Source organism: Rathayibacter sp. AY1A7, assembly GCF_002930845.1.
Lineage (GTDB): Bacteria > Actinomycetota > Actinomycetes > Actinomycetales > Microbacteriaceae > Rathayibacter.
Window position 1 is genome coordinate 55,416 of sequence record NZ_PSTL01000007.1, and the last position, 56,157, is coordinate 111,572.

Genomic DNA, 56,157 nt, shown 5'->3' on the forward strand with positions numbered 1-56,157 from the left:
GGTGCGCGTCATCGCCCACTTCGTGATCGGCCGCGTCGTCGATCAGATCGTGTCGGGAGTGAAGCGCCGCCAGCGCGTCGAGGACACCCAGTCGATCGCCGCGTCGCCGCTCGCGGCCGTGCGGGTGGTGCAGCGCACGCGCACGCTCGGGTCGATCCTCAACAACCTGAGCTCGATCCTGATCGTCGTCATCGCCCTGGTCATGATCGTGACGACGATCGACAAGGACCTCATCGGCTCCTTCGCCCTGCTGACGGCCGCCCTCGGCGCGGGCCTCGGCTTCGGCGCGCAGAACATCGTCAAGGACGTCCTGAACGGGCTGTTCATGGTCGCAGAGGACCAGCTCGGGGTCGGCGACGTCGTCGACACCGGGCAGGCGACGGGCGTGGTCGAGTCGGTCGGCGTCCGGGTGACGCAGATCCGCGACGTCAACGGCACCCTCTGGTTCGTCCGCAACGGCGAGATCGTCCGGGTCGGGAACATGTCGCAGGGCTGGTCGCGCGTCATCGTCGACCTGGCCGTGCCCTATGAGACGGACCTCGAGCAGGTGCAGTCCACGGTCCTCGCGACCGCGAACGAGCTGGCGGCGAGCAGCCGCTGGCGGGCCCGGATCATCGACAAGCCCGAGCTCTGGGGCCTGGAGTCCATCGCCGACGACGCCCTGGTCATCCGGGTCGTGGTCAAGACCCGCACCACCGCCAAGGACGACGTCGCCCGCGAGCTGCGCCTGCGCCTGAAGAAGTCGCTCGACGCGCTCGACGTGAAGCTCCCCTCGCTGGCCACCGTCGTCCTCGAGGGCTTCGAGGGGGCGACGAGCGTCGGAGGCGCCAAACCGCCGCGGACCACGCCCTCCCCCACGATCAGCACCGAGCACGGCAAGCCCGTGCGGCTCCCCCGCGCGCTGCGGCGCGGGAGCGGGACGCCGCCCCAGGACGGCGGCGGCACCTCCGGCCCGACGGGAGCGCGCTCGTGAGCGGCCTGCAGATCGGCGGCACGCCTCCGCTGCGCAGCTTCTGGGAGCACATCGGCGGCCGGCCGACGTTCGAGCGCCTGGTCCGCCGCTTCTACGAGGGCGTCCGCGAGGACGAGGTCCTCTGGCCGATGTACCCCGAGCACGACCTCGAGGGCGCGATCCAGCGGCTGACCGGCTTCCTCGAGCAGTACTGGGGCGGCCCGGGCACCTACAGCGAGGAGCGCGGCCACCCGCGCCTGCGGATGCGGCACCAGCCGTTCCGGATCAACCCCGAGGCCCGCGACCACTGGCTCCAGCACATGCGGACGGCCGTCGACGATCTCGAGCTCGCTCCGGCCGACGACGCCCTGCTCTGGGACTACCTGGAGCGCGCCGCCCACGCGATGGTGAACACCTTCGAGGAGTAGCCGCTCAGCCCGGGGTGCGGACCAGCACGTGTCCGCGCGGTGAGGTGAGGCGGCGCCAGGCGCCGCTCTCGAGCAGGGCGACCGGGTCGTCGGCGCCGAGGAACCCGAGCGCGAAGAGGGCGAACGCCGCTCCCGCCGGGACGTCCTCGAGGCCGTCGAGCGGGCGGCCCCAGACGCTCGACCGCACGCGGCCGACGATCTGCTCGCCCGTCTCGGAGCCGACGGCCGCCGCGATCTCGTCGATCCCCTCGCGCGCGACGCGCTCCAGGAAGCCCGGGTCCACGGGCTCGCGCCGGGTCCAGCCGCCGCGGGGCGGGGAGACGCCCGCCCAGGGCCCCGCCGTCGCGTCGTCGCCGTCGGGCAGGACGACCGGCTTGCCGTCCGCTCCGCCCGGCTCCCACTGCAGGCGGGCGAGGCGGTCCGACAGCGCACGGATCGGCACGACCCGGTCGAAGCCGGCGGGCTCGTCGAGCGCGAAGACGCGCAGGCCCAGCACGGTCGCGGAGCGGTCGAGCAGACCGCGGGGCTGGAGGATCGGCGTGTAGGCGGCCAGCACGTGGTCGTCGGCGAGGAGCCGGACCGCACCGTCCTCGACCCGGGCCGAACGGCCGAGGAAGACGCGCAGATCCGACAGGCTGGGCGGATCCGCCAGGGAGAAGGACGAACTCATCGCGTCGATAAACTTACCCGAGGCCGCTCGCCCGACCGCCCGACACCCCGGAGGTACCGTGCCCGATCCCCTGTCCTCGTTCCTCACCGCGCTCGACCTGACGGACACCGGCGCCCGCACCAGCGAGGACATCTCGACGGGTCCCTCGCAGTGGATGCCCGAGGGGCGGGTCTTCGGCGGCCAGGTCCTCGCGCAGTCGCTCATCGCGGCCGGTCGCACCGTCGAGGGGCGCTCCGTGCACTCGATGCACGGGTACTTCCTCCGCCCCGGGGACGTCTCCCTGCCGATCACGTTCTCGGTCGACCGGATCCACGACGGCCGCTCCTTCTGCACCCGTCGGACGCAGGCCTACCAGAACGGACGCCCCATCCTCTCGATGATCGCCTCGTTCCAGACCGAGGACGAGGGCCTCGACCACCAGGCGCCGATGCCGGAGGGGATCCCCGACCCGGAGTCGCTGCCGAGCACCGCTGAGATCCTCGCGGGGGTCGACCACCCGGTCGGCAGCTTCTGGGCCACGCAGCGCCCCTTCGACGTGCGGCACGTCGAGCAGCCGGTGTACCTCCGGGCCGACCCCGAGCGGGTCGCGCACCAGAGCGTGTGGATGCGCTCGCTCGGACCGCTGCCGGACGATCCGATGCTGCACCGCGCCGCCCTCGCCTACGCGAGCGACTACACGATCCTCGAATCCACGCTCCGCCGGCACGGTGCGGCCTGGACGACGCCCGGCCTGCGGATCGCGAGCCTCGACCACGCGATGTGGTGGCACCGCCCCGCGCGCGTGGACCAGTGGCTCCTCTACGTGCAGGAGGCGCCGAGCGCGTCCGGCGGACGCGGGCTCTCGCTCGGGCGCATCTACACGCAGGAGGGCGTGCTCGTGGCGAGCGTCGCCCAGGAGGGCATGGTCCGCGTCCCCCTGGGCTGAGCTCAGCCCCGCTTCGAGAAGGTGATGGGCTCCTCGACGTAGGGGCCCCACGCCTCGCGGAGCTCCTCCGGGATGCGCTGGGGCCTGCCCGTCGCGGCCGTCACCAGCACCAGAGTGGTGGCCGCCTTCGTGAAGAGCACCCGCGGGACGACGCCGGCGGGCGAGTAGAGCTCGTAGCAGACCTCGAGGCTCGCCCCGCCGATCCGCCCGATCCACAGCTCCACGTCGATCGGCGCGCGCATGTACGGGATCGGCGCGAGGTACTCGATCTCCTGCCGGGCGATGAGGCTGATCGACTCGGCGCCCGGCCGTGCGTCGAGCACCGCCGTCGCCATCCCGCCGGGCTGCGGCGAGTCCGGCTTCCAGAACGCCTGGATGCGCGCCTCCTCGAGCAGGCGCAGCATCTCAGCGTTGTTCACGTGCGCGTAGGCGTCGAAGTCCGACCAGCGCAGCGGGATGGCGACGTGCAGGCGCATCAGTCGCGGGTGAGCTTGCGGTACGCGGAGCGGTGCGGCTTCGCCGCGTCCGGGCCGAGGCGCTCGATCTTGTTCTCCTCGTACGCCTCGAAGTTGCCCTCGAACCAGTACCAGTTGGCCGGATCCTCCTCGGTGCCCTCGTAGGCGAGGATGTGGGTCGCGATGCGGTCGAGGAACCACCGGTCGTGCGTGATCACCACGGCGCAGCCCGGGAACTCGAGGAGCGCGTTCTCGAGGCTGCCCAGGGTCTCGACGTCCAGGTCGTTGGTGGGCTCGTCGAGCAGGAGCAGGTTGCCGCCCTGCTTGAGCGTCAGCGCGAGGTTGAGGCGGTTCCGCTCGCCACCGGAGAGGACGCCGGCCTTCTTCTGCTGGTCCGGGCCCTTGAAGCCGAACTGCGAGACGTAGGCGCGGGAGGGGATCTCGGTCTTCCCGACGGTGATGTAGTCGTGCCCGTCGGAGACGACCTCCCACAGGTTCTTCTGCGGGTCGATGCCGCCGCGGCTCTGGTCGACGTAGGAGATGTCGACCGTCTCGCCGATCTTCAGGTCGCCCGAGTCGAGCGGCTCGAAGCCGACGATCGTCTTGAAGAGCGTGGTCTTGCCGACGCCGTTCGGGCCGATGACGCCGACGATGCCGTTGCGGGGCAGCGTGAAGCTGAGGTCGTCGATGAGGACGCGCTCGCCGAACTGCTTGTGCAGCTTCTTCGCGTCGATGACCTGGGAGCCGAGACGTGGGCCCACCGGGATGACGATCTCCTCGAAGTCGAGCACGCGCGTCTTCTCGGCCTCGGCCGCCATCTCCTCGTAGCGCGCCAGGCGCGCCTTCGACTTCGCCTGACGGCCCTTGGCGTTGCTGCGCACCCAGTCGAGCTCGGTCGTGAGCCGCTTGGCGAGCTTGGCGTCCTTCTTGCCCTGGACCTCCAGGCGGGCGCTCTTCTTCTCGAGGTACGTCGAGTAGTTGCCCTCGTAGGGGTAGAGGTGCCCGCGGTCGACCTCGGCGATCCATTCCGCGACGTTGTCGAGGAAGTACCGGTCGTGGGTGACGGCGAGCACGGCGCCGGGGTACTTCGAGAGGAACTGCTCGAGCCAGAGCACGCTCTCGGCGTCGAGGTGGTTGGTGGGCTCGTCGAGCAGCAGCAGGTCGGGCTTCTGCAGGAGGAGCTTGGTGAGCGCCACGCGGCGCTTCTCGCCACCCGAGAGGTTGGTGACGAGGGAGTCGCCCGGCGGGGTGCGCAGCGCGTCCATCGCCTGCTCCAGCTGCGAGTCCAGGTCCCAGGCGTCGGCGGCGTCGATCGCCTCCTGCAGGGTCCCCATCTCGGCGAGGAGACTGTCGAAGTCGGCGTCCGGGTCGGCCATCGCGAGGGAGATCTCGTTGAAGCGGTCGATCTTGCCCTTGATCTCGCCCACGCCCTCCTGGACGTTCTCGAGCACCGTCTTGGTCTCGTCGAGCTCGGGCTCCTGCATCAGGATGCCGACGGTGTAGCCCGGGCTGAGCCGCGCCTCGCCGTTGCTCGGCGTGTCGAGCCCCGCCATGATCTTCAGGATCGTCGACTTGCCGGCGCCGTTGGGCCCGACCACGCCGATCTTCGCTCCCGGCAGGAACGACATGGTGACGTCGTCCAGGATCAGCTTGTCGCCGACCGCCTTCCGCGCGCGCACCATCGAGTAGATGTATTCAGCCATGCCCAGTCCTCAAGTCCGTCGGTCTGCGCGGAGTCGGGTCGCCCGCCGGTCCCCTGCTCCGCGCGGAGGCGCTGACGGAGGCTCGGACCGGGGCGGGACGCCGGGCCCCGGCCGACGCGGAGCGCAGGCCGCGGGACCGTCCGCACCAGTCGAGGATAACGGGAACTCGCCGGTCCGCGTCGGAGGGAGCGCCTGAACGCGGACCGCCCTCGGCTCCGGCCGGGCCGGTGGGGAGGGCGGATCGCGTCAGCGGACGACGGTGCGGATCAGCTGCAGGGCGTCAGGCGCTCCACCGCCTCGGACAGCGTGTCCGTGCTGCCGAGCAGGATCACCTGCGTCGCCTTGGACGCGGTGATGTCGGCGAGGACCGCCCGGGGCACGCAGGTGGGCTGGACCGCGAAGAGCGGGCTCCCGGTGTAGCCCGCCGCCGTGGCTCCGGCCAGGGCGTCGGGGAACTTCTCACCCGTCGCGAGGAAGACGGTATTCGCCGAGGTGAAGGCCGCCTTGTTCAGCTTCTCCGAGGTGTCGTACCGGTCGGTCCCGCCGATGCGGGTGATCACCGGGCCCGTGATCGAGCGCTCGATGCCGGCGCTGACCGAGAGCGAGGAGCCCGCGATCGTCAAGCTACTGACCTTGAGGCCGCTGATGATCTGCTGGGTGAGGGGGTCCACCGTGGAGCCGGTTCCGTTGGTCAGCACCACCGGAGCGCGATTCGCGCCGGCTGCGGCGCTGGCGCTCAGGGCGTCGGGGAACTTCTCGCCCGTGGCCAGCCAGGCCATCGAGGAGCCGCCCCTGAAGGCGTCCTGGAGGATCAGCTTCGAGGTGTCGTAGCGGTCGACTCCGCCGATGCGTGTGGTCTTCCCCTTCGGCGCATACGCGGCCAGGTCGTTGTAGACCTGGCTGCCGACGCTGAGCTCGGAGCCGACGACGACGATCTTCGCGGGCTTGAGACGCGTCAGCTCGGTGCGGACGACCTGGCTCATCGAGTCGCGGTCGACCAGGAGCAGCGGCCCGCCCGCCTTGGCCGCGGCGGGTCCGGCGCTGAGCGCGTCCGGGAAGTTCTGCCCGGTGGCGACGTAGACGACGGGGACGTTCGCCGGGAAGGTGCGCTTGGACACCTCGACCGCGGTGCCCTGACGGTCGGTGCCCGAGATGCGCGAGACGACCGGCGAGCCGGCGGGCGGGGCCGTCGGAGTGGTGGTCGGCGCGGGCGTGACCGGAGGAGTGGTCGGGGTCGGCGTGACCGGCGGGGTGGTCGCGGTGGCCGTCGGGGACGGCGTGACCGGCGGGGTGGTGGCTCCGCTTCCCGTCACACGGACCGCGGCGTCCGACGTGATGGTCGCTCCGCGGGGCTGCTCCACCCTGCCGTTGCTGATGCCGGTGACCTGGAGCAGGCTGCTCACACGGTCCTTGTAGGCGTCGTAGGCGCTGGACGGGATCGTCACGGTGACCTTGGACTGATCGTTGTCCGCGACGACCTGGGCGGGGATCCGCTCGGTCCTGCTGGGACCGACGTAGGCGGTGAGCCCCTGGAGGTCGTAGAAACCGGGCTGGTTGGACTCGAGGACGACGGTGTCGCCGCCCTTCACGTCCGGCACCTCAGCGGCGTTGCTGTAGGCGAAGTAGGCGGCGCTGCGCTGGAGCGTCTGCGCGGTCCCGCTGAGGTCGACCCCGCCGACGCCGCCGCTGCCGGAGGCTCCGGCGACGGAGAGGGTGGCCGACGTGGTCAGCTCGTAGCCGCTGTCGACCGGCTGGCCGATCGGCTCCCGGGGGTTCTTGATCGGCTGCTTCTGCGCCGTGATCTGGAGGGCGACGGTTCCACTGCCGAACGAGGCGAGGGGCTGCTTCAGGTCGATGCGGAAGCTGCGGCTCCCGGACGCGAGCTTCGCCGACCCGGCGAGGTCGTAGTCACCGATCGCCCAGTTGTAGGTCGTGAACGCCGGATAGGAACCCGTCGGCCGAGCGGAGTCGGAGAGCGTGACGTCGAGCGCGGTGACGTCGCCCGCGACGGGACTGATCTGGGCGGCCGAGAACGTCTCGGTGGTCGACCAGTTGTAGGGACTCGTCAGCGCAACCATCCGGCTCTCCGCGGCGGCAGCCGCTCCGGCTCCTGTCGTCACTCCGAGGACGACGGCTGCCGTGCTCGCGACCGCGATGGCGGTGCGCCTCCACCTCGCTCGCGTCGTCGTCTGCGGTCGGGATGTGGTCATGGCGAGTTCCCCCTCGTCGTGGTCCTCGTGCCGAGCACTCCCGTCGGCACGTCCGTCGCGGTGCCCGCGCTGGGGCACACGTGTCGGTCCGGGCAGCCTAACCGTGCGGAGCGGCGTCCCGGGGAGGGGAGGGCGCCGCCGACCACCGGGATCGCCGACCGGTCCGCTCGCACGAGGCGGTGCTCACGCTCGGATCCGTACCGGTCGGAGTGGTCCTGCAGGAGCGACGGGCGAACACCGGGCTCTCTCGGACTCGACGGGCGAGGGGCCTTGTCGAGGATCCTTTCGTCCTTTCTGACCCCGACCGGGGCTCATGGCGGAGCGGTTCCCGGTCGAAGCGAGCGCGTCAGCCCTGGATCGGGACGGTCCGGCCGACCAGGCAGGCGCCGGTCGCGATCGGAGCCGCGATCACCGCCCGCACCCCGCCGCTCTTCGGGCCATACTGGCCGATGAGGCACGACTCCCCGAGCTTGACGGAGACCTGCACCGAGTCCGCGTCGAGCCCGACCGAGGTCTCGTCGGCCGTCAGCTGCATCGTTTCGCGGGAGAACCCCGCCGCGACGAGCGCGTCGACCACACTGGAGCCGCTCACCTCCGGATCGGGCTCGGCCGCCGCGCGAAGGGTCTGCTCGAACACGGGGAGGTTCTGCTCCGTCGTCCCGCCCGGCACGAAGGCGACGGGTGCGGTGGACTCCGCCGGTGCCGGCGCCTCGGCTGCGGAGGAGGACACCACGGGGTCCGGCGCCGACGGCGACGTGCAGCCGGAGAGGCAGACGGCGAGACCGCCGAGCACGAGCGCGATGCGGGCCGCTCGGTTCCGTGTCACGCCCGGCTCCTCCTGACCGGGACGGCTCTCGCTCCGGTCCCCCGGATCAGAACGGGGTCTCCCCGGATCCTACCGAGAGACCGGGAGCGCCTCCGCCGACGCCCGCCGCCACCGGCGGCTCGGGTGCGGCATCACCGCGGTCATGGCCCGACGCGCCCCAGTCCCCCGCCGCGGCGCCCTCGCGCGGCGCCTCCTCGCTCCACGCGGGCTCGGCGGCAGGGGCGGGAGCAGAGGCGCGCCCGACGGTCTTCGTGAAGCTGCTGGTCCCCCAGGCGAGGTCGTGCCCGATGCCCTCGGCCGTGAGGACCACATCGGTACCGGCCTTGCCTCCCGCCTCCCAGGCCCTCACCCCGAGCCGCCCGGTGACGAGGATCCGGTCGCCGCGCGACAGGGAGGACAGCGCGTTGCCGGCCAGGCCGTTGAATGCGGTGACGGTGTACCAGTTGGTCGAGACGTCGACCCAGCGCTGCTCCGAGCGGTCGTAGCGCCGCTGCGTCGAGGCGAGCCGGAAGCTGGTCATAGCGGTGCCGCTGGAGGTGTCGATGCTCCGGGGCTCGGTGCCGATGGTCCCGATGACGGTCAGCGTGTCGGTCATGGTCGTGTCCTCTCTACTCCTGCCCCGCCACGGCTGTGACGGGCACGGCGCCCGGGCGGAGGGGGCTGGTACCGCTCGGGCGCCGCAGGGCCAGTGTCGCGACGAAGGGCCCGCCTCCGAGGTGGAGGCGGGCCCTTCTGGGGAGAGGACGAGCGGATCGTCCCCTGTGGAGGAGCGTTACGACGCGGTGATGTACCTCGAGTAGGACTTGCGGATCTTGTTCACCTTGGGCAGTGCGACCGCCATGCAGTAGCCCTGGCCCGGGTTCTTCGCGAAGAAGTCCTGGTGGTAGTCCTCGGCGGGGTAGTAGACGCCCAGCGGCGAGATCTCGGTGACGATCGGGCCGTCCCACCACTCGGACGCACGGTCGCGCGCGGTCTCGAACAGCTCCTTCTCCTCGTCGGAGGAGTAGAACATCGCCGAGCGGTACTGCGTGCCGACGTCGTTGCCCTGGCGGTTCAGCTGACGCGGATCGTGAAGGGTGAAGAAGACGTCGAGGACGACCTCCTCGGGGATGACCTCCGGGTCGAAGGTGACGGCGACGGCCTCGGCGTGGCCGGTGCGCCCGGAGCAGACGTCCTCGTAGTCGGGCTCGGTCGTGCGGCCGCCGGTGTAGCCGGAGACGACGTCGGTCACGCCGTCGAGGACGCGGTAGACGGCGTCCAGACACCAGAAGCATCCTCCGGCGAGTACGAATGTGCGCATTGCGTGTGACTCACTTCCTGTCGCGTCGACGCGTCCGGGGTGCCGGAGGCGTCAGTCGGTCCAACACGCTCACCGCCCCCTGCATTCCGCGGATCCGCCCCCTGCAATAGAGTCGCGGCGTGAGCTACGACGCCGCCCCCGCCCGCTACGACCGCATGGACTACCGACGCACCGGACGGAGCGGCCTGCTGCTGCCCGCCCTGTCGCTGGGCCTCTGGCACAACTTCGGATCCGACCGCTCCCTCGACACGCAGCGCGCGATCCTCCGCCGCGCGTTCGACCTGGGCGTCACCCACTTCGACCTCGCGAACAACTACGGACCGCCCTACGGCGCCGCTGAGACGGCCTTCGGCCGCATCCTCGCGGAGGACCTCCGCCCTTACCGCGACGAGATCGTCATCTCGTCCAAGGCCGGATACGACATGTGGCCCGGCCCGTACGGGGACGGCGGCTCGCGCAAGTACCTGCTCTCCTCGCTCGACCAGAGCCTGCAGCGGATCGGCGTCGACTACGTGGATGTCTTCTACTCGCACCGGCCGGACCCGGAGACTCCGATCGAGGAGACCATGGGCGCTCTCATCTCGGCGGTGGAGTCGGGCAAGGCGCTCTACGCCGGCATCTCGAACTACTCGCCCGAGCAGACCCGGGCCGCGCAGGCGGCACTGGCGGGCAGCGGAGTGCCGCTCCTCCTGCACCAGCCCCGCTACTCGCTCTTCGACCGCGGACCCGAGGACGGCCTCTTCCCCGTGCTCGACGAGCTCGGCACCGGCTGCATCGTCTTCTCGCCGCTGGCGCAGGGGCTCCTGACGGACCGCTACCTCGACGGCACCGTGCCGGAGGGGTCCCGTGCGGCGACGTCGCGCTTCCTCTCCTCCGACCGGATCGACGAGGCGTACCTGGAACGCGCCCGCGGCCTGAACGCGATCGCGCAGCAGCGCGGCCAGTCGCTGGCCCAGCTCGCCCTGAGCTGGGTGCTCCGGGTGCCCACCGTCACGAGCGCCATCATCGGCGCGTCGAGCGTCGCGCAGCTCGAGCAGAACGTCGCCGCGCTGGACGCCGGCCCCCTCTCGCAGGAGGAGATCGACGCGATCGAGGAGTTCGCGGTGCACGGCACGACCCTGCGCTGACGCCCCGGCGGGGATGTCGGTGGTCGGCCGTAGTCTGCGACAGCACTCGGCCGGTGAGTGCTCCGAGACTCGAGCAGGAGGAACCGATGTCCCTGTCCACGCTGCACGCCACCCGCACCCCGCCGACGCTCACCCGGGTCAACGCCGGGCTGTGGCGCGTGAGCACCGGCTCGGGCGCCGTGGTCGGTCACATCGAGCTGGTCGAGGATCCGCTCGGCGAGCGGTACCGCGCCCGGCTGCTGCGGGCGGGCATGCCCGCCGGCGCCGAGCTCGGCGAGTTCTGGAGCGTCGACGACGCGATCGAGGTCTTCCGCGTCGCCTGACGCGCCGATCCGCCCGGTCGGCGGCGTGCCGACCGGGCCGCGGCGACCGCCCCGGATAGCGTTCGCCCCATGCAGTGGTGGAACGAGTTCATGTCCTGGATCCGCACGAGCGACGGGCACCAGGCGGTCTTCACGGCCGCTGTGGTCCTGCTGGCCGTGGTGGTCGGAGCGATCGTGATCGCCTCCGTCTTCCGAGCGTCCATCGCGCGCCTCATCCGTCAGCAGGATCACGAGCGGAAGAACGCGGTCATCGCGACGCTCGTCGACGCCGCGGTCGACGCCTCGGCCTGGAACGTCCTCAGCAGCCCGGAGCGCGTCCTCAGCGACCGCGCGTCCGCGCAGGCCGAGACGCACCTCCGCCTCCTGCCCGTCAAGGGCTCCGGCGTCGCGGCCAACTGGGCCGCTCACGAGCTCGCCGAGCTGAAGCACACGTCGAGCACCGGCGGCTACCAGACGCAGGCGAGCGTGGGCGAGTTCCGCGACCGCCTCGTGCAGTGGCGGGACAAGCCCGGGCGCGCCCGGAAGGCCTTCCTCGCCGACCTCGAGCGCTGGCGCTTCTCGGAGACGGGTCGAGACCGCTCCGCCGAGTCCGCTCCGTCGTCCGATCGGGCCGCGAGCACCGCCGAGGCCGCTCCCCAGCGCACCGCTCCCCCGGCCGCCGCACCGACCGCCGTCGCACCGGTCGTCGTCGGCGCGGGCTCCGCCTCCGGCTCTTCAGCCCCGCAGACGCCCACGATCGTCCTCCCCGCGTCGGCCGGGGACGCCTCGCAGGAGGAGACCCGCCGCCTGCTCGCCGACGTCGACCGCCTGGAGGTGCCGTCGCGCGAGCGTCCCGTGGAGGAGCTGCCGCCCGTCGACCCGCAGCGCTCGGCTCCTGCCGCCCAGCCGCAGCCGGACGCGGAGCACGACGCGACGCCGTCGGCTCCGGCCGACGGAGACCGCGACGGCGTGCCGGCCGACGACGAGGCGGTCGTCCGGGCGGACGAGGCCCGGTTCGAGCGGTCCGCCTCGGACGACGACCGAGGCCAGGAGCGCAGCTCGGTCTGAGTGCTCCCGACCACGAGAAGAAGGCCCCGATCGCGAGTGCGATCGGGGCCTTCTCCGTGGTGCGGGCGGTGCGTGTACTGACTAGCTGTGTGCATCACGTGCACGGGCGACTCGGCCGACCAGTACGGCGAGGGGCGCCGCGACGATCGTCCACGCGACGGCGATTCCACCGAGAATGGCGAGGAGCAGCATGGTCGTACCTCCGTTCGTTACGTCGTTGTAATTCCGGACACCCCAAGACTAGGTGCCTGAATGACACTCAAACGACTTCGGGTGGGAAACACGCCGGTGTTGCCTCCGATTTGCCGGTGTGTTACTGGTGGAGCGACCGCGAGTCCTCGTCCGAGGGTCACCGGAGCGGAGGAAAACCCCGTGGGTGCCGGGCGTCACTCCTCGGAGGAGCGCAGCGCCGCCCGAGGAGAGGCCGCGACGCGGTCGAAGGACGGGCGCGAGGCGTCGACGCTGATCCGCACGCCACCGGGACAAGACTAGGGACGGCGACCGGCGCGCTCCCGATCCGATGGTGCCCCCGGCAGGAATCGAACCTGCGACCAAGAGATTAGAAGGCTCCTGCTCTATCCGCTGAGCTACGGGGGCGGACTGCGACCACGATACCGAAGCGCAGGGGCCGCGCCCGCCGGGGCCTAGGCGCCCCGGACGAGTCCCAGCACTCCCACGAGCAGGGAGACCACGGCGAGGGCGAGCGACACGCCGATGAGCACCGTGTGCACGCGGAGGAAGGTCGTCGCGCGGCCGTCCGCGTCGCGCGCCCGCGGGTCCTTGCGGACGCGGCGGAGGAAGGGCGGCCAGACGATCGCGTTCCACACGGCGTTGACGATCAGGAGGCAGCAGGCGAGCGTGATCACGAGGGTCCAGTGTAGGAGGAGCGGGACGGCCGGACCGGGTGTCGGCGGCCGCCGATAGACTGCCCCGCATGAGTAGCGCCCCCGACCGTCTTGTCTGGATCGACTGCGAGATGACGGGGCTCGACCTCTCCGTCGACGAGCTCGTCGAGATCGCCGTCGTCGTCACCGACTTCGAGCTGAACCCGCTCGACGAGGGGCTCTCCCTCGTCATCCGGCCCGACGCGACCGCGCTCGAGAACATGGGCGACTTCGTCCGGTCGATGCACGAGACCTCCGGGCTGCTGGTCGAGATCCCCTCCGGCGTCAGCGTCGCGGAGGCCGAGTACGAGGTGCTGGAGTACGTGCTGAAGCACGTCCCGGCGGACCAGCAGGCCCCCCTCGCCGGCAACTCGATCGGCACCGACCGCGCCTTCCTCGCGAAGTTCATGCCGCGCCTCGACGGCCACCTGCACTACCGCAACGTCGATGTCAGCACGATCAAGGAGCTGGCACGGCGCTGGTTCCCGCGCATCTACTTCAACGCGCCCAAGAAGCACGGCGGACACCGCGCTCTCGCCGACATCCTCGAGAGCATCCGAGAGCTGCAGTACTACCGCCGTGCCGTGTTCGTGGAGCAGCCGGGGCCGAGCACCGCCGAGGTGCAGGCCGTGTCGGCCGCCGTCGTGGACGAGTTCGCCTCGCGGATGTAGTACTCTCGTACAGTTGCTTCGGCGGGTCACCCCGCCGGAACACGCTCCTGGTGGGTATAGCTCAGTTGGCAGAGCGCCTGGTTGTGGTCTAGGAGGTCGCGGGTTCGAGCCCCGTTACTCACCCCAGTGGCTGTGCATGCAGCGGAAGAGGCCCGGAGTTCCGACTCCGGGCCTCTTCGCACATCCGGCGACCGGCAGCGATCGCCGACGCAGAGAGGTCCCGGATGCTCGAGCTGGACGAGGACGCCTTCGAAGCCCTGGTGATCTCCGAGCTCGACGCGCTCCCGGACGACATGGTCGACGGGCTCGACAACGTCGTGTTCGTCGTGGAGGACCGGCCCGAGGACGGGACCCTGGATCTGCTCGGCTACTACGACGGCGTCGCCCTCACCGAGCGCGAGCGCTACGGCTTCGGCGAGATGCCCGACCGCATCGTGCTGTTCCGCGAGCCGCACCTCGCCGCGTGCGACGATCTGGACGCGCTGCGCGACGAGATCCACGTCACGCTCGTCCACGAGATCGCCCACTTCTACGGCATCGACGACGACCGGCTGCACGAGCTCGGCTGGGCCTGATCACCGCCGAGGGCGAGCCTCTCACCGGCATCCGCGCGTCGCAGCGCTCGGAGGGGACCCCTCAGCCGCGCACCGCTCCCCCGCCGCCCGTGTCCAGCACGAGGTCGGCGTTCTCCCGGGGCCGCTCCCGAGCGCAGTAGGAGCGGAAGTCGCGGTCCCAGGCGTCCCAGTGCGGAGCGAAGAGCTCGCCGTCGCGCTCGAGCGCGCGCACGCGCCGCACCTCGTCGTCGGCCTCGAGCCAGACCACCAGATCGGCGTGGCGGCGCGCGGCGGCGCCGGCCGATCCGCAGCCCTCGAGCACGAGAAGCGGCTCGCGGACGACGCGGCGCCCGGCCGTCGTCCCCGCGGCCCAGTTCCAGGGCCGCCAGTGCGCCGCGAGGCCGAGGCCGTGGGGGCGGACGAGCGTCGCGGCCGTCTCCCGCGACGCCCGGTCCAGGCCCGTCCAGCCGGGGTAGAGATCGTCCATCCGCACGAGCGCGACCGACGATGCCGCCGGCGCGAGACGGAGCTGCTCGACCAGCGCGCGCGCGAACGTCGACTTGCCGGAGCCGCTCGGTCCGTCCAGCAGCACCGTCCGACGACGCCGCGCGATCACGGAGCGGGCGAGGTCGCCCGCCGTCCGATCCGTCAGCGGCAGGATCCGCTCAGCCATGCAGGACGAAGCTCCAGGAGCCGGTGACGACGGCGGCGGTCACGGCGACGGCAGCGATCAGCACTCCGCCCGCGAGCAGCAGGAGGTCGCCGGCTCCGAGGCGCGACTGCCGCGCCCAGGTGCGCGGGACGCCGGAGCCGAAGCCCTTCGCCTCCATCGCCGTCGCGAGCCTGCTCCCCCGCCGGATGGCCAGCACGAGCAGCGAGAACGTGCGGGCCGCGAGGCTGCGGAGCGCCTCGACGGGCCCGCGGCCGTCGGCGACCCCGCGGGCCCGGCGGGCCATCGACAGGGTGCGCCAGTCGTCGACGAGCAGACCGACGAGCCGCATGCCGGCGAGAGCGCCGAGCACGAAGCGCGAGGGCAGGCGCAGGATCTGCGCCAGGCCGTCCGCCAGGTCCGTAGGGTCGGTGGTGGCGATGAGGACCACGCTCGGCAGTCCGATCGCCAGGACGCGCAGCGCGATGGCCAGCCCGAGGGCGACGGATCCCTCTGTGACCGAGACGATGAGGAACTCCGCGAAGACGGCGCCGCTGTCGCGACCGTAGAGAACAGTCGAGAGGCCGGCGAGCGGAGCCGCGATCCAGACGGGAGCCGTCCGCCGCACGAGCTCGCCCGCCCGGAGCCCCGCGAAGGGCAGAACCAGCAACTCGAGCGCCAGCGCCGTCGCCGCGGAGACCGCATCGACCGTGAGGAGGAGCGCGAACGCGATGACCAGGCTGGCGAGGAGCTTGGCGACCGGGTTGGCCCGGGCGATCCGGCTGCGCGCGGGAACGGAGTCGAGGAGCGTCATCCCGACACCGCCTCGCGGGCGCCGAGGGTGACGACCGAGTCGGCGAGGGCGACGACCAGCGCCTCGTCGTGGGTGACGGCGAGCACCGCCGTGCCCGCGTCGCGCTGCTCGGCGAGGAGGTCGACGAGCACCTCCCAGGTCAGGCGGTCCTGCCCGAACGTCGGCTCGTCGAGGACGAGCACGGACGGCGACCGGGTGAGGGCGGACGCGACGGCCAGGCGCCGCTTCTCGCCTCCGGAGAGGGTGAACGGATTGGCGTCGGCGAGGTGCGCGAGGCCGAGGCGCTCCAGGAGCTCCTCCGCCCGATGCCGCTCCGTCTCGTCGCGGGCGCCCAGCGCGAGCTCGGCGCGCACGCGAGCGGTGAGGAACTGGTGCTCCGGCTCCTGGAACACCATCGCGATCCGTCCGGCGAGCTGAGCCGAGGTCCAGCGGATCGGCTCCGGGCCCGCACCGGCGCGGAGCGACTCGGAGGCGGTCACCCGCCCCGCGACCGGCGGCAGGAGACCGGCCAGCGTGAGCGCGAGGGTCGACTTCCCCGCGCCGTTGGGTCCCAGCACGGCCGTGGCCCGCGCGGAGTCGACGGCGAGCTCGAGCCCCGAGGCCACGATGGTCGAGCGGCGGCGCCCGAGGACGGGCCGGCCGATGGCGAGGTCGTGCGCGCTCAGGGCGGCGGGCGAGGGCAGCACGCTCGCCCCGCGCCGGGCGGGGGTGTCACCGGGCAGCCAGACGCCGGAGGCGCGGAGCACGTCGTGCGTTCGATCGAGGACCTCGACCGGAGCGCCGTCGGCGACGACCGCGCCGTCCCGCCCGAGCACCACGACCCGGTCGACGAGGCCGACCCACACGTCGACCCGGTGCTCGACGACGATCAGCGTCGCCCCCGTGCGGGCGGCCGTGCGCTCCACCGCCGCCCGCACCTCGCGTACACCGTCCGGATCGAGGTTGGCGGTGGGCTCGTCGAGGAGCAGGAGCCGCGGACGCATGGCGAGCACACCCGCCAGGGCGAGCCTCTGCTTCTGCCCGCCCGAGAGCGCCGAGGTGGAGTGGTCCAACGGCACGTCGAGACCGACGTCGCCGAGCGCCTCCCGCACCCGCGCGGGGATCTCCTCGCGCGGCACGCCGAGGTTCTCGCAGGCGAACGCGACGTCGTCGCCGACCCGCGCCAGGACCGCCTGAGTGTCCGGATCCTGCAGCACGAGCCCCGCGACACCGCGCCGGGTGAGCGGCGCGGCTCCGTCGATCTCGAGCTCGCCCGCCGCGGAGCCGTCCTCCTCCCCGCCGAGGACGCCGGCCAGGGCGTGCAGCAGCGTGCTCTTTCCCGCGCCGGAGGGGCCGAGGAGCAGCACGCGCTCCCCCGGCTCCAGCGCGAGATCGAGGCCGGAGAGGGCGTCGCGGGAGCGTCCCGCGTGCCGCCAGCTCCAGCCCCGCGCCCGGACGGAAGCGCCGCTCATCGAGCGCCCGCGCCGGCTCCCTCGACCGTCCGGCCCTCGCGCCCGGAGGCGAAGCGGTCCAGCGCTCCCGAGGCCGCGAGCCCCCGCACCGCGAACCAGGACAGCAGCCCGGCCAGGAGCGCGCCCGAGACGATCGAGGAGGCGACGTAGACGGTCTTGAAGAGCGCGTCGTTGACGGCGTAGTACGACAGCAGGTCGTTGATCGCGAGGGCCAGCCCGGCACCGGCACCGGCCAGCATCGCGACGAGCGGACGGCCGCTGCGGTAGAGGAAGAGCGCCAGGACGATCTCCGCGCCGAGTCCCTGCACGAGTCCGGAGATCAGCACGGTGAAGCCCCACTGGGTGCCGATCAGAGCCGACACGGCCGCGGCGACCAGCTCGGTGTAGAGCGCGGCTCCGGGCTTGCGGATGATCAGGCCGCCGAGGACGCCGGCGAAGAGCCAGCCGCCGCCGAGGAGCCCGCCGAGCCCGGGCAGGAACTCGAAGGCGAGGCCGAGGACGTTCGTCGCCAGGCCCCAGGCCCAGAAGACGATCCCGCTCGCGACGGCGACGACGCTCGCCACCACGATGTCGACGACCCGCCAGCGCAGATCGCGCCGAGCCGGGGCGGAGGAGGTGAGGTTCTGCGCGTTCGTGTTCTGCGCGTTCGTGTTCTGCGCGTTCGTGTTCTGCACTGACGTGCCCTTTCGTGGAAGCGAATGGAGGGCACGGGTTGGTAAGAGGAGATCGAAACGTTCCTTCGCTGGCATGACCCAGATCAGGTTCGACGGTCGAAGGCTGCTGCCTTCCTCTCAGCCCGGTGCACCGGACTCCCGTGTTCGTCGGCAATCATAGACGTCATGTCGTGGTCGGTGGTCGTCGTCCTGGCCGTGCTGCTGATCGTCCTGCTGCAGGCCCTGCTCTGGCAGCGCCGTGCGCGGATCCGCCGCGAGCTGCTCAGCTACGGCACGCGGGTGCCGGCGCGCGTCGTCGGGCCGGATCCGGCACGCGGCGATCGCGATTCGGCACGGGATCTGGGCAGGCTCCTGGTCGTCTACCGGACCGCCGAGGGTGTGGAGAAGCGCGCGCAGAAGTACCCGCTGAAGCGGGGGGACGCGTGGATGGCCGGTGAGCCCGCCGCGGTGATCTACGACCCCCGCCGGCCGGACGACGCCGAGCGGCTGATCGTCGGCTTCGGCCGGACGAAGAAGAAGTGGTACCCCGCGCGCCAGCAGCGCGCCAGCTGACGCGGGGCCGCTCCGGCTACTTCTTGAGGGCGCGGATGATGCGCGCGAGGGCCTTGCCGGTCACCCACACGAAGGGGATGCCGACGGCGAGGACCGAGATCACGTTCGGCTGGAACCGCAGGCCGAGGTCGTCCTTGATGTAGGCGCCGATCGGGATGACCGTGGCGCCGCCGCCTCCGCCGCCGCCCTCCTGGCCGTCCTCGGAGCCGCTGCCTCCGCCGAAGCCGAACCAGCGGAGGGCGACGGGGACGAGCGAGACGCCGTCGACGGTGACGGGCTCGCCGTAGATCGTCGCGGTACCCGCGGTGGTGACGGTGTCGGCCAGGGAGACTGCGATGTTGGGCATGGTGCGACGGTACTCCGCGGCTCTCCGCGGCGACAAGCGGCCCGCCGGGGCGCACAGGACTCGTCCATGGACCTCCGGGGACCTGCTGCCATGATCGATGGATGTCCGCCCGCACCCGCCGCCGCCGCCCCGTGCGCTCGGCCGCGGTGGCGGTCGCGAGCCTCGTGCTCGCCGCCTTCCTCGCCTTCCACCGCGCGCTGCCCGATCCGATCGGCTGGCTGTCGGTCCTCGAGGTCGGGATCCCGTGGACGGGGCTCGTCGTGTTGCTCCTCATCGCGGCCGCGGCGGCCCTCCGGTCGCGCCGGACGGCGGCCGCGGTCACCGTGCTGGCGATGGTCTACGGCGTGCTGGTGCTGCCGGTCGCGCTTCCGGCGCCGGCCGTGCGCTCCGGCTCGTTCACCGTCGTCAGCCAGAACATCGAGACGAGCGGCGACGCCGGTGGGCTGGCCGCCTCGCTCGCCGCCCGCGGCCCCGACGTGATCGCGCTGCAGGAGCTCGACGGAGACGCCGTGGACGCGGTCGACGCCGAGCTGGCCGACGAGTACCCGTACTCGTCCGTCTCGAGCACCGTCGGCGTCTGGAGCCGGACCGAACTGACCGACGAGGAGCCGCTCGACCTCGGTCTCGGCTGGGAGCGCGCGCTCGCCGTCGACGTCGACACACCGGTCGGCAGCGCTCGCCTGTTCGTGGTGCACCTGGCCTCGTTCCGGCCGGGCGACCACGAGGAGCGGGACACCATGCTCTCGAACCTCGCCACCGCTCTCCGAGACGACGAGTCGGAGCGGACGCTGGTCATCGGTGATTTCAACACGCCGACGGACGACCACCTGTTCGCTCCGGTGCTGGCGGAGGCGGGCCTCGTCCGCACGGGTGGAGTCGGCTTCCCGGCGACCTGGCCGTCCCTGCTGCCGCTCGTCTCGCTCGACCACGCGCTCGCCGACGGCGTCACCGCCGCGACCGTCGCGGTCCTGCCGCCGAACGGCTCCGACCACCGCCCGATCAGTCTGACGATCGGTTCCGCGTAGCGAGCGTGTCGCTGAGGTCGATCCCCTTGGCCGACTCGGGAGCCGACCGGGACAGGAGCGAGGCGGGACGCACGGCCCCGGAGCCGAAGCGGGCGGCCACGCCGTCGACCGCGAGCTCCGCGTCGCGCCAGTCGTCGGAGTCGCTCCACAGGGAGAACGCGACGTCGTCGCCCTCGACCAGCTGCTCGCCGCGCACGCCGATCAGCCGCACGGGCCGCCGCATCGGGTTGGCTGCCTCGAGCAGCGCGGAGGAGGCCTCGTAGAGGACGCGGGCCACGTCCGTCGCCTCGACGAGCGTGCGGGAGCGGGTGAGGGTGCTGAAGTCGCCGAAGCGCACCTTCACCGCGACGGTGCGGCAGCGCACTCCCGAGCGGCGCATCCGCACGGCGACCTTGTCGCAGAGCCGCAGCAGCTCACGACGGACGAGCTCGGGGTCGGCCACGTCGTCGGCGAACGTGATCTCGTGTCCGGCGCTCTTCTCGATCTGGCGGGTGTCGACCGGCCGCGGATCCACCCCGTTCGCCAGGGCGTGCAGGCGCCTCCCGGTCGCCTCGCCGAGGGCGGACACCAGCGACGGCAGCGGGGTGGTCGCGACGTCGGCGACGGTGCGCAGACCGCGGCGCAGAAGCGCCTCCTCCGTGCTCGCGCCGACTCCCCACAGCGCGCTCACGGGCAGCGGATCGAGGAACTCGCGGACGCCGTCGGCGGGGACGACCAGCAGACCGTCGGGCTTGGAGCGGCCGGAGGCGAGCTTGGCGACGAACTTGGTGCTGGCGATCCCGACCGAGCAGGTCAGCCCGAGCTCGGCGTGCACCCGGCGGCGGATCTCGGTGCCGATCGCGAACGGCGAGCCCGAGATGCGGCGGGCACCCGCGACGTCGAGGAACGCCTCGTCGATGCTCAGGCGCTCGACCAGCGGCGTGAAGGAGTCGAAGATCGCCATGACGCGGCGAGAGGCCTCGCGGTAGCGCTCCATGTGCGGCTCGAGGACCACGGCCTGCGGGCAGCGGCGGAGGGCGACCGCCATGGGCATCGCCGAGTTGACGCCGTAGCGGCGCGCCTCGTAGGTCGCCGCTGTGACGACGGAGCGCGCTCCGTGGTGCCCCACGATGACCGGCCTCCCGCGCAGATCCGGCCGGTCGAGCAGCTCGACGGAGGCGAAGAACGCGTCCATGTCGATGTGCATGATGCTCGCGCGCGGGTCGTCGAAGGGCTCGGTCGTGACCTGCCGCCCCGTGCCGTCCTGCTTGCTCATGCGGTGCCGTCCTGCTCGCTCACGCCGCGCCGTCCTGCCTGCTCACGCCGCGCCGTCCTGCCTGCTCACGCCGCTCCGTCCTGCCTGCTCACGCCGCTCCGTCCTGCCTGCTCACGCCGCTCCGTCCTGCTCGCCCACGCCTCGGGACATGCTCGCACGCACCACCGACATCGGCCGCTCGACCGCCGCGCCCGGGAATGAGCGCCGACCACTCGCGGTTGACCCGAGCACCACGACGCTCCGGAGAGACCATGACGCACGAGCAGCCCGACTCCCCCACCGCCACCGAGACCGGCCCCGGCGCCGAGATGAGCCGCTGGCTCGATCTGCAGGACCGCGCCCACCGCGCCTTCGAGCTCCGGCTGAGCGCCGTCGAGGACTGGTCGGCCCCCACGCCCGACACCGAGTGGGACACGCGCGCGCTCGTGCTGCACGTCGTCCGCGAGCAGCAGCGCGCGCACACGCTCCTCTCGGGCGGCGACGAGTCGGCGCTGCGACTCGAGTCCGTCGCCACCGATCTGAGGAGCGAGTGGCGCCGCGTGACCGACCGCCTGCGCGTCGCTGTCCGCACCGTCGACCCGGCCGCGACCGTGCAGCTGGGGCGCGACACCGTCAGCGCCGTCGAGCTGCTGCAGGAGCAGACGGCCGATGTGACCGTCCACGCCTGGGACCTCGCCCGCGCGACCGGCAGCGACGAGCGGCTGGACGAGGAGCTCGTCGCAGCGGTCTGGGAGCTCTTCGCACCCCAGGAGGAGACCCTGCGCGCGAGCGGCCTCTACGCCGCGCCCGTGCCGGTCGACGACGCCGCCTCCCTCCAGAGCCGCCTGCTCGCCATCACCGGACGCGACGACCGCCTCGCCGCCTGACGGCCCGGCGCCCGGACGCCGTCAAGGCCTGGGGGCGTCCAGGGACGCCGCGGCAGGATGGAGGGGACCACGAACACGGGGCGACCCGCCCCGACGAGGAGAGGAACGTCCATGACACGCATCGCCGTCATCGGAGCCCACGGCAAGGTGGGGCAGCAGATCCTGCACCTGCTCTACGACGCCGGCCACGAGTCGGTCGGAGTGATCCGCAACCCCGATCACGCCGAGGACATCGTCCGGCTGGGCGGCGAGCCGCTCGTGCACGACCTCGAGGACACGACGCCCGAGGCCTTCGCCGAGGCGCTGGGCCACGTCGACGGCATGGTCTTCACCGCCGGAGCCGGACCCGACTCGGGCCCGGAGCGCAAGCGCACCGTCGACCTGGGGGCGTCCGTCCTCAGCCAGAAGGCCGCCGCGATCGTCGGGGTCCAGCACTTCGTGCAGGTCAGTGCGATCGGTGTGGACGAGCCGCTCCCCGAGGACACGGAGGAGGGCTGGAAGGCCTACGTCGAGGCCAAGCGCGACGCCGACGCGGCACTGCGCGACTCCGGCCTCGACTACACGATCCTCCGCCCGGGCGGGCTGACGGACGACGAGGGCACCGGCACGATCACGCTCGGCACCTCCGTCGAGAAGGGGAGCATCCCGCGAGCGGACGTCGCCGCGACGGTGATCGCCGCCCTGGCGCAGCCGACCTCCATCGCGAAGACGTGGGAGATCGTCTCCGGTCCCACCCCGATCGAGGACGCGGTGGCTCAGGGAGCCTGAGCCCCGGCCCCTCCTCCTAGAGTGGGGCGGGTGAGCACCCACCCGCCCCGCCCCTGGATTCGCAGCTACGCGCCCGGCGTGCCGACGGAGCTCGAGCTCCCGACCGGCTCGCTCGTCGACATCGTCACCGAGTCGGCCGAGCGGTATCCCCACCAGGTCGCGCTCGAGTTCTTCGGCCGTTCGACCAGCTACTCCCAGCTCGCCGACGAGGTGGAGCGGGCCGCAGAGGGCCTCCGCCGCCTGGGCGTCCGCGCGGGCGATCCTGTCGCCCTCGTCCTCCCGAACTGCCCGCAGCACGTCGTCGCCTTCTACGCCGTCCTCCGGCTCGGCGCCGTGGTGGTCGAGCACAACCCGCTCTACACCCCGCGCGAGCTGCGCCACCAGTTCGAGGACCACGGCGCTCGTGTCGCGATCGCCTGGAACCGCGTCGTGCCGACGGTGCAGGACCTCCCGACCGACCTCGGCGTCGAGACCGTAGTCGCCGTCGACCTCACCCGCGCGATGCCCGCCTCGATGCGCGCAGCCCTCCGCCTGCCGCTGAAGAAGGCCCGGGAGTCGCGCGCCGCGCTGACCGGGCCGGTCCGCGGTGCGATCGAGTGGGAGTCGCTGCTGAGGCGGCGGATCGACCCGGCGCACCCGCGCCCGGTCGCGGAGGACCTCGCGGTCATCCAGTACACGAGCGGCACGACCGGCACGCCCAAGGGCGCCGAGCTGACCCACGCGAACCTGACGGCGAACGCCGCCCAGTCGCGCGCCTGGGTGCCGACGGTCCGCCGCGGCGACTGCGTGGTCTACGCGGTGCTCCCCATGTTCCACGCCTACGGGCTGACGCTCTGCCTCACCTTCGCGATGAGCATGGGCGCGCGCCTGGTGCTGTTCCCGAAGTTCGACCCGGAGCTGGTGCTGAAGGTCGTCAAGAAGCACCCCGCCACCTTCCTCCCGGCCGTTCCGCCGATCGCGGAGCGCCTGGCGCGCAGCGCGCAGCAGCGGGGCGTCTCCCTCCGCGGCATCGAGATCGCTATCTCGGGTGCGATGCCGCTCGACCCGGCGCTGGTCGAGTCGTTCGAGGCGCTGACCGGAGGCACGCTCGTCGAGGGCTACGGCCTCTCGGAGACCTCTCCAGTCCTGATGGCCAATCCGGTCGGTCCGACGCGACGCGCCGGGACGGTCGGGCTTCCGCTGCCCGGCACGGACGTGCGGATCGTCGACCCCGAGGATCCCGACACGGAGGTGGCGACCGGCGAGCAGGGCGAGCTGGTCGTGCGCGGTCCGCAGGTGTTCCGGGGCTACCACCGCAAGCCCGACGAGACGGCGGCGATCTTCACCGGCGACGGCTGGTTCCGCACCGGCGACATCGCGACGATCGACGAGGACGGCTTCGTGCGCATCGTCGACCGGATCAAGGAGCTCGTGATCACCGGCGGCTTCAACGTCTCGCCGTCCGAGGTGGAGGAGGTGCTGCTCCGCCTGCCGGAGATCAAGGAGGTGGCGGTGGTCGGCCTGCCCGATCCGCGCAGCGGCGAGTCCGTGGCGGCGGCGGTCGTCCTGGAGCCGGGCGCGCAGCTCGACGTCGCAGCCGCCCGCAAGGCCGTCCGGGAGGCGCTGACCCCCTACAAGGTGCCCAAGCGGATCACCGTCGTCGACGAGCTGCCGCGGAGCATGATCGGCAAGGTCCTCCGCCGCCAGGTGAAGGCAATGCTGACCGACGAGGACTAGCCCGGAACGAGCGAGGGCCCCCGACCACTGTCCGTGATCGGGGGCCCTCTGCAACGAGGCTAGAAGCCGAAGTCGCCGCCTCCGAAGTCGCCGCCTCCGCCGAAGTCGCCTCCGCCACCGAAGTCGCCGCCGCCGGAGTCGCCCCAGCCGCCGCCGTCTCCGGCGTCCGCACCTCCCGCATCCGCTCCGCCGTCGGCCGAGGCGTCTCCCCCGCCGTCACCGCCGGCGTAGTCGCCTCCCGCGTCGGGGAGGAACGCGCCCGCGATGGCCGAGCCGATCGCGAACCCGGCGATCGTGCCGAGCATCGAGGAGGCGAGGACGCCGCCGAAGCCCATGCCTCCGCCGCCGGAGAAGCGCCGCTCCATGAATCCGGGCTGGCGCAGCTCGCTCCTCGTGGCGGACTGGGCGAGCGTGCGGGGATCGTCGTCCTTCGGCGCGTCGCCGACAGGGGCCCCCTCGCTGAGCTCTCGGAAGACCTGCTGGCGCTGCTCCGGGGTCAGCTGCTCGAAGGCCTCGCGGTGCACCTGCTCGATCGCCTCGGGCGGCGCGGTGCGGAGGAGGTAGCGGTAGCGCTCGATGGCACGCTCATCGTCGGTGCGCGGAGACGTCGCCGGAGGGGAGCCGTACTCGGGCCTGCGGTCCGCGGCCTGCGGCGGCGCGTACGTCGAGCGGCGTGCGCTCTCGGGCTGCTCGTCGCGGCCCAGCAGTCGGTCCAGGAATCCCATGATCTCCTCCTCGGCGCCCGACGGACGCACACCGCCACGGTAGGCCTCTCACCGCTCCGGGTGCTGAGCGTTCTCTCAGAGGCTGCTCGGAGCGGGGGCCTCGGTCACTTCTGCTTCGGGATGACCACCCACATCACGAGGTAGGCGATGATCTGCGGCCCCGGGAGGAGGCACGAGAGCACGAACAGGAGACGCACCACGAAGGGGCTCCAGCCGAATCGGCGGGCGAGACCGGCACAGACGCCGGCGATGATCCTGCCCCGACGGGGGCGCACGAGAGTAGCCATGACTCCACTCTGGCGCAGGGCGCCTGAGCGGGGCATCCGGGAAACCCCCTAGGTCTGCGCGGGAGTCCCGTCGAGCTCCTCGGGCCGGAACGCTCCGACCGAGCGGGCGAAGGCGGCGGCGCGCTCGGCGTCGGCCTCCGGCCAGACCACGTGGAAGCGCTCGAAGACCACGTCGCCGATGCCGCCCGGTGAGACGCGGGCGAAGTAGCGGCGGTGGCCGTCGAGCCAGGAGGCGCGCGTGCGGTCCCCCTCGCCCTCGGCCCAGGCGAACGCGTCGTCGACGGAGTCGAGCGGACCGGTCCGCACGTCGTCCGTCACGAGGACGACACGCGCCGCTCCCGCGCCGTCGCAGACGATCCAGTGGTCACCCGCGACGGGCGCCCCCTCCTCCGCGAGGGACGCCGTGGCCGTCTTCACTCCGCGCCGCACGAGGCCCAGCAGCTCGTCCGCCATCGCCGTGCTGTCGCCGAACGCCTCGACCGGCGGGAGCGCCTCGTCGACTCCCGGATGCGCGGAGCGGTACTCCGCCCAGAGGAGCGCCGCCGAGGCGGCGTCGGTGTCGGGGAGGGCGGTGCGCTCCGGCGCGACGGGCACGAGCGCCACGATGTTCGCCCCGGCCAGGGAGGCGGGATCGTCGGGGTGGTTGTCGGGCGTGGTGACCGTGTCGAAGGGCCAGTGCTGCTGGAGCCAGCGCCGCGCGTAGGCGTCGAGCTCCTCCTCGAGCCGCGAGCCCCGGACGGCGGGGACGACCCACCAGGAGGCCTCGGCGGAGTCGCCGCCGCCGGGCCGGACGCTCAGAGCGCCCAGCGCCTCGGTGCGGTCCGGGCCGACGAGCAGGAACGCGTGCGCTCTGCCCGCACGCGACTCCTCCTCGAGGCGCAGGAGACCGCGTACGTCGTCGCCGAGGGACGCCGACGGCAGGGCGGCCGGATCGTCCCCGCGGAGGAGAGCCGCGAGCCACGGTCGCTGCTCGCCGATCACCGCGTGCAGAAGGTCCGCATCGCTCGAGACGAGGGGACGCAGGAGGGCGCCCGCCGGCAGCTCGAGCCGCGCGGGAAGGGGCGCGTCGCCGGTTCCACCGCTCATGACCGCACCTCCCCGCGCACCGGCTCAGCCGGCCGCGCGCTCCAGCACGAGCTCGCGGACGCGGGCGGCGTCGGCCTGCCCCTTCATGGCCTTCATCACGGCACCGATCACGGCACCGGCGGCCTGAACCTTGCCGTCGCGGATCTTTGCGAGCACGTCGGGCTGCGAGGCCAGTGCCGCATCGATCGCCTCGATGAGCGCTCCGTCGTCCGAGACGACCGCGAGTCCCCGGGCGTCGACGACCTCCTGCGGGGTGCCCTCTCCGGCGATGACGCCCTGGAGGACCTCGCGGGCGAGGCGGTCGGTCAGCGTGCCGCTCTCGATCAGACCGGCGAGCTCGGCGACCTGCGCCGGAGTGACCAGGGAGACCGGGTCCTCGCCCGCCGCGTTCGCGAGGCGCGCGATCTCCCCGGTCCACCACTTGCGGGCCGCCTGCGGAGCGGCTCCCGCGGAGACGGTCTCGGTGATCTCGACCAGCAGACCGCTGTTGGCGACGTCCTGGAACTCGAGGTCGGTGAAGCCCCACTCCTGCTTGAGGCGGCGGCGGCGGTCGGCGGGCTTCTCGGGGAGCGCGGCGCGCAGCTCCTCGATCAACTCCGGGCTCGGCACGACCGGGAGCAGGTCGGGCTCCGGGAAGTAGCGGTAGTCGTCGGCGTCGCTCTTGGGCCGGCCCGCGGAGGTGCGGCCGGTGTCCTCGTGCCAGTGGCGCGTCTCCTGCGTGATCGTGCCGCCCGCGGCGAGGATCGCCGCCTGGCGCTGGATCTCGTAGCGGACGGCGCGCTCGACCGAGCGGAGCGAGTTGACGTTCTTGGTCTCGGTGCGGGTGCCGAGCTTCTCCTGGCCGATCGGGCGGAGCGAGACGTTCGCGTCGCAGCGCAGGTTGCCGCGCTCCATCTTGGCGTCCGAGATGCCGAGCGCCAGCACGATGTCGCGGATCGTCGCGACGTAGGCCTTCGCGTACTCGGGCGCGCTCTTCCCCGCGCCGTAGATGGGCTTCGTGACGATCTCCACGAGCGGGACCCCCGCGCGGTTGTAGTCCACGAGCGAGTACTCGGCGCCCTGGATGCGGCCGGTGGCGCCGCCGACGTGCGTGAGCTTGCCGGCGTCCTCCTCCATGTGCGCGCGCTCGATCGGGATCTGCACGAGCGAGCCGTCGGCCAGCTCGATCTCGACCGAGCCCTCGAAGGCGATCGGCTCGTCGAACTGCGAGATCTGGTAGTTCTTCGCCAGGTCCGGGTAGAAGTAGTTCTTGCGCGCGAAGCGGCTGGACGGGGCGATCGAGCAGCCCAGGGCGAGGCCGAGGCTGATCGAGTAGCGGACGGCCTGCTCGTTCACGACCGGCAGCGAGCCCGGGAGACCGAGGTCGACCGGGGTCACGTTCGTGTTGGGCTCGGATCCGAACTCGTTCGGCGCGTCCGAGAACATCTTGGTCTTCGTGTTGAGCTCGACGTGCACCTCGAAGCCGAGCACCGGCTCGAAGGTCTCGAAGACCTCGTCGTAGTCCATCAGCTCGGGAGCGGACGCGTGCGCGGAGGCCATCAGACGGCACCTTCCTCGGTCGCGGAGAGCACGGAGTGGGTCAGGTCGGGAGCCTGCGCGAGGAGCGGGCGGCCCCACTTCTCCTCGAGCAGCGCCTCGAGCGCGGCGCCCACGGTGTAGAGGCGCACGTCCTCCCGGGCGGGAGCGAGGAACTGGATGCCGACAGGCAGCCCGTCCTCGTCGGCGAGGCCGGCGGGGACGGAGATGCCGGGGATGCCGGCCAGGTTCGCCGGGATGGTCGCGACGTCGCCTCGGTACATCGCCAGCGGGTCGTCGAGCTTCTCGCCGAGGCGGTAGGCGGTCGTCGGCGCTGTCGGCGAGGCGATCACGTCGACGTCCGCGAAGGCCGCGTCGAAGTCCCGCTGCACCAGGGTCCGGACCTTCTGCGCGCTGCCGTAGTAGGCGTCGTAGTAGCCGGCCGAGAGGGCGTAGGTGCCGAGGATGATCCGGCGCTTGACCTCGGGGCCGAAGCCCTGCTCGCGGGTCGCGGACATGACCTGCTCGACCGTGCCGCCGCCCTCCGGCGTGACGCGGAGGCCGAACCGGACCGAGTCGAACTTGGCGAGGTTGCTGGAGGCCTCCGCGGGGAGGATCAGGTAGTAGGCGGCGACCGCGTGCTCGACGCTCGGGAGGCTCACCTCGACGACCTCGGCTCCGGCGCCCTGCAGGATCTCGAGCGCCTCGTGGAAGCGCGCCAGCACGCCGGGCTGGAAGCCCTCGCCGCCGTCGAGCTCCTTGACCACGCCGATCCGGAGGCCCGTCACGTCGGCGCGGCGCACCGCGTCGGCGAAGGAGGGCCAGGAGTCGCGCAGCGACGTCGAGTCGCGCGGGTCGTGGCCCGCGATGACGTCGTGCAGCAGCGCGGAGTCGAGGACCGTCCGGGAGACGGGGCCGATCTGGTCGAGGCTCGAGGCGAGCGCGATCGCTCCGTAGCGGGACACGCCGCCGTAGGTCGGCTTCACGCCGACGGTGCCGGTCACGTGCGCGGGCTGACGGATCGATCCCCCGGTGTCGGAGCCGAGGGCCAGGGGCGCCTCGTAGCTCGCGACGGCCGCGGCGGACCCGCCGCCGGAGCCGCCGGGGATGCGGTCGAGGTCCCACGGGTTGTGGGTGGGGCCGTAGGCGCTGCGCTCGGTGGTCGAGCCCATCGCGAACTCGTCCATGTTGGTCTTGCCGATCGGGACCAGCCCGGCCTCGCGGACCTTGCGCATGACGGTCGCGTCGTAGGGCGGGCGCCAGCCCTCGAGGATGCGGGAGCCGCTCGTGGTCGGCATGTCGTTCGTGACGATGACGTCCTTGACCGCGAGAGGCACTCCGGCGAGGGGGTGCAGCGACTCGCCGTCGGCGCGCCGGCGGTCGATCGCCTCGGCGGACGCGACCGCGCCCTCGCGCGCGACGTGGAGGAAGGCGTGGACCGCTCCGTCGACCGCGTCGATGCGCTCGAGGTGGGCGCGGGTGGCCTCGACCGAGGAGACCGAGCCGTCGGCCAGCTTCTCGGAGAGGGCGGACGCGCTGAGGCGGACGAGCTCGTCGCCGTGCGCACTCACTGCTCCTCCCCCAGGATCGCGGAGACCTGGAAGCGGCTGCCGTCGTGCTCGGGCGCGCCGGAGAGCGCCTGCTCGAGCGTGAGGGTCTCGCCGACCACGTCGGGTCGGAAGACGTTCTCGAGCGGGATCGGGTGGCTGGTCGCCGGCACCTCGGGCGTGGCGACGGCCTGGACCGCGCGCACGGAGTCGACGATCTGGCCGAGCTCCCTGGTGAGGCTCCCGATCTCGTCGGAAGTGAGGTCGATCCTGGCCAGCTGGGCCAGATGGGCGACCGTGTCGGCCGTGATCTCGGACATGCGTCTCCGTCTGGTGGTTCGGGGGGATTTCCGGCCGCCAGTCTACTCGGCGCGCCCGCACCGCCTCCGCCCGTGCCGCCCGCCCGTCAGGAGCCGCCGAAGAGGCTGGCGCCGTGCTTCAGGAGTGCGTTGTACGCGCCCTCGTAGGTGGTCGGCAGGTCCTCGCCGGGCTCGCCGTACCGGGCCAGCAGCAGGCCCATCAGGCCGACGGCGGGCGGGCTCAGCGGCTTGTCGCGGTTCACGTGCGCCGGATGCGCCGGTGCCGCCTCGGGGTTCGGCGGCAGGTACTGCGGCACCGTGGTCGGCCAGTCGCCGATCTGCCGCGGCTCGTCGAGGGTCAGCACCCCGAAGAGGTCCGGGGCGGAGGCGTCGCGAGCGGTCAGCGGCTCGAGGCCGTGCAGGGCGCTGAGGGTCCGGATCACGGCGCCGTGGTGCAGCTCGTCGTGCACGATCGTGCCGGCCCTCGTGTACGCCGAGACCGCAATCGCCGGCACGCGGCAGCCGAGCCGGTCGAAGGCGAAGCCCATCTCGCCCTCGCGGCCGTCGCCCGGCGGAGTCGCCGACGGCGGGGGGACGTGGTCGTAGAGGCCGCCGTGCTCGTCGAAGGTCGCCAGCAGGAGCGTGTTCACCGCGTTCGAGCCGGTCGTGCTCGCGCTCTCCCGGATCGCCGAGTACACCTGGTGCAGCAGCAGCTCGCCGGCGCGGACGTCGGACAGCGCGCTGTCGTAGACGGGCGTGCCGTCGACCTCGTCCTCGTGCAGGACCCCGGTCGGCGGGTGCATGTCGTTGTGGTCGAAGACGAGCCGCGGCTCGAGGAAGGCGTAGTCGGGCAGCTCGCCGTTCTCCACGTCGGCGTAAAAGCGGTCCATCGTCGAGAAGTGGGTCTTCCAGTACTTCTCGAGCACCGGCGCGTGCAGGAAGCCGGTGTAGGAGACCACCTGCAGCGCGTCGAAGTAGACGCGCCAGGTCCTCCCCGCCTCCTCGAGGCGGTTGAACACCGTCGGCGCGTCGGCCAGGTCGTCCGCGAGCCACTTCTCGTAGCCGCCGCCCTGCTTGTTGGTGACGAAGCCGTGCGAGGTCGACGCGTGCAGGAAAGACCTGTTGCAGAAGGTCTGGGAGGGGACGGCGCAGAACCACTGGTCGAAGACGGCGAACTCGCGGGCGAGGGTGGAGAAGACGGGCAGCATCTCCGGCGAGAAGCCGCCCATGATCGTCCGCGCCTCCTCCGCCGTGGGCTCCTGCCCCTTCTTCATCACCCTCAGGTGCTGGACGTAGTCCTCGAGGAAGCCGCTCATCGTCGGGGCGGAGGCGTCGGCGGGCGCGTTGAAGGGCGCGGTCATGGCGCCGACCGTGCGGCCGGCGTTCTCGGGCGGATCCACCGTGCCGAAGAGCTGAGTGTTGACGTGCGGGTACTCCTCGCCCGGGTCCGGGTCGGGCTGGCGCATCACGGAGTCGGTGGCGCCCTCGTAGACGTGCGTGCCGACGGTCAGTCCCCCGGCGCTGGTGTTCGTCCGCTCGTCGGGGAGGAGGCCCTCGAAGCTCTCGCCCGCGGGCAGGTCGTCCGGTCCGTAGAGGCGGCCGAGGACGTTGTCGAAGGAGCGGTTCTCGAACATGATCACGACGACGTGGTCGAATCCCGGCTCCGTGCGGGCGGGCAGTCGCGGCTCCTCCTCGCGGCGGGGGCCGGAGGCGACGGCCGCGCCGATCGCGCCACCGGCGAGGGCTCCGGCTCCGACTCCGGCGGCGGCGGTGCCGGCCAGGAAGCGGCGGCGCGAGCGGGAGCGGGGAGCTCCGTCGTCGTGCTCCGAGGGAGTCCGCTCGCTGGTCATCTCCGCCGCCTCTCCTGCGCCGCCTGCGCCTGCTCGGAGTGTAGCGACGCGCCCGGGACGGCGGCTCGAACGCGGGCGAGCAGTCCCGACTCCGGCTCGGGGTCGACGTGCGCGCGGCGGGCCGCGTCGCGGAGGCGGCGCCCGACCGGCGCGGGCGGCGCGAACGCCGGCGCCGTGCGGGGCCAGCGCGCGAGGGACCGGTCGGGACCGCTGAGGAGTGCGGCCAGCTCACGGACCTGCGGATCGACGAGGGCCCGGCGCACGCCCGCTCGGGCGCGGACGAGCTGCGCGGGAGTCTCCGGACCGAGCGGCACGCCGATCCGTGCACCCGAGGGGACGGCCGAGGCGAGCACGAGCGCCGGCACCGTGCCGGGCCGCTCCGCGCTCCCCCGCGCGGTGACGAGGAGCAGTATCCGCCGCCCCGCCCGCTCCGCGTCGCGGACGGCGTCGAACACGACGTGCAGCAGCTGCTCCGCGAGGCGCGCATCGGCGGATCGATCGGTGCCGGCGGCTGCGGCGTCGGCGAAGTCGGCCGGATCGACGAGGGACCGCGGCTCGACCAGGACGAGCGGAGGCAGGGTGCCGGCTGCGGCCTCGGCGGCCAGCGCGTCGATGGGAAGGAGGCGCCCGCCGCGGGAGCCGGCGGCGCCCGGATCGCGGTGGGGCCACTCCGGATCGGCGAGGAGCGTGATCGAGACGCCCTGCCGCTCGTCGACCGCGAGAGCCCAGCCTGTGCCGGTCTCCCGGGCCGCGCGCAGGGCCGCCGGCAGCGGATCGCGGCCGTCGGCGCGCCAGTGGTCGGCCCGCGCGAAGGCCGTGGCGAGGAGCGCGTGCACCGGCAGCATCTCGGGGGCGAAGCGCGCGCCCGGAGGATCGTCCGGGCCGGGCGCGGTCATCACGGCGTCCGTATCACCGGTGAACACCGGGCCGTCCGGATCGTCGAGCGCGCCGAGGACCTGGTCGCGGCTGCGGCCGGCGAAGGAGAGCACGACCAGGTGGTCGATCCGGCCCAGCGCCTCGGCGGTCCGGCGCTCGGCGGCGGTGGGCCGAGCCGCGGCGTCGAGCGCGAGCGACGCTGCGTCGGCGAGGGACCGGCGCAGGAACGCACGCCGCTCCCCGCCGCCCGCGTCAGGCATCGGGCCCGGTCGGCTCCTCCGTGCTCGGGGCGGCCGCGTCCGGGACGGCGTCGGTCTCCGGCACGGCGTCGTCCTCCGGCGAGGCGTCGGAGCGCGATGCGCCGGCGACGTCCGGGCCGGCGGCGGCCTCCTCCGGAGCGTCGGCGGACGCCTCCTCCGGCAGCGCGATCGCGTCCGGTCCCTCCGTCACCAGGAGGTGGAACTCGGCCGCGGTGATGATCCGGAGCCCCAGGGCCTCGGCCTTGCCGAGCTTGCTGCCGGCGCCGGGACCGGCGGCGACGTAGTCGGTCTTCTTGGAGACGCTCGAGCCGGCCTTGCCGCCGGCCGCGAGGATGGCCTCCTGCGCCCCCTCGCGGGAGTACCCCTCCAGGCTGCCGGTCGCCACGACCGTGAGACTCGCGAGCACCCCGCCGGCGGAGTCCGCGGCACCGGGCCCGGGGTGGCCGGGCGTGGCGAAGCGCACTCCGGCCGCGGCCCAGCAGTCGACGATCTCGACGTGCCAGTCGACCGCGAACCAGGCGATCAGGGCGTCGGCGATGATCCCGCCCACCCCGTCGACCGCGGCGAGCTCGTCGCGGCTCGCCCCGCGGATCGCGTCGAGCGAGCCGAAGTAGCCCGCCAGCGCGCGCGCGGCGACCGGGCCGACGTGCCGGATGCTGAGCGAGACCAGCAGGCGCCACAGCTCCTTGGTCTTCGCCCGCTCGATGTTCTCGATCAGCCGGAGGGCGTTGGTGGAGGGCACGGAGGCGGCGTCCCCCGCGAAGGCTCCCGCCTCCGGGTCGAAGGCGCCGTCCTTGGCGAGCTGCCGCTTGCGCTTGAAGGGCGTGACGACCTTCGGATCGCCCTTCGCGTCGAGCTTCTGCAGACCCGTCTCGGAGTCGCGGACGACGACCTCGATCGGGAAGAGATCGGCCACCGTGAGCTCGAACAGGCCGGCCTCGGTCCGCAGCGGCGGCTCGGCGGGCACCAGGGGCTGGGTCAGGGCGGCGGCGCTGACCTCGCCGAGCGCCTCGATGTCGAGCGCGCCGCGGCTGCCGATGTGCTCGACGCGCCCGCGGACCTGCGCGGGGCAGGACTCCGCGTTGGGGCAGCGCAGGTCGACGTCGCCCTCCTTGGCCGGAGCGAGCGTGGTGCCGCACTCGGGGCACTGCGTCGGCATCACGAACTCGCGCTCGGAGCCGTCGCGGAGCTCCACCACCGGGCCGAGCACCTCGGGGATGACGTCCCCGGCCTTCCGCAGCACGACCGTGTCGCCGATGAGCACGCCCTTGGCCTTGACCACGTCGGCATTGTGCAGCGTGGCCTGGCGCACCTCGGACCCCGCGACCTTCACCTTGGTCATCTGGGCGAACGGCGTCGCGCGGCCGGTCCGCCCGACGCTCACCACGATGTCGAGGAGCTTCGTGTGCACCTCCTCGGGCGGGTACTTGTAGGCGATCGCCCAGCGCGGCGCCCGGCTGGTGGCGCCGAGCTCGTCGTGCAGCTCGAGCTCGTCCACCTTCACGACCACGCCGTCGATCTCGTGCTCGACCGAGTGCCGCTCGCGGCCGTAGCGCTCGACGAAGGCGAGCACCTCCTCCACCGAGGCCGAGACGCGGTTGTGGCCGCTCACCGGCAGTCCCCAGGAGGAGAGGAGCCCGTAGACCTCGGACTGGGTCGCGACCGGCGGGTCCGGCCAGGCGCCGATGCCGTGCACGTAGAGCGCGAGGGAGCCGACGCGCGCCTCGCCGGCGCGCAAATCGAGACCCGACTTCTTGTCGAGCTGCTGGCGGAGGCCGCCGCTCGCCGCGTTCCGCGGGTTGGCGAAGGTCGGGAAGCGCCGCAACGCGCTCGTGCGCGCCTTCTCCTCCTCGAAGACGCCGCGGGTGGCGGCCGGGCGGGTCGACCAGCGGGTCCGCGCCTCCTCGACCGCCTCGTCGCGCAGCGTCTCCTGGAGGGCGTTCAGCTCGGCGAAGGCGGCCACGGGGATGAAGACCTCGCCGCGGACCTCGACGAGTACCGGGTGGCCCTCACCGGAGAGGCGCTCGGGGATGCCCGCGACGCGGAGGGCGTTGACGGTGACGTCCTCGCCGGTGCGGCCGTCGCCGCGGGTCGCCGCCGTGACGAGGAGGCCGTTCTCGTAGTGGAGGGAGATCGCGAGCCCGTCGATCTTGAGCTCCGTGAGCCAGGCGACGGGGCGGTCGGCCGAGGCCACCGTCTTCTCGCACCACTCGCGCAGCTCCTCGGCCGAGAACACGTTGTCGAGGGAGAGCATCCGCTCGGCGTGGTCGATCGGGGCGAGGCCCGCTCCGACGATCCCGCCGACCGTCCGCGTCGGCGAGTCCTCGGCGGCGAGCTCGGGGTGCTCGGCCTCGAGCGCGGCGAGCTCGCGCACCAGGGCGTCGTACTCGGCGTCGGACAGCGGCGAGGAGTCGGCCGCGTAGTAGTCGTCGCTCGCCGACCGGATCCGCGCCCGCAGCTCCTCGACGCGGGCGGCGGGCTCGATGGCGCTCATCGGAGCACCGCGGCGTCGGCCGCGACCGTGCGGTCGATCGTGCACTGGCCCAGCACGCGGGTGCCGAGGTAGACGACGGCCGTCTGGCCGGGGGCGACGCCGTCGAGCGGCGAGTCCGGAGTGATCACGAGCTCCACCCTGCCATCGACGTGCGACACCACCGCGGAGGCGGGGACCGGGTCGGCGTGCGCGCGGATCTGGACGTCGCAGCGGAAGGGCGCGTCCGCGTCCTCGGGAGCGGCGCCCGCCCAGGTGAACCGCTTGCCGGCGATCTCGCCGATGCTCAGAGCCTCGCGCGGACCGACCACGACCTCGTTGCTCACCGGCCGCACCTCCAGGACGAAGCGGGGCCGTCCGTCGGGCGCGGGGACGCCGAGGTGCAGGCCCCGGCGCTGGCCCACCGTGTACCCGTGAGCGCCCTCGTGGGAGCCGACCACCGCGCCGTCCCGATCGACGACCGCTCCGGTCTCGGGGGCGACGCGCTCGGCGAGCCAGCCGCGGGTGTCGCCGTCGGGGATGAAGCAGATGTCGTAGCTGTCGGGCTTGCTCGCGACGCTGAGGCCCCGCTCCGCCGCCTCCGCGCGCACGATCGCCTTGGACGGCGTGGAGCCGAGCGGGAACATCGAGTGCCGCAGCTGCTGCTCCGTCAGCACGCCGAGGACGTAGGACTGGTCCTTCGCCTCGTCGCTCGCGCGATGGAGCTCCGGGGAGCCGTCGGCGGCGGTGCGGAGGGAGGCGTAGTGGCCGGTGCAGACCGCGTCGAAGCCGAGGTCGAGAGCCTTCTCGAGCAGGGCGGCGAACTTGATCCGCTCGTTGCAGCGCATGCAGGGGTTCGGGGTGCGGCCCGCCGAGTACTCGGCGACGAAGTCGTCGACGACGTCCAGCTTGAACCGCTCGGAGAAGTCCCACACGTAGTACGGGATGCCGAGGACGTTCGCGGCGCGCTGCGCGTCCATCGAGTCCTCGATCGTACAGCACCCCCGGCTGCCGGTGCGCAGCGTTCCGGGCATCCTGCTCAGGGCGAGGTGCACGCCCACCACGTCGTGCCCCGCCTCCACCGCGCGGGCCGCGGCCACCGCCGAGTCCACTCCACCGCTCATCGCCGCCAGAACCTTCACCGTGCGAGTCTACGTTTCCCGCGGGCGCGGCCGGCAGGGGTTCAGGCGGGCAGCACCGCGCGGTTCGAGAGTCCGGCTCGGGCGGCGCGGGCGTAGGCGCCGGGCAGCGCGGCCAGGAGGGCGTCGACGTCCGCGTCGGTCGAGGTGTGGCCGAGCGTCATCCGGAGCACCCCGCGGGCCTCGTCCTCGCTCCGGCCGAGCGCGAGGACCACGTGCGAGGGCTCCGGGATCCCCGCTGTGCAGGCGGACCCGGTCGAGACGGAGACGCCCGCGGTGTCGAGGAGGAAGAGGAGGGAGTCGCCCTGCGCACCGGGGAAGGCGAGGTGCGCGTTGTTGGCGACCCGGCGTCCGGAGTCGAGGGCGGGCCCGGTCAGGGTCGCCCCCGGCACGGCGGCGAGGACGCCCGCGACGAGCCGGTCGCGCAGGGCGGCCAGGCGCTGCGCCTCCGCCGACAGCTCGGCGTCCGCCTCGACCGCGGCGGCGGCGAAGGCCGCGGCGCCGGGCACGTCCTGGGTGCCGGAGCGGACGCCCCGCTGCTGTCCGCCTCCGTGCAGCACCGGGACCACGCGGGCGTCGCGGGCGAGCACGAGCGCACCGGTCGCGATCGGCCCGCCGACCTTATGACCCGAGACGCTGACGGCGGCCAGTCCCGCGCCGCGCCCGGAGCCGGAGGCGCGGCGGATCTCGGCGATCCGCAGCGGCACGTGTCCGAGGGCGGCGACCGCGTCGACGTGGAGGGGGACGCCGGCGCGGGCGCACGCGGCCGCCAGCTCGGCGATCGGGTTGATCGTCCCGATCTCGTTGTTGACCCAGAGCACCGTGACCAGGGCGACCGATCCGGGGTCCTCCTCCAAAGCCGCGGCGAGCGCCTCCGGCCGCAGGGTGCCCTCGTCGTCGAGAGGCAGCCACTCGAGGACGGCGCCCTCGTGCTCGGCGAGCCAGGCGGCGGAGTCGAGCGTCGCGTGGTGCTCCCCCTCGGCGACCAGGACCCGGACGCGGGCCGGGTCCTCGCTCCGGCGCTGCCAGTAGAGGCCCTTGATCCCGAGGTTGACCGCCTCGGTGCCGCCGGCGGTGAGGATCACCTCGATCGGCTCGCAGCCGAGCACCCCGGCGAGCGCCGACCTGGCGTCCTCCAGCCGGCGGCGCGCCTCCTGGCCGGAGCCGTGGACGGAGGAGGGGTTGCCGCCGTGGGCGGACGCCTCCGCGAACGCGGCGAGCGCCGAGGCGCGCAGCGGGGTGGTCGCGGCGTGGTCGAGGTAGATCACAGCAGCCCTTCGTCCCGCGTCGGGGGCACGGAGGGAGCCGGTGCCCGTCACTACTGTAAGTCGCATGACCTCTCACGATCCCCTGGCCCGGCTCGGCGTGACCGTGGACGATCAGGGCGGTGAGCTGCGGGTCTGGTCCGAGAGCGCGAGCGCCGTCGATCTGCTGCTGTACGACGAGAAGGATCCGACCTGGGTGACCCGCACGGTTCCGCTGGCGCGCGACGACGCCGCGATCTGGTCCGCGCGCTCCGATCTGCTGGCCCCCGGCCGCCGCTACGCCCTGCGCGTCGACGGGCCGACGGGCCCCCGGCACCGCTTCGACCCCCGCCGGGCCCTGCTGGAGCCGTACTCCCGTGGCCTGCACCGGGTGGCGGAGAACGAGTGGCGCTCGGTCGTCGTGGACGACGCGTTCGACTGGGGCTCCTCCTCCCGGCCCGGCACCCCGATGGACCGCACCGTGATCTACGAGGCGCATGTGAAGGGGCTGACCCGGCTGAACCCGGCGCTGCCCGTGGAGCTGCGCGGCACCTACGCCGGCCTGGCGCACGAGTCGACGGTCTCGGCGCTGCTCGATCTGGGCGTGACGGCGGTCGAGCTGCTGCCCGTGCACGCGTTCGTGTCGGAGCAGCGCCTGCTGCGGCAGGGGCTGACCAACTACTGGGGCTACAACACGCTGAACTTCTTCGCCCCGCACGCCGCGTACGCCTCCTCCACCGCGCAGCGCGGCGGACCGACCGCGGTGCTCCGCGAGTTCAAGGGGATGGTGAAGCTCCTTCACGAGGCCGGCCTCGAGGTGATCCTGGACGTGGTCTACAACCACACCGCCGAGGAGGGGCCGGGCGGGCCGATGTCGAGCCTGCGCGGGATCGACGACGCAGGCTGGTACCGCCAGACGCCCGAGGGCCACTACGTGGACGTCACCGGCTGCGGGAACACGATCGACTTCGGCCGGCCCGCGGCGCAGCGCCTCGCGCTGGACTCGATGCGCTACTGGTCGGGCGAGGTCGGGATCGACGGCTTCCGGCTCGACCTGGCCGCGACCCTCGGCCGGGACGAGATCGCGCACTTCCGGAGCGACCACCCGCTGCTGCGGGCCGCGGTCGAGGATCCGGCGCTGGCCGGCGTGAAGATGATCGCCGAGCCCTGGGACGTGGGAATGGGCGGCTGGCAGACGGGGAACTTCCCGGCCGGGTGGTCGGAGTGGAACGACCGCTACCGCGACCGCGCCCGCAACTTCTGGCTCTCGGACATCGACTACGCCCGCCGCGCCGGCACGGCCCCCGTCGGCATCGGCGGCTTCGCGACCCGACTCTCGGGCTCCTCCAACACCTTCTCGGCGGAGCGGGGACCCCTCGCTTCGGTCAACTTCGTCACCGCGCACGACGGCTTCACGCTGGCGGACCTCGTCTCGTACAACGTCAAGCACAACATCGGCAACGGCGAGTCGAACCGCGACGGAGCCGACACCAACCGCTCCTTCAACCACGGCTTCGAGGGCCCCACCACCGACGAGCGGATCACGCTGGCGCGGCGCAAGGCGATGCGGAACCTCCTCGGCACCCTGCTGCTGTCGGCCGGCGTGCCGATGATCACGGCGGGCGACGAGACCGGGCGCAGCCAGCGCGGCAACAACAACGCCTACTGCCAGGACTCGGACCTGACCTGGGTGCGCTGGGAGGGCCTGGCCGACTGGCAGCTCGCGCTCCGCGCGCACACGCGCACCCTGCTGCGCCTGCGGCGTGAGCACCCGGCGCTGCGTCCCTCCCGCTACGGCAGCGGCGACGCGAGCGAGCCGGGCGCCACGACCATGACGTGGTTCGACGCCCACGGGCGCGGGATGAGCGAGCACGACTGGACCTCCGCCGCCAACCGGACGCTGCAGTACCTCGCGGCCTCGACGCCGGTCGAGGGCGAGCCGGACCGTGTCCTGCTGGTGGTGCACGGCGTCGAGCAGGACACCACGGTCGTGCTCGCCGACGGCGAGGGGGTCACCGGCTACACGCGCCTGTGGAACAGCGAGGAGCCGGAGCCGCTGGAGCACGGCGAATCGTTCGAGCCGGGGCAGGTCATCCGCGTGGCCGGAACCTCGATGCAGCTCTTCGCCGCGCACGGGCCGGCGGCCGAGCAGGACGCCTGATGGCGAGGAGCGGGCCGGGGACCCCGGCGACCGTCGCGCTGACGGCGGCGGGCGTCCCCTTCACTCCCCGCCAGTACCGGCACGACCCGGCCACGACGCGCTACGGGCTCGAGGCGGCCGAGGCGCTCGGCGTCGAGCCGGAGCGCGTGTTCAAGACCCTGATGGTCGACGTGGACGGCGAGCTCGTGGTGGGCGTCGTGCCCGTCACCGGCTCGCTCGGGCTGAAGGAGCTCGCGGCCGCGGTCGGAGGCAGGCGGGCGGCGATGGCCGACCCGGCGCTGGCCCAGCGCCGGACCGGCTACGTGCTCGGCGGCATCTCGCCGCTCGGGCAGAGGACGCTGCACCGCACCGTGATCGACGAGACCGTCGAGCTCCACGACACGGTGCTCGTGTCGGGCGGGCGCCGGGGCTTCGACATCGAGCTCGCCCCCGCCGACCTCGTCGCCGCGACGGCCGCCCTCCTCGCCGACATCGCGCGCTGACCCCTGCTCCCCCGCCGTCCTCCTCCGGGCGCCGTCCTCCTCCCGCGAGACCCCGCCCCGGTCCGCGAGACGCCGAGGAAGGCGCACCGGAGCGGCATCTCGCGGAGAGGGACCGGGCGGGGTCAGCCGGCGGCGGCGGCCAGGCCCAGCTCGGCGGAGCGGGCCAGGAGGGGGTGCCGCGGCACGACGCGGACGGTGTAGCCGAAGGAGCCGCTGCGGTCGAGGGTGACCACTCCGGCGTAGGGCACGCGCCCGACCGCGTCGGCCGGCACCACGGCACCCGACTCCTCGACCACCTCGAGCTCGTGGTGGCGGACCTCGGTGAGCGAGCCGTCAGCGGACGTCGTCCCGTACACGACCTCGACCGAGACGTCCGCCGGCGAGAGCTCGCCCAGGCGCACGCCCGCCCGCACGGCGAGCCGGTCCCCGCGCTGGGGCACCGCGTCGATCCCGCCGGACTCGACGGACGCGACCGCGACCCCGGGCCAGCCGGCGCGGACCCGCCGCTTCCAGGTCGCCAGCTCCTTGGCCGGCTCGAAGTGGTCGGCGGCGACGGCGCGCCCTGCCTCGGCGGCCGGCGAGTAGAGCGCCTCGACGTACTGGCGCACCATCCGCTCGGCGGAGAGCTCGGGCGAGAGGGTCGCGAGGGTGTGCCGGATCGAGCGCACCCACCGCCGGGGCACGCCGTCGTGGTCACGCTCGTAGTAGCGCGGCACGACCTCGGTCTCGAGCAGCTCGTAGAGCGCCTCGGCCTCGAGCGTGTCGCGGGCCTCCGGGTCGAGCGCGCGGTCGGAGGAGGGGATCGCCCAGCCGTTCTCGCCGTCGAAGTACTCGTTCCACCAGCCGTCGAGGATCGAGAGGTTGAGCGAGCCGTTGAGCGCCGCCTTCATCCCCGAGGTGCCGCACGCCTCGAGCGGGCGCAGCGGATTGTTGAGCCAGACGTCGGTGCCCGGGTAGAGCAGCTGCGCCATCGCGATGTCGTAGTCCGGCAGGAAGACGATCCTGCGGCGCACGTCCGGCTCCTGCGCGAAGCGGACGAGCCGCTGGATCAGGCGCTTCCCCTCCTCGTCGGCGGGGTGGGACTTGCCCGCGATGACGATCTGGATCGGATGCTGCGGGTGGGTGAGCAGCGCCCGCAGACGCTCGGGGTCGTGGAGCATCAGGGTCAGCCGCTTGTAGGTCGGCACCCGCCGCGCGAAGCCGATGGTGAGCACGTCCGGGTCCAGCAGCTCGTCGAGCCAGGCCGGCGGGAGGCCGCCCGGGTTCTGCTCGCGCCAGGAGCGGGCGGCCCGGCGGCGGGCGTCCTGCACCAGCTGCTCCCGCATCGCGCGGCGCGCGGCCCACAGCTCGGTGTCGCCGAGCGCGCCCGAGGCCCAGTCGGCCCGCGTCGTGTCGTCGGTGCCGAGCCGCTCCTCCGCGAGCCGCCGGAGGATCGGATCGGTCCAGGTGGCCGCGTGGACGCCGTTCGTCACCGAGCCGATCGGCACCTCCGCCGTCTCGAAGCCGGGCCAGAGGCTCGAGAACATCGATCGGCTGACCTCGCCGTGCAGCGTCGAGACGCCGTTGGAGCGCTGCGCGAGCCGCAGGCCCATGTACGCCATGTTGAACGCCGTCCCGGAGTCCCCCGGCTCGGCGCCCAGCGCGAGCACGTCCTCGACCTGCACGCCCGGGAGCAGCTCCGTGGAGAAGTACTCCTCGATCATCCCGCGGTCGAAGCGGTCGATGCCCGCCGGAACCGGAGTGTGCGTGGTGAAGACCGTGCTCGCCCGCACCACCTGGAGAGCCTGGTCGAAGTCCAGGCCCGCGCCGATCAGGCCGGAGATGCGCTCGAGCCCCTGGAAGCCGGCGTGCCCCTCGTTGGTGTGGAACACCTCCGGGAGGACGCCGCCCGAGACCTCGGCCCAGAGCTCGAGCGCGCGGACCCCGCCGATGCCCAGCAGCAGCTCCTGCAGCAGGCGGTGCTCGCCCCCGCCGCCGTAGAGGCGGTCGGTGACGGAGCGGAGCGAGTCCTCGTTCTCGGGGATGTCGGTGTCGAGCAGGAGGAGGGTCACCCGGCCGACCTCCGCGCGCCAGACCCGGGCGTAGAGCGCGCGTCCCTCGGGGAGCGCCAGCACGATGCGGGCGGGCGAGCCGTCGGCGAGACGGACGACGCGCAGCGGCAGCCCGTCCGGATCGAGAGAGGGGTAGGACTCGAGCTGCCATCCGTCGGCGGAGAGCTTCTGCGAGAAGTAGCCCGACCGGTAGAAGAGGCCCACGCCGGTGAGCGGCGCGCCCAGGTCCGAGGAGGCCTTCAGGTGGTCGCCGGCGAGGATGCCGAGTCCGCCGGAGTACTGGGGCAGCGCCGCCGCGATGCCGAACTCCGGCGAGAAGTAGGCGATCGAGCGCGGGGCGGACTCCGGCAGCGACTGGTACCACCGCGGCTCGGTGCGGTAGCGCTCCAGCTCGTCGCGGAGGCGCCACGCCTCGTCGACGAAGCCCTGGTCCCCCGCCAGCTCGGCGAGGCGCTCGGGGCTCACTGCTCCGAGCAGAGCGGTGGGGTCCGCTCCCCCGCGCCGCCACAGCTCCGGATCGACCCGCTCGAACAAGCGCCGGGCGGGCTCGTGCCAGGCCCAGCGGAGATTGCCCGCCAGATCGCCCAGAGCCGAGAGCTCGGGCGGGAGGACGGAGCGGACGATGAAGCGGCGGATCGCCTTCACGGCACCCCTCGACTCTCTGCGGACCCCGGAGCGCCCGGTCGCGGAGCACCGGGGCGGTCGCGCTCGGTCACCCTAGCGGACCCCGACCACCGCGGATCGGCGGGACGCGGACCCGCCGCCACCCTCCGGCACGCGCTCCCCGGGTCCGTTTGCACAGGCCCGAGCGCGGGCGCAACCGTCGTGTGCGAGCCGCCGCCGGTCGCTACTGTCGTGACGTGGCTCAGATACCTTTCGGCAAGGCTCAGAACGGCAAGGACGCACGGCGAGCGGGTCGCGGACGCGCACCCCAGGAGGCGTCGGCGCCTCCCGAGACGGCCGCTCCGGCGCCCGCCGCCGCCCCCGAGGCGACTCCTGCTCCCCCCGCGGCCGACAGTGCACCGGCCGCCCCGGTGACCGCGGACGCACCCCACGCGTCGCCGGCGACCGCGACGACCGGGAGCGGCTACCGCGTCCGGGCCGAGCGCCTGCCGATCATCGACCCGCAGCCGCGGCTCGAGGACGACCGCTGGCCCGCGAAGGCGTTCGTCGGCGAGGTCGTCCCCTTCGCTGCCACGGCCTTCCGCGAGGGGCACGACCTCATCGGCGTCGACCTCCTGCTGCGCTCGCCGTCCGGGGCCGAGTCGGAGCACCGCATGTCGCTCCTCGCGACCGGCACCGACCGCTACGGGCGCCTCGTGGCCCTCGACGAGGAGGGCGACTGGAGCTACCGCATCCGCGCCTACGCCGACGACTGGGCGACCTGGCAGCACACGGCCGAGGTCAAGATCCCGGCCGGCCTGGACATCGACGTCACCTTCGCCATCGGCGAGGGCCTGCTGCGCAGCGGCGCCGACGACTCCTCGCGGCCCGAGGGCGAGCGCAGCCTGCTCTCCGACACCGCCGCCCGCGTCGGCGACACCACGCTGAGCGCCGAGGAGCGCCTCGCCGCGGCGACCGATCCCACCGTCCACGGCGCGCTCGATGCCCGCCCGGTGATGAGCCTCACCAGCGTCTCCGAGCCGCGCACCGTCCACGTCGAGCGCACCCGCGCCGGCGTCGGCGCCTGGTACGAGTTCTTCCCCCGCTCCGAGGGCGCCGTGCGCCACGAGGACGGGACCGTGACCAGCGGATCCTTCCGCACCGCGATCGACCGCCTCCCCGCCGTGGCGGCGATGGGCTTCGACGTGCTCTACCTGCCGCCGATCCACCCCATCGGCCGCTCCTTCCGCAAGGGCCCGAACAACACGCTCGACGCCGGCGAGAACGACCCCGGCTCGCCGTGGGCGATCGGCTCGGCCGAGGGCGGCCACGACGCGATCCACCCGGACCTCGGCACCGAGGACGACTTCCGCGCCTTCCACGCCGCGGTCGAGGCCGCGGGCCTCGAGCTCGCCCTCGACTTCGCCCTGCAGGCCTCGCCCGACCATCCCTGGGTCACCAGCCACCCCGAGTGGTTCACGACGCTCCCCGACGGCTCGATCGCCTACGCCGAGAACCCGCCGAAGAAGTACCAGGACATCTACCCGATCAACTTCGACAACGACCCCGAGGGCATCCGTCAGGAGTCGCTGCGGGTCCTGCGGCACTGGATCGACCTGGGCGTGCGGATCTTCCGCGTCGACAACCCCCACACGAAGCCGCTCGACTTCTGGGAGTGGATCATCCACGAGGTCAACGCCGAGCACCCCGAGGTCGTCTTCCTCGCGGAGGCGTTCACCCGCCCCGCGATCATGCGCGCACTCGGCAAGGTCGGCTTCCAGCAGTCGTACTCGTACTTCACCTGGCGCAACACCAAGGAGGAGCTCGGCGAGTTCTTCGCGAGCATCTCCCACGAGACGGCCGACTACATGCGGCCGAACCTCTTCGTGAACACTCCGGACATCCTCACCGAGTACCTCCAGTACGGCGGCCGCTCGGCGTACAAGGTGCGGGCGGCCCTGGCCGCGACCGCGTCGCCGCTGTGGGGGGTCTACGCCGGCTACGAACTGGTCGAGAACGTCGCTCGCCCCGGCGCCGAGGAGAACATCGACAACGAGAAGTACGAGTACAAGACGCGCGACTGGGCCGGCGCCGAGGAGTCGGGCCGCTCGCTGGCGCCGTACATCACGCGTCTCAACGAGATCCGGCGCTCGCACCCCGCGCTCGGGCAGCTGCGGAATTTGCACGTGCACGGCAGCGACGATGACGCGATCCTCGTCTACTCCAAGCACCTGCAGGCCGCGTTCACGGGCACCGGGACCGACGACACGATCATCGTCGTCGTCAACACCGACCCGCACTCGGCCCGCGAGACCACGGTCCACCTCGACCTGCCCGCGATCGGGCTCGACTGGAGCGCGACCTTCGAGGTCGAGGACCTGATCACCGGCGCCGTCTGGACCTGGGGCAGCGACGACTACGTGCGGCTCGACTCGTTCGTCGAGCCCGTGCACATCCTGAGCGTGAAGGCGGACGAGCGATGAGCGGAACCACCCCCGAGGGCACGAGCCCGGCCGAGGAGGCGGGCCTCGGCGCGCACGCCGAGACGGTCCCCACGACGGGCACCAGCTCGGCGACCACCTCCGGCCACGGCGCGCACGTCGCCGATGCGGCGCCCGACGCTCGACAGCACCCCGGAGCGGACGGCGAGAACGCGCGCAGCTACGCGGTCGAGACGGTCCCGGAGGCGCCTCAGCCGGTCGCGGCCGACGACGCCGTGACCGTCGAGCCCGACGCCGACGACGCGGAGTCCGCTCCGGTCGGCAGCGGGGCCGAGGGCGACCTGCCCGACGACACGGACGCCGCCGATTCCGTCGCAGCGGACAGCGCCGCTCCCGCCGAGACGACCGCGGACCCCGCATCCGCTTCGGGCCCCGTCGACGGCACCGCTGCGATCGCGCTGCCCGACATCCCCGAGTGGGTGCTGCAGCAGCTCGCCACCGGCAGCAACGCGCTCCCCCACGACGTCCTGGGCCAGCACCTCGTCGCGGCCCCCGGCGTCTCCGACCCGGTGACGGTCGTCCGCGTGCGCCGCCCGCTCGCCGAGAAGGTCGCCGTGGTGCTCGCAACCGGCGCCCGCGTCGAGCTCAGCCACCTCAGCGACGGGATCTGGCAGGGCTTCCACGTCCTCGGTCCGCAGGCGTACACCGTCGAGGCCCGCTACGGCGGCGGCGGCGAGTGGACCGCGGAGGACCCCTACCGCTTCTCGAAGACGGTCGGCGACTTCGACCTCTACCTCATCGGCGAGGGCCGCCACGAGCGCCTCTGGGAGGCGCTCGGTGCCCGCCACCGCGAGCACGAGGGGGTCTGGGGCACGAGCTTCGCCGTCTGGGCCCCGCACGCCCAGGCCGCTCGGGTCGTCGGCGACTTCAACGACTGGAACGGCGAGGGCCACTCCCTCCGCAACCTCGGGACGACCGGGGTCTGGGAGATCTTCGTCCCGGGCGTCGAGCCCGGAGCCTCCTACAAGTTCGACCTGCTCTCGCGCGACGGCCACTGGGTCCGCAAGGCCGACCCGATGGCCCGCGCCACGGAGGTGCCGCCTGCGACCGCCTCGAAGGTCCCCGTCTCGCACCACCAGTGGGGCGACTCCGGCTGGATGGAGAAGCGAGCCTCGGTCGATCCGCACACGCAGCCGCTCAGCGTCTACGAGATGCACCTCGGCTCCTGGCGTCCGGGACTGGGCTACCGCGACCTCGCGGACCCGCTGATCGAGTACGTCACCGAGCTCGGCTTCACGCACGTGGAGTTCATGCCGCTCGCCGAGCACCCGTTCGGCGGCTCCTGGGGCTACCAGGTCACCGGCTACTACGCCGCCTCGAGCCGCTTCGGCACGGCCGACGACCTCAAGTACCTGATCGACCGTCTGCACCAGGCCGGCATCGGCGTCATCGTCGACTGGGTGCCCGGGCACTTCCCCAAGGACGACTTCGCCCTCGCCCGCTTCGACGGCGAGCCGCTCTACGAGCACCCGGACTGGCGCCGCGGCGAGCAGATGGACTGGGGCACCTACGTCTTCGACTTCGGGCACACCCAGGTGCGCAACTTCCTCGTCGCGAACGCCCTGTTCTGGCTCGAGGAGTTCCACGTCGACGCCCTGCGGGTGGACGCCGTCGCCTCGATGCTCTACCTCGACTACTCCCGCAAGGAGGGCGAGTGGCTGCCGAACCAGTACGGCGGACGCGAGCACCTCGAGGCGATCAGCTTCCTCCAGGAGGTCAACGCCACGGCCTACAAGCTGCACCCCGGCATCATGATGATCGCCGAGGAGTCGACGAGCTGGCCCGGCGTCACCCAGCCCACCAGCTCCGGCGGCCTCGGCTTCGGGCTCAAGTGGAACATGGGCTGGATGCACGACTCGCTCGACTACATGGCGAACGATCCGCTGTGGCGCCAGTACCACCTGGGCGAGATCACCTTCTCGTTCGTCTACGCCTTCAGCGAGAAGTTCGTCCTGCCGATCAGCCACGACGAGGTCGTGCACGGCAAGGGCTCGCTGATCCAGAAGATGCCGGGCGACCACTGGCAGCAGCTCGCGAACGTGCGCGCCTACCTCGCCTTCATGTGGGCGCACCCCGGCAAGCAGCTCCTCTTCATGGGCCAGGAGTTCGGCCAGTACTCCGAGTGGAGCGAGGAGCGCGGTCTGGACTGGTGGATCCTCGATCAGCCGAGCCACCGCGGTCTCTGGAGCCTCGTCGGTCAGCTGAACCGCGTGTACCGCGACTCGCCGTCGCTCTGGGAGCTCGACCACGAGCAGTCGGGCTTCGAGTGGATCGACGGCGGCGCGGCGGCGGCCAACGTCGTCTCGTTCCTGCGCAAGGACAGCGAGGGTCGCCCGATCGCCGTCATCGCCAACTTCTCGGGTTCGCCCGTGCACGGCTACCGCGTGAGCCTGCCCACGGCCGGCCGCTGGGAGGAGCTCGTCAACACGGACGCCGAGATCTACGGCGGCAGCGGAGTCGGGAACTTCGGAGCGGTCGAGGCTCGCGAGGAGCCGTGGGCCGGCCGCCCGGCTTCCGCCGAGCTGGTCCTGCCCCCGCTGGCCGTGCTCTACCTGCGACCCGCCGACTGATCGGTCCCCGCACGGAAGAGGCCGCCCGCCGCGACGATCGTCGCGAGCGGGCGGCCTCTCGGCGTTCCGGCCGGCGTCAGTAGAGCAGGCCGGTGAGCCGGGCCCGAGCCTTGTTGACGCGCGGGTCGGTCTGACCGACGATCTCGAAGAGCTCCAGGAGACGAGCCCGGACGGCGGCCTTCGCCTCGGCGTCGAGGCGCGGGAACATCGAGAGCAGCCGGTCGAAGGCGTCCTCGACGTGGCCGCCCGAGACGTCCAGGTCGGCGACGGCGAGCTGCGCGTCGAGGTTCGACGGCTCGGCCGCGGCGGTCGAGCGGATGTCGTCGAGCGTGCGGCCCTGGAGGCGGGCCAGCAGCCGCACCTGAGCGAGACCGGCGACCGCGAGGTCGTCGCGCGGGTTCTGCGCGATGGCGGTCTCGTACTCGGTGATCGCTTCGGCGTAGTCGCCCCGGTCGATCGCGTCGTAGGCCTCCTGGTGGTGCGGCGGCAGCGGCTCGGGCTCGGGCTCCGCGCCCTCGGCGGGAGCGGCTCCCTCCACCGGCACCGTGCCCGTCACACCGTTCTGAGCGGCGAGCTGGAGGACCTGCTCGAGCAGGTCGCGCAGCTGCTCCTCGGCGACGAGGCCGCTGAACAGGGGCACCGGGCGGCCGCCGATGATCGCGGCGACCGTCGGCACGGACTGCACCTGGAACGCCTGCGCCAGCTGCGGGCTCGACTCCACATCGACCCCGACGAGCACGAACGCGCCGGCGTACGAGACGACGACCTTCTCGAGCAGCGCGGTCATGCTCTGGCTCTGGTCCGACCAGGAGCCGCGCAGGTCGACGATCACCGGCACGCGCGACGAGAGCTGGACCACCTGGTCGAACTCGGCGTCGCCGGCGGTCAGCAGCAGCGGATTCGCGCCGGGCGCGCCTCCGGGAGCGGCGGGCGCGGCCGGGGCGCCGGCGGAGGCGGCGGGCGGGGTGCGGCGGTTCACCAGCGACGAGAGGTCGACGGCGCCGCGGAGGTTTCCGGGCAGGGGCGGGAGGGTGCTCACGGCAGCTGCACCACCGAGACGAGTCCCTGGCTCCATCCGAGCATCACGATCTTCTCCTCCGATCCGACGGGCGGTACGTAGAACAGCAGTTGGTATCCGTAGGTGGTCTCGATGCCGGTCGTCGACTTGTCCGTGCCCAGCAGGGTCTGCGAGGCGCCGGAGGTCGAGACGGTCGAGCCCTCGGCAGTGGGGCGGACGGTCGACGTCTCGGCGATGCTCGCCGCGACGAGGGCCCCCGAGTCGTTCGTCGCGAGCGCGATCGTCGGCGACGTGCCGGCGGCGTTCGAGAACTCGATCGAGGCGGTGTCCGGCAGCGCCTCGCGGTCGGCGTTCTTCTTGTCGACGCCGACCTGCCCCCGGAGGGTGTCGCCATCGGCCGCGAAGAGCTCGGCGTACTGGCTCGAGTCGCCGTTGGCGAGCACGTCCGCGTACGCGGAGCCGACGGTCTGCGGGGCGAGCTTCATCAGGCGCGAGTCCGGCGCCACGATCGACGTGCCGACGGTGACGGGCGCGACGTCGGGGATGCGCGCGTTGGCCTCGAGCGAGATGGCGTAGTCGACCTTGTAGTCGACGCGCGGGCTCGCCTGGCTCATCATCAGCGCGATCGGGGCCTGGGTGGTGTCCGTCGAGTTCTGCACGACGGCGGTGACGAGGCGCGGCCACGACTCCGTGTCCTGCGGGAGCACCAGGCTCACCGGGGAGGCCGGGATCGTCTGCGGCGGGTCGATCGTCCCGCCCTTGGCGACGACGTCGTAGTTCGTGGTGCGCTCGGTGAGCGCCTCGCCCTGGAAGCGCTCGGCCAGGATCCCGGCGTCCCGGGCGGCGTCGGCGCGCGACGCGACATCGGCGACCTCGGCGACGACGGCCTCCGCCTGCTGCGTGGTGACCACAGGGGTCGGCTCGGCCGAGACCGGCTCTGCCCCCGCGGTCGCCGTGGCGGACGCGGTCGGCGCCTCGCTCGCGCCCGCGGCGAGATCCGGCCAGTAGTCGGAGCTGCAGCCGGAGAGGAGGACCGTCGTCCCGAGGACGACGGGCAGCACCAGGGCCGCCCGGCGGCGCGAGGGCGCCGGCGACGCCGTGGAGGCCTGGATCCCGGCACGCGGCCGGGGACGGCGGGCACCGCGGGGGATACGGCCCTGCGGTCCCTTCCGGCGCGGGCCGTGCTGGCGGCGCAGGTGGACGAAGGCCCAGATGTAGAGGACGAGGCCGAGGAGGAGGAACACGGCTCCTCCGAGCAGCAGCGGGCCGGCGAGGGGCGTCGCGGTGTCCACGGGCCAGCTGACGCGCACGGAGTCGGCTGCCGGCGCGGTGCCGTCGCTCGCGATGAGGATGGAGACGTCCTCCGGCACGTCGAGCGCCAGGGTCACGCTGCCGCTCCCCTCGAACTCCTCGAGCCAGAGGTCGGAGCCGCGAGGATCGACGACCGCCGCGTCGGCGGTCTCGACGTCGGAGGAGAGCTGGACGCGCTCGCCCGTCTCCTCCGCGGAGGTGAGGGTGTCGTCGGCGCGCTCGTAGCCGATGGCGTCGTAGCTCGAGCCGCCCACCCAGCCCAGCACGTCGGAGGTCCGGGCGTAGGCGACGACGAGGTCGCCGCTGCCCTCGACCGTGATCGTCTGGCGTCCCGGGTTGGCGCCCAGGGTGCTGCCGTCGATCACCGCGTAGGGAGCGGAGGAGTCGAGCGCGGTCTCGGCGGTGAGGGACTCCGGAGGAGCCCAGACCGTCCGCTGACCGATGCCGAGCACGATCATCGCGGCAGCGATGACGGTGGCGATGATGGCGAAGACGAACCGCACGAAAGAACTCCTCCTGCGTTGCCGGATCGGGGTGACGGCCGGGGCCGGCTCGGGGTACGCAGCCGGACCGGGGCGCGACGGCAACAGACAAAGACAGTCCACGATAGCCGATGCCCTCGCTCCGATGCCCGGGAGAAGCCGAGAGTGCGGCCCGGGCGGCGCGCGGTGCGGGTGTCGCCCCGGCCGCGGCCTCCCTGCTGAATACACTTTCCCAGTGCCGCGAGCCCCACCGCGGTCCTGCTCTGAAGGAGACGACGTGGCGAACGACGAGGCCGAATTCACCCAGGTGTTCCGTGGCTACGACCGGGACGAGGTCGACAAGGCCGTCCAGGGCCTGCGCCGCGAGCTCATCCACTCGAACACCCAGGCGGCCGAGAGCGGCCGCGAGGTGAAGCGCCTGTCCTCTCGGATCGAGGGCCTCGAGAAGGAGCTGCAGCAGGTCGGCACTCCCACCTACGCCGGCCTGGGCGCCAAGCTCGAGCACACCCTGCGCGTGGCCGAGGAGCAGTCCGAGCGGATCATCGCCCAGGCCGAGAACGACGCCTCCGCCCTCCGCCGCTCCACCCGCGACGACGGCGACCGCATCCTCCAGGAGGCGCGCGACGAGGCCGAGCGCCTGGTGACCGAGGCGCGCCGCCGTGCTGACCGGACCCGCGACGAGTCCGAGGCGCAGGCCGCGGCGACGCTCGGCAAGGCCGCCGACGACCGCGACGTGATGACGCAGGACGCCGTCCGCGAGGCCGCCGCGATCCGCGGCACCGTGGCGACCGAGGCCGCCGAGACCCGCGCCACCGCGAAGCGCGAGGCCGCCGCGATCCGCTCCGAAGCCGAGCGCGAGGCCGCGGAGATGCGCGCCGTCGCCGCCCGCGAGATCGAGGTCGCCCGCGCCGAGGCCGCCCGCCTCGCCCAGGCCAACGAGCTCCTGCGGGCCGAGGTCGCCTCCGAGGTGGACCGGCTCCGGGCGGCCGTCGAGGCCGAGGTCGCCCAGGCGCGCGCGGCGGTCGAGGCCGAGGTGCTCTCGACCCGCGCCGCGCTCGACGCCGAGGTCGCCGCAGTCCGCGCCGAGGGCGCGCGCGAGATCGCCGACCAGCGCACCCGGCTCACCCAGGAGCGCGCCGAGGCCGTCGCCGTGCTCGACGCCGAGCTGGCGGGCCTGCGCGCCGCGTCCGCCGACGAGGCCGCTGCGCTCTCGCGCGAGGTCGAGCAGGCCCGGATCGACCTGGTGGTCGAGCTCGCCGCGCGCCGCGAGGAGGCCGACCGCGACGACCTGCTCCGCCACCAGGAGGCCGTCGCGCAGACCCAGCGCTACCTCGACGAGTCGAACCTGCAGCTCGCCGACGCCATCCGACGCGCGAACGACAAGCGCCTCGAGGCGGACGCCCTCCGCAGCGACGCCCTCGACGACACGACGCGACTGCGCCGGAAGGCCCAGGACGACTCCGACGCCCTCCTCGACGACGCGCGCGACCAGGCGCAGAAGCTCGTCGCGGACGCGGAGCGCCGCAGCCGCGAGCTGATGGACACCGCCGAGCGGCGCCTCGACGAGATCCGCACCGAGCGCGACGCGATCGCCGGCTACGTGTCGGGACTGCGCGGGCTCATCGGCCACATCGACGGACTCGCGGACGACAGCGACGGCGACGGCTCCGACGGCAGCAGCCCTGACGGCAGCGGCTCCGACGGCGGCTCGTCCGGCCGCTAGGCGGTCGCTGGGCGGGCGGGCTCAGCCGAGCTCGCCCGCCCACTCCGTCGGCAGCGGGGACGAGGCGGGCGCGACCACGCGCACGATCTCGTCGAGGACGCGCCGGGTCTGCGCCTCGCCGACCCAGAGGTGCTTCCCGCCCTCCACAGCGACGAGGTCCAGCTGCGGCACGCTCGCGAAGCGCTCGGCGGCCGCCTCCGGCCGCAGGTAGTCGTCGAACTCCGGGACGAGCGCCACGAGCGGTCGGCCGTCCTCGCCCCAGGCGGCGACCTCCTCCGCGCTCGTGCGGTGCAGCGGCGGCGAGAGCAGGATCGCTCCCTCGACGGGGTGCTCCCTCCCCCACTTCAGCGCGAGCTCGGTGCCGAAGGACCAGCCGACCAGCCAGGGGTGCGGCAGTCCGCGCTCCGCGACGAGCGCCAGGGCTGCGGCGACGTCGGCGCGCTCCTCGGTGCCGTGTCCGAACGCGCCCTCGCTCGTGCCGCGCGGCGACGCGGTGCCGCGGGTGTTGAAGCGGAGGACCGCCAGGTCGGCGAGCGCGGGCAGGCGGGCGGCGGCCTTCCGCAGGATGTGCGAGTCCATGAAGCCGCCGTGGGTGGGCAGCGGATGCAGGGTGACCAGGGTCGCGACCGGCTCGCGCTCCAGGGGCAGCGCGAGCTCCCCGACAAGGGTCAGCCCGTCGGCCGTGTGCAGCTCGATGTCCTCGCGGCGGGCGGGGAGGACGACGCCTCCGCGGATCTCGTGGGTCATCGTGCTCCTCGGATTCTCCAGCAGTGCGTGTGCCAGTGGCGGCGGCCGGCCAGATCGGCCGCGTCGCCGAGCGCGCCGTCGGCCCGCCAGGTGACCAGGTGCGGCTGGCCGATGTCGATGGTGAGCCCGCAGCCCGGGCAGAGGTAGTTCTTCACGGCCCGCGCTGCGGAGACGGGCTGGACGTTCCACTCCCGACCGGCGTGGGACTCGGTGCGCCGGAAGCCGGCGAGCATCTGCGAGAGGTCGCGCTGCTCGTCGTCGTCGTCACGGCGGCCGCCCCGGGGTCTGTTGCTGCGCGGCATCTCCCCAGTCTAGGAGGCCGCCGCCGGGCCGCTCCCGTCAGTGGGAGCTGTCGTCCATCTCGAGCCGGGTCTCCTCGGCGTCGAGCATCAGCTGCGCCCGCCGCAGCGTCCGCGAGGAGTAGACCCCGCGCCCCCGGGCGTCCAGCAGTGCCTCCCGCTCGGCGAGCAGGACCGCTCGGCGCAGCCGCAGGTACTGCGCGTGCGGGCCGAGCGGCGCGTCCTCCGCACGGCCGACCTGCTCCCACGCCACCTGCGAGCGGGTCAGAGTGTCGCGGCGCACGCGCTCGAGCACGCGCTCGCCCGCCTCGCCGTCGGGCAGCTCCGCCACCGCCTCGGGGAGGGCCTGGATGCCCGTGGCCGCGACCTCGTCGAGCAGCGTCGCGAGCTCGCGGCGGTCGGCCTCTCCGTCGGTGCCCTGGATGCCGGTGAGCCGGATCAGCGCGGGGAGCGTCGCACCCTGCAGGAGCAGCGTCACGACGGCGACGGTGAAGGCGATCAGGATCAGCTGGGAGCGGTAGGGAGTCTCGTCCGGCAGCGACTGGGCCGCGGCGAGCGTGACCACGCCGCGCATACCGGACCAGGACAGGACGACTCCTCCGCGCCAGCCGAACGCCTCGCTCGCGGTCGCGGCCAGATCGGTCTCGCGCCGGAGGTAGAGCCGCTCCGCTCTCACCTGCCGCCGCCGGAAGCGCTCGTCGCTGGTGGCGCTGTTGCGCAGTCGCATGAGGCCCACCGCCAGCCGCCGGTTGATCCGCTCCGCCCGCCGACCGGAGCTGCGCAGCCACAGGAGCAGCGGCCACACGAAGAGGGCCCGCAGCACGATCAGGATGACCACGGTGGCCAGACCCAGCAGCACCGCGGTGCCCACTCCGAACTCGCCCGGGTCCACGACCCCGGAGACGATCGCCTTGATCTCGGCGCCCATGAGCAGGAAGACGCCGTTCTCGAGCAGGAACTGCGCCGTCCGCCAGTTCACCCGCTCGCTGATCCGCGACTGCGGCGAGAGGAAGCGCGCGCTGTTGTGCCCCGTGTAGATCCCGGTGACCACGACGGCGAGCACCCCGGACGCGCCCAGCTCCTCGGCCGGGATGTAGGCCAGGAACGGCACGGCGAAGGACACGGCGGTGTCGAGCACCGGGTCCCGCAGCTTCGAGCGCACGAAGACGGTGAGCACGCCCATCACCAGTCCGAGGACGATCGCCATCAGGACGGAGTAGACGAAGAGGACACCCACCTCGCCCACGTCGATCGCGTCGGTCGTGACGGAGGCGCCGACCACGGCCGCCGCAGCCGTCGCGGCGCGCAGCAGCACCAGCGCCGACGCGTCGTTCACGAGGCTCTCGCCCTCGAGCACCGTCACCAGGCGGGGCGGGAGTCCGAGCTTCTTGCCGATCGAGGTCGCGGCCACCGCGTCGGTCGGGCTCACGACGGCGCCCAGAGCGATCGCTGCGGGCAGGCTCAGATCGGGGAACACGAGGTAGAGGAAGCCGCCGACCACGAGGGCGGTCACGACGACCAGCAGCACCGAGAGCCCGAAGATCGAGCGCAGGTTCCGCCGGAAGTCGGTGAGGGGCACCTGGATCGCGGCCGAGTACAGCAGCGGCGGCAGCACGCCCGCGAGGATCAGCTCGGGCTCGACCTCGATGTCCGGGACCCCGGGCAGGTAGGACGCGCCGATCCCGATGACGACCAGGAGCAGCGGTGCGGCGATCCCGAGGCGGCTCGAGAACCGCGCGACGGTGACGACCGTGATGATCCCGACGACCCCGAGCAGCGCGTAATCCACGGCACCAGGGTAGCGAGAGCCTCAGCCCGCCGGACGCGGTGCCGAGCGGAGGGGAACGATCAGTACCAGCCGACCGATTCGGAGTGGGCCCAGGCACCGCAGGGCGAGCCGTAGCGGCCGGAGATGTAGCCGAGGCCCCAGGTGATCTGGGTGCTCGCGTTGGTCGCCCAGTCGGAGCCGGCCGACGCCATCTTGCTGCCGGGGAGTGCCTGCGGGATGCCGTAGGCACCGCTGGACTTGTTCTCGGCGTAGACGTTCCAGCCGGACTCGCGGTTCCAGAGGAGGACGAGGCAGTCGTACTCGCTGTCGGCCCAGCCGCGCTGCACGATCATGTCGTACGCGATCGCCTTCGCGGATCCGGGATCCGGAGCGGCGGCGCGCTGGACGGGAGCGGCGGTCTCCGCCTCGGCGGAGCCCGACTCCTCCTCGTCGGCGGTCGCGGAAGCGGTCTGAGTCTCGGTCGGAGTGGGCGTCGGGGTCGGGGTCGGAGTGGGCGTCGGCTTCGCCTCGGCGCCGAACGAGTCGCGCTGGACGGTCCGCTCGACGGCGTCCGCGACGACGAGCCGCTGCGCGGAGTCGCCGTTGAAGCGCGCCGGGGCCTGGTAGTAGGGGGACGCGACCGCGCCGCTGGACGGATCGACGACGTTCACCATGGCGAACGCGATCGACGCTGTGAAGGCCAGCACCGTCACCGGGATCCGAGCCCAGGAGCGCCGCACCGGGGTCTGGTGCGGGACCGCCGGGCGACCGCTGGTGCGGTTCGCGGGCGTGTGGGCGACGGAGGTCTGAGGATGCTGAGCCACGATTACGAAAGCATAACGGACGATGACCTGATCGGCCAGCAGATCCGGCTCCGGTCAGCGGACCGCCAGCATCACATCGACGACCGTGTCGAGCAGCAGGTCGACCTGCGCCTCGGCGTACCCGCCGC

At 73.0% G+C, this 56,157-nt stretch carries 51 protein-coding genes, 2 tRNA genes and 1 riboswitch (2 of these 54 running past the window's edge); of the genes, 19 read left to right on the forward strand and 34 right to left on the reverse strand.

Annotation, left to right across the window (positions count from 1 at the left end; all coding sequences use genetic code 11):
* Together C5B95_RS07725 and C5B95_RS07730 are read left to right on the forward strand one after the other, a co-directional pair.
* Window positions 1-973, forward strand: the 3' portion of a protein-coding gene (locus tag C5B95_RS07725; protein WP_104223705.1) for a mechanosensitive ion channel family protein. It extends 116 nt beyond the left edge of the window; the window shows 973 of its 1,089 coding nt (coding positions 117-1,089); its start codon lies off the left edge, out of view; it ends in the stop codon at window positions 971-973.
* Window positions 970-1,380 carry a globin gene (locus C5B95_RS07730; RefSeq protein ID WP_279630823.1) on the forward strand — a complete coding sequence of 137 codons (411 nt, stop codon included), beginning with the start codon at window positions 970-972 and terminating at the stop codon, window positions 1,378-1,380. The genes C5B95_RS07725 and C5B95_RS07730 overlap by 4 nt, the downstream gene beginning before the upstream one ends.
* A gap of 4 nt (window positions 1,381-1,384) precedes the next feature.
* On the opposite strand, the gene C5B95_RS07735 is transcribed toward C5B95_RS07730, so the two are convergent.
* The gene (locus C5B95_RS07735) at window positions 1,385-2,050 is read right to left on the reverse strand and encodes a hypothetical protein (RefSeq protein WP_104348881.1); all 666 of its coding nucleotides are present in this window, start codon (window positions 2,048-2,050) and stop codon (window positions 1,385-1,387) included.
* A gap of 58 nt (window positions 2,051-2,108) precedes the next feature.
* Between C5B95_RS07735 and C5B95_RS07740 the strand changes: the two genes are divergently transcribed.
* Window positions 2,109-2,975, forward strand: a complete 867-nt coding sequence (locus C5B95_RS07740; protein ID WP_244230637.1) for an acyl-CoA thioesterase II — start codon at window positions 2,109-2,111, stop codon at window positions 2,973-2,975.
* Window positions 2,976-2,977: 2 nt separating this feature from the next.
* Here C5B95_RS07740 and C5B95_RS07745 read toward each other — a convergent pair whose 3' ends face one another.
* The 6 genes from C5B95_RS07745 to msrA all read right to left on the reverse strand — a co-directional run bounded on the left by C5B95_RS07745 (window position 2,978) and on the right by msrA (window position 9,469).
* Entirely contained in the window at window positions 2,978-3,451 is a 474-nt protein-coding gene (locus C5B95_RS07745; RefSeq protein ID WP_104223707.1) for a thioesterase family protein, read from the reverse strand.
* Window positions 3,451-5,133, reverse strand: a complete 1,683-nt coding sequence (ettA, locus tag C5B95_RS07750; RefSeq protein ID WP_104223708.1) for an energy-dependent translational throttle protein EttA — start codon at window positions 5,131-5,133, stop codon at window positions 3,451-3,453. Before ettA ends, C5B95_RS07745 begins: the two co-directional genes overlap by 1 nt.
* 266 nt (window positions 5,134-5,399) lie before the next feature.
* Complete coding sequence (locus tag C5B95_RS07755; RefSeq protein WP_146076541.1) at window positions 5,400-7,343, reverse strand: cell wall-binding repeat-containing protein; 1,944 nt, start codon at window positions 7,341-7,343, stop codon at window positions 5,400-5,402.
* 346 nt (window positions 7,344-7,689) lie between these two features.
* Window positions 7,690-8,169 carry a DUF6993 domain-containing protein gene (locus C5B95_RS07760; protein WP_104348883.1) on the reverse strand — a complete coding sequence of 160 codons (480 nt, stop codon included), beginning with the start codon at window positions 8,167-8,169 and terminating at the stop codon, window positions 7,690-7,692.
* 46 nt (window positions 8,170-8,215) lie between these two features.
* Entirely contained in the window at window positions 8,216-8,764 is a 549-nt protein-coding gene (locus tag C5B95_RS07765; RefSeq protein ID WP_104232526.1) for a single-stranded DNA-binding protein, read from the reverse strand.
* Between the two features lie 177 nt (window positions 8,765-8,941).
* Window positions 8,942-9,469, reverse strand: a complete 528-nt coding sequence (gene msrA, locus C5B95_RS07770) for a peptide-methionine (S)-S-oxide reductase MsrA (protein WP_104348884.1) — start codon at window positions 9,467-9,469, stop codon at window positions 8,942-8,944.
* Window positions 9,470-9,588: 119 nt separating this feature from the next.
* Between msrA and C5B95_RS07775 the strand changes: the two genes are divergently transcribed.
* The 3 genes from C5B95_RS07775 to C5B95_RS07785 all read left to right on the forward strand — a co-directional run bounded on the left by C5B95_RS07775 (window position 9,589) and on the right by C5B95_RS07785 (window position 11,966).
* The gene (locus C5B95_RS07775; protein ID WP_104348885.1) at window positions 9,589-10,596 is read left to right on the forward strand and encodes an aldo/keto reductase; all 1,008 of its coding nucleotides are present in this window, start codon (window positions 9,589-9,591) and stop codon (window positions 10,594-10,596) included.
* Window positions 10,597-10,682: 86 nt separating this feature from the next.
* Window positions 10,683-10,919, forward strand: coding sequence for a hypothetical protein (locus C5B95_RS07780; RefSeq protein ID WP_104348886.1), 237 nt, complete (start codon window positions 10,683-10,685; stop codon window positions 10,917-10,919).
* Window positions 10,920-10,988: 69 nt separating this feature from the next.
* Window positions 10,989-11,966: a hypothetical protein gene (locus tag C5B95_RS07785; RefSeq protein WP_104348887.1), complete on the forward strand. Its 978-nt coding sequence runs from the start codon at window positions 10,989-10,991 to the stop codon at window positions 11,964-11,966.
* Between the two features lie 521 nt (window positions 11,967-12,487).
* Here the strand turns inward: C5B95_RS07785 and C5B95_RS07790 are convergent.
* Together C5B95_RS07790 and C5B95_RS07795 are read right to left on the reverse strand one after the other, a co-directional pair.
* A tRNA-Arg gene (locus C5B95_RS07790) sits at window positions 12,488-12,563 on the reverse strand.
* Between the two features lie 47 nt (window positions 12,564-12,610).
* Window positions 12,611-12,832, reverse strand: a complete 222-nt coding sequence (locus tag C5B95_RS07795) for an SCO4848 family membrane protein (protein WP_104348888.1) — start codon at window positions 12,830-12,832, stop codon at window positions 12,611-12,613.
* Between the two features lie 68 nt (window positions 12,833-12,900).
* Between C5B95_RS07795 and orn the strand changes: the two genes are divergently transcribed.
* The 3 genes from orn to C5B95_RS07810 all read left to right on the forward strand — a co-directional run bounded on the left by orn (window position 12,901) and on the right by C5B95_RS07810 (window position 14,096).
* Window positions 12,901-13,521, forward strand: coding sequence for an oligoribonuclease (gene orn, locus C5B95_RS07800; protein ID WP_104257371.1), 621 nt, complete (start codon window positions 12,901-12,903; stop codon window positions 13,519-13,521).
* Window positions 13,522-13,571: 50 nt separating this feature from the next.
* Window positions 13,572-13,647, forward strand: a tRNA-His gene (locus tag C5B95_RS07805).
* A 98-nt stretch (window positions 13,648-13,745) separates the two neighbouring features.
* Window positions 13,746-14,096, forward strand: a complete 351-nt coding sequence (locus tag C5B95_RS07810) for a metallopeptidase family protein (protein WP_104223719.1) — start codon at window positions 13,746-13,748, stop codon at window positions 14,094-14,096.
* Between the two features lie 61 nt (window positions 14,097-14,157).
* Here the strand turns inward: C5B95_RS07810 and C5B95_RS07815 are convergent, their stop codons facing one another.
* From C5B95_RS07815 to C5B95_RS07830, 4 genes are read right to left on the reverse strand one after another with little or no spacing between them, the layout of a single operon-like run.
* Window positions 14,158-14,748, reverse strand: coding sequence for an AAA family ATPase (locus tag C5B95_RS07815; RefSeq protein WP_219812582.1), 591 nt, complete (start codon window positions 14,746-14,748; stop codon window positions 14,158-14,160).
* Window positions 14,741-15,538 carry an energy-coupling factor transporter transmembrane protein EcfT gene (locus tag C5B95_RS07820; protein ID WP_104232521.1) on the reverse strand — a complete coding sequence of 266 codons (798 nt, stop codon included), beginning with the start codon at window positions 15,536-15,538 and terminating at the stop codon, window positions 14,741-14,743. The genes C5B95_RS07815 and C5B95_RS07820 overlap by 8 nt, the downstream gene beginning before the upstream one ends.
* On the reverse strand, window positions 15,535-16,989 hold the full coding sequence (locus tag C5B95_RS07825) for an ABC transporter ATP-binding protein (protein WP_104348889.1): 1,455 nt from the start codon (window positions 16,987-16,989) through the stop codon (window positions 15,535-15,537). Before C5B95_RS07825 ends, C5B95_RS07820 begins: the two co-directional genes overlap by 4 nt.
* Window positions 16,986-17,663 (reverse strand): ECF transporter S component, encoded by a 678-nt coding sequence (locus C5B95_RS07830; protein WP_104223722.1) that lies wholly within the window; start codon window positions 17,661-17,663, stop codon window positions 16,986-16,988. Before C5B95_RS07830 ends, C5B95_RS07825 begins: the two co-directional genes overlap by 4 nt.
* Before the next feature lie 43 nt (window positions 17,664-17,706).
* A riboswitch (TPP riboswitch) is annotated at window positions 17,707-17,814 on the reverse strand.
* Between the two features lie 14 nt (window positions 17,815-17,828).
* Between C5B95_RS07830 and C5B95_RS07835 the strand changes: the two genes are divergently transcribed.
* On the forward strand, window positions 17,829-18,215 hold the full coding sequence (locus C5B95_RS07835) for a DUF3592 domain-containing protein (RefSeq protein WP_104223723.1): 387 nt from the start codon (window positions 17,829-17,831) through the stop codon (window positions 18,213-18,215).
* A gap of 16 nt (window positions 18,216-18,231) precedes the next feature.
* Here C5B95_RS07835 and C5B95_RS07840 read toward each other — a convergent pair whose 3' ends face one another.
* Window positions 18,232-18,561 carry a hypothetical protein gene (locus C5B95_RS07840; protein WP_104223724.1) on the reverse strand — a complete coding sequence of 110 codons (330 nt, stop codon included), beginning with the start codon at window positions 18,559-18,561 and terminating at the stop codon, window positions 18,232-18,234.
* A gap of 101 nt (window positions 18,562-18,662) precedes the next feature.
* On the opposite strand from C5B95_RS07840, the gene C5B95_RS07845 reads away from it, so the two are divergent.
* Complete coding sequence (locus C5B95_RS07845) at window positions 18,663-19,586, forward strand: endonuclease/exonuclease/phosphatase family protein (RefSeq protein ID WP_104348890.1); 924 nt, start codon at window positions 18,663-18,665, stop codon at window positions 19,584-19,586.
* Here the strand turns inward: C5B95_RS07845 and dinB are convergent.
* On the reverse strand, window positions 19,561-20,841 hold the full coding sequence (gene dinB / locus C5B95_RS07850) for a DNA polymerase IV (protein WP_104226745.1): 1,281 nt from the start codon (window positions 20,839-20,841) through the stop codon (window positions 19,561-19,563). The two genes, C5B95_RS07845 and dinB, sit on opposite strands and share 26 nt — an antisense overlap.
* Window positions 20,842-21,092: 251 nt before the next feature.
* On the opposite strand from dinB, the gene C5B95_RS07855 reads away from it, so the two are divergent.
* From C5B95_RS07855 to C5B95_RS07865, 3 genes are all read left to right on the forward strand, one after another.
* Window positions 21,093-21,707, forward strand: a complete 615-nt coding sequence (locus C5B95_RS07855) for a TIGR03086 family metal-binding protein (protein ID WP_258059445.1) — start codon at window positions 21,093-21,095, stop codon at window positions 21,705-21,707.
* A gap of 111 nt (window positions 21,708-21,818) precedes the next feature.
* A complete protein-coding gene (locus C5B95_RS07860) occupies window positions 21,819-22,475 on the forward strand; it encodes an SDR family oxidoreductase (protein ID WP_104223727.1) in 657 nt (218 codons plus the stop codon).
* Between the two features lie 30 nt (window positions 22,476-22,505).
* On the forward strand, window positions 22,506-24,191 hold the full coding sequence (locus C5B95_RS07865; protein ID WP_104348891.1) for a long-chain-fatty-acid--CoA ligase: 1,686 nt from the start codon (window positions 22,506-22,508) through the stop codon (window positions 24,189-24,191).
* Between the two features lie 59 nt (window positions 24,192-24,250).
* On the opposite strand, the gene C5B95_RS07870 is transcribed toward C5B95_RS07865, so the two are convergent.
* The 11 genes from C5B95_RS07870 to C5B95_RS07920 form a co-directional block, all read right to left on the reverse strand.
* Window positions 24,251-24,916, reverse strand: a complete 666-nt coding sequence (locus C5B95_RS07870; protein WP_104267293.1) for a hypothetical protein — start codon at window positions 24,914-24,916, stop codon at window positions 24,251-24,253.
* A gap of 104 nt (window positions 24,917-25,020) precedes the next feature.
* Window positions 25,021-25,203, reverse strand: coding sequence for a PspC domain-containing protein (locus C5B95_RS07875; RefSeq protein ID WP_104223873.1), 183 nt, complete (start codon window positions 25,201-25,203; stop codon window positions 25,021-25,023).
* Between the two features lie 48 nt (window positions 25,204-25,251).
* The gene (locus C5B95_RS17840; RefSeq protein WP_104348892.1) at window positions 25,252-26,289 is read right to left on the reverse strand and encodes an ASCH domain-containing protein; all 1,038 of its coding nucleotides are present in this window, start codon (window positions 26,287-26,289) and stop codon (window positions 25,252-25,254) included.
* A 24-nt stretch (window positions 26,290-26,313) separates the two neighbouring features.
* The gene (gatB, locus tag C5B95_RS07885; protein WP_104348893.1) at window positions 26,314-27,828 is read right to left on the reverse strand and encodes an Asp-tRNA(Asn)/Glu-tRNA(Gln) amidotransferase subunit GatB; all 1,515 of its coding nucleotides are present in this window, start codon (window positions 27,826-27,828) and stop codon (window positions 26,314-26,316) included.
* The gene (gene gatA, locus C5B95_RS07890; protein WP_104247609.1) at window positions 27,828-29,375 is read right to left on the reverse strand and encodes an Asp-tRNA(Asn)/Glu-tRNA(Gln) amidotransferase subunit GatA; all 1,548 of its coding nucleotides are present in this window, start codon (window positions 29,373-29,375) and stop codon (window positions 27,828-27,830) included. Before gatA ends, gatB begins: the two co-directional genes overlap by 1 nt.
* Window positions 29,372-29,671: an Asp-tRNA(Asn)/Glu-tRNA(Gln) amidotransferase subunit GatC gene (gene gatC, locus C5B95_RS07895; RefSeq protein WP_104226848.1), complete on the reverse strand. Its 300-nt coding sequence runs from the start codon at window positions 29,669-29,671 to the stop codon at window positions 29,372-29,374. The genes gatA and gatC overlap by 4 nt, the downstream gene beginning before the upstream one ends.
* 86 nt (window positions 29,672-29,757) lie before the next feature.
* Entirely contained in the window at window positions 29,758-31,500 is a 1,743-nt protein-coding gene (locus tag C5B95_RS07900) for an alkaline phosphatase family protein (protein WP_104309833.1), read from the reverse strand.
* On the reverse strand, window positions 31,497-32,636 hold the full coding sequence (locus tag C5B95_RS07905) for a hypothetical protein (RefSeq protein ID WP_104348894.1): 1,140 nt from the start codon (window positions 32,634-32,636) through the stop codon (window positions 31,497-31,499). Before C5B95_RS07905 ends, C5B95_RS07900 begins: the two co-directional genes overlap by 4 nt.
* Entirely contained in the window at window positions 32,629-35,130 is a 2,502-nt protein-coding gene (gene ligA / locus C5B95_RS07910; RefSeq protein ID WP_104348895.1) for an NAD-dependent DNA ligase LigA, read from the reverse strand. The genes C5B95_RS07905 and ligA overlap by 8 nt, the downstream gene beginning before the upstream one ends.
* The gene (gene mnmA / locus C5B95_RS07915) at window positions 35,127-36,248 is read right to left on the reverse strand and encodes a tRNA 2-thiouridine(34) synthase MnmA (RefSeq protein WP_181068030.1); all 1,122 of its coding nucleotides are present in this window, start codon (window positions 36,246-36,248) and stop codon (window positions 35,127-35,129) included. The genes ligA and mnmA overlap by 4 nt, the downstream gene beginning before the upstream one ends.
* Window positions 36,249-36,289: 41 nt before the next feature.
* Entirely contained in the window at window positions 36,290-37,513 is a 1,224-nt protein-coding gene (locus C5B95_RS07920) for a cysteine desulfurase family protein (RefSeq protein ID WP_308471272.1), read from the reverse strand.
* Between the two features lie 64 nt (window positions 37,514-37,577).
* Here C5B95_RS07920 and glgX point away from each other — a divergent pair, with 64 nt between their 5' ends.
* Window positions 37,578-39,650, forward strand: coding sequence for a glycogen debranching protein GlgX (glgX, locus tag C5B95_RS07925; protein WP_104348897.1), 2,073 nt, complete (start codon window positions 37,578-37,580; stop codon window positions 39,648-39,650).
* Complete coding sequence (ybaK, locus tag C5B95_RS07930; protein WP_104347838.1) at window positions 39,650-40,132, forward strand: Cys-tRNA(Pro) deacylase; 483 nt, start codon at window positions 39,650-39,652, stop codon at window positions 40,130-40,132. The genes glgX and ybaK overlap by 1 nt, the downstream gene beginning before the upstream one ends.
* A 122-nt stretch (window positions 40,133-40,254) precedes the next feature.
* On the opposite strand, the gene glgP is transcribed toward ybaK, so the two are convergent.
* A complete protein-coding gene (glgP, locus tag C5B95_RS07935) occupies window positions 40,255-42,828 on the reverse strand; it encodes an alpha-glucan family phosphorylase (RefSeq protein WP_104348898.1) in 2,574 nt (857 codons plus the stop codon).
* A gap of 470 nt (window positions 42,829-43,298) precedes the next feature.
* Here glgP and C5B95_RS07940 point away from each other — a divergent pair, with 470 nt between their 5' ends.
* Together C5B95_RS07940 and glgB are read left to right on the forward strand one after the other, a co-directional pair.
* Window positions 43,299-45,269, forward strand: a complete 1,971-nt coding sequence (locus C5B95_RS07940; protein ID WP_258059871.1) for an alpha-1,4-glucan--maltose-1-phosphate maltosyltransferase — start codon at window positions 43,299-43,301, stop codon at window positions 45,267-45,269.
* Window positions 45,266-47,857, forward strand: coding sequence for a 1,4-alpha-glucan branching protein GlgB (glgB, locus tag C5B95_RS07945; RefSeq protein ID WP_146076542.1), 2,592 nt, complete (start codon window positions 45,266-45,268; stop codon window positions 47,855-47,857). The genes C5B95_RS07940 and glgB overlap by 4 nt, the downstream gene beginning before the upstream one ends.
* Before the next feature lie 76 nt (window positions 47,858-47,933).
* Here the strand turns inward: glgB and C5B95_RS07950 are convergent, their stop codons facing one another.
* Together C5B95_RS07950 and C5B95_RS07955 are read right to left on the reverse strand one after the other, a co-directional pair.
* Window positions 47,934-48,896, reverse strand: a complete 963-nt coding sequence (locus C5B95_RS07950) for a tetratricopeptide repeat protein (protein ID WP_104348899.1) — start codon at window positions 48,894-48,896, stop codon at window positions 47,934-47,936.
* Window positions 48,893-50,689: a hypothetical protein gene (locus C5B95_RS07955; protein WP_104325941.1), complete on the reverse strand. Its 1,797-nt coding sequence runs from the start codon at window positions 50,687-50,689 to the stop codon at window positions 48,893-48,895. Before C5B95_RS07955 ends, C5B95_RS07950 begins: the two co-directional genes overlap by 4 nt.
* Before the next feature lie 256 nt (window positions 50,690-50,945).
* Between C5B95_RS07955 and C5B95_RS07960 the strand changes: the two genes are divergently transcribed.
* Entirely contained in the window at window positions 50,946-52,391 is a 1,446-nt protein-coding gene (locus C5B95_RS07960; RefSeq protein WP_104257367.1) for a DivIVA domain-containing protein, read from the forward strand.
* A gap of 21 nt (window positions 52,392-52,412) precedes the next feature.
* Here the strand turns inward: C5B95_RS07960 and C5B95_RS07965 are convergent, their stop codons facing one another.
* The 5 genes in view from C5B95_RS07965 to C5B95_RS07985 are tightly spaced (at most 59 nt apart) and all read right to left on the reverse strand, a layout consistent with a single transcriptional unit that may run on beyond the window.
* Window positions 52,413-53,138, reverse strand: a complete 726-nt coding sequence (locus C5B95_RS07965; protein WP_104226862.1) for an alpha/beta hydrolase — start codon at window positions 53,136-53,138, stop codon at window positions 52,413-52,415.
* Window positions 53,135-53,440 carry a hypothetical protein gene (locus C5B95_RS07970; protein WP_181027199.1) on the reverse strand — a complete coding sequence of 102 codons (306 nt, stop codon included), beginning with the start codon at window positions 53,438-53,440 and terminating at the stop codon, window positions 53,135-53,137. The genes C5B95_RS07965 and C5B95_RS07970 overlap by 4 nt, the downstream gene beginning before the upstream one ends.
* 37 nt (window positions 53,441-53,477) lie before the next feature.
* Window positions 53,478-55,226, reverse strand: a complete 1,749-nt coding sequence (locus C5B95_RS07975) for a sodium:proton antiporter (protein WP_104260590.1) — start codon at window positions 55,224-55,226, stop codon at window positions 53,478-53,480.
* A 59-nt stretch (window positions 55,227-55,285) separates the two neighbouring features.
* On the reverse strand, window positions 55,286-56,029 hold the full coding sequence (locus C5B95_RS07980) for a lytic transglycosylase domain-containing protein (RefSeq protein ID WP_258059865.1): 744 nt from the start codon (window positions 56,027-56,029) through the stop codon (window positions 55,286-55,288).
* Window positions 56,030-56,083: 54 nt separating this feature from the next.
* Window positions 56,084-56,157, reverse strand: the 3' end of a protein-coding gene (locus C5B95_RS07985) for a DivIVA domain-containing protein (protein ID WP_104226865.1). Its footprint extends 478 nt past the window's final position; the window shows 74 of its 552 coding nt (coding positions 479-552); the start codon falls outside the window, past its right edge — the gene reads right to left on this strand; the stop codon is at window positions 56,084-56,086.

Coding starts and splice junctions, on each gene's coding strand:
- ettA (WP_104223708.1), bottom strand. CDS start 5,133: ATGGCTGAATACATCTACTCGATGGTGCGCGCGCGGAAGGCGGTCGGC.
- C5B95_RS07860 (WP_104223727.1), top strand. CDS start 21,819: ATGACACGCATCGCCGTCATCGGAGCCCACGGCAAGGTGGGGCAGCAG.
- C5B95_RS07785 (WP_104348887.1), top strand. CDS start 10,989: ATGCAGTGGTGGAACGAGTTCATGTCCTGGATCCGCACGAGCGACGGG.
- C5B95_RS07845 (WP_104348890.1), top strand. CDS start 18,663: ATGTCCGCCCGCACCCGCCGCCGCCGCCCCGTGCGCTCGGCCGCGGTG.
- C5B95_RS07810 (WP_104223719.1), top strand. CDS start 13,746: ATGCTCGAGCTGGACGAGGACGCCTTCGAAGCCCTGGTGATCTCCGAG.
- ybaK (WP_104347838.1), top strand. CDS start 39,650: ATGGCGAGGAGCGGGCCGGGGACCCCGGCGACCGTCGCGCTGACGGCG.
- C5B95_RS07815 (WP_219812582.1), bottom strand. CDS start 14,748: ATGGCTGAGCGGATCCTGCCGCTGACGGATCGGACGGCGGGCGACCTC.
- C5B95_RS07765 (WP_104232526.1), bottom strand. CDS start 8,764: ATGACCGACACGCTGACCGTCATCGGGACCATCGGCACCGAGCCCCGG.
- C5B95_RS07965 (WP_104226862.1), bottom strand. CDS start 53,138: ATGACCCACGAGATCCGCGGAGGCGTCGTCCTCCCCGCCCGCCGCGAG.
- C5B95_RS07900 (WP_104309833.1), bottom strand. CDS start 31,500: ATGACCAGCGAGCGGACTCCCTCGGAGCACGACGACGGAGCTCCCCGC.
- C5B95_RS07820 (WP_104232521.1), bottom strand. CDS start 15,538: ATGACGCTCCTCGACTCCGTTCCCGCGCGCAGCCGGATCGCCCGGGCC.
- ligA (WP_104348895.1), bottom strand. CDS start 35,130: ATGAGCGCCATCGAGCCCGCCGCCCGCGTCGAGGAGCTGCGGGCGCGG.
- C5B95_RS07835 (WP_104223723.1), top strand. CDS start 17,829: ATGTCGTGGTCGGTGGTCGTCGTCCTGGCCGTGCTGCTGATCGTCCTG.
- gatC (WP_104226848.1), bottom strand. CDS start 29,671: ATGTCCGAGATCACGGCCGACACGGTCGCCCATCTGGCCCAGCTGGCC.
- dinB (WP_104226745.1), bottom strand. CDS start 20,841: ATGAGCAAGCAGGACGGCACGGGGCGGCAGGTCACGACCGAGCCCTTC.
- C5B95_RS17840 (WP_104348892.1), bottom strand. CDS start 26,289: ATGAGCGGTGGAACCGGCGACGCGCCCCTTCCCGCGCGGCTCGAGCTG.
- C5B95_RS07855 (WP_258059445.1), top strand. CDS start 21,093: ATGACGCACGAGCAGCCCGACTCCCCCACCGCCACCGAGACCGGCCCC.
- glgX (WP_104348897.1), top strand. CDS start 37,578: ATGACCTCTCACGATCCCCTGGCCCGGCTCGGCGTGACCGTGGACGAT.
- C5B95_RS07745 (WP_104223707.1), bottom strand. CDS start 3,451: ATGCGCCTGCACGTCGCCATCCCGCTGCGCTGGTCGGACTTCGACGCC.
- C5B95_RS07875 (WP_104223873.1), bottom strand. CDS start 25,203: ATGGCTACTCTCGTGCGCCCCCGTCGGGGCAGGATCATCGCCGGCGTC.
- msrA (WP_104348884.1), bottom strand. CDS start 9,469: ATGCGCACATTCGTACTCGCCGGAGGATGCTTCTGGTGTCTGGACGCC.
- orn (WP_104257371.1), top strand. CDS start 12,901: ATGAGTAGCGCCCCCGACCGTCTTGTCTGGATCGACTGCGAGATGACG.
- C5B95_RS07780 (WP_104348886.1), top strand. CDS start 10,683: ATGTCCCTGTCCACGCTGCACGCCACCCGCACCCCGCCGACGCTCACC.
- C5B95_RS07870 (WP_104267293.1), bottom strand. CDS start 24,916: ATGGGATTCCTGGACCGACTGCTGGGCCGCGACGAGCAGCCCGAGAGC.
- C5B95_RS07905 (WP_104348894.1), bottom strand. CDS start 32,636: ATGCCTGACGCGGGCGGCGGGGAGCGGCGTGCGTTCCTGCGCCGGTCC.
- C5B95_RS07840 (WP_104223724.1), bottom strand. CDS start 18,561: ATGCCCAACATCGCAGTCTCCCTGGCCGACACCGTCACCACCGCGGGT.
- C5B95_RS07970 (WP_181027199.1), bottom strand. CDS start 53,440: ATGCCGCGCAGCAACAGACCCCGGGGCGGCCGCCGTGACGACGACGAC.
- gatB (WP_104348893.1), bottom strand. CDS start 27,828: ATGGCCTCCGCGCACGCGTCCGCTCCCGAGCTGATGGACTACGACGAG.
- glgB (WP_146076542.1), top strand. CDS start 45,266: ATGAGCGGAACCACCCCCGAGGGCACGAGCCCGGCCGAGGAGGCGGGC.
- C5B95_RS07825 (WP_104348889.1), bottom strand. CDS start 16,989: ATGAGCGGCGCTTCCGTCCGGGCGCGGGGCTGGAGCTGGCGGCACGCG.
- C5B95_RS07755 (WP_146076541.1), bottom strand. CDS start 7,343: ATGACCACATCCCGACCGCAGACGACGACGCGAGCGAGGTGGAGGCGC.
- C5B95_RS07735 (WP_104348881.1), bottom strand. CDS start 2,050: ATGAGTTCGTCCTTCTCCCTGGCGGATCCGCCCAGCCTGTCGGATCTG.